Raw genomic sequence first — 43,166 nt, 5'->3', positions numbered from 1 at the left:
GTCGTCCCGGGAGCCGCGGCCGGGTCGGGCGCGGCCGCCGGCGCCGTACCGGAGGGGGTTCCCTGCGCGTTTCCGGGTGCGCCGCCCTGCGCGTTCCCGGGTGCGCCGCCCTGCGCGTTCCCGGAAGCGGGCGTCGTACCGCTCGGCGTGGACGCCGCCGGAGTGCCCGGGGACGGCGCCCCCTGGGCGGAGGACGCCGGGGTGCTCGCCGTACCCGGCGTTCCCGAGGGGTTCGGCGCGGCCGGCGTGCTCGGGGACGAGGCGGCCGGGGCGGGACCGGACGGGGCGGGACCGGACGGGGCGGTGCTCGGGGTGGAGGCGGTCGACGGGGTGCCGCCCGTGGCGACGGGGGCCACCGGGGGGACGCCCGCGACCTGTGGGCCCTGCGCCCCGCCCGCCGTCTGGCCGCTCCCGGCCGGGGCGCCGGGCTGGCTCGGGCCGTTGCCGGCGCTCGGACCGTTCCCGGCGGCCGGGCCGCTCCCGGGGTCCGGGGCCGCTGCGGGATCGGGTGCGGGGGCGTTCGCGAGGTTGGTGCCGGGGTTCCCGGGGCCGGGCTGGTTCCCCGGCGTCGCCGCCGGGTCGCCCGGCGGGGCCGGCGGGTCGCCGCCTGCCAGGCGGGCGTCGGCGGCGGCCGCCGCCGCGTAGGCGCTGTCGAGGGTCGCCCGGGGATGGGCGATCGCGAGGGCGACGTCGGGGTTGAACGGGCTGATCGTGTTCGTCCGGCCGGCACCGCCCAGCGCGGCCCCGAGGAGCGACTCCCCGTCCGGCAGCGCCGCAAGCGGGTTCTGCTGGTAGACGAGCGTGTTGGCGATGATGCTTCCGCCCGGCGAGGCGAACATGTTGTTCAGGCCCGTCTGCACCGCGCGGCCGGGGAACCGCCTGACGGCGTTCATGATCCCCGGGTCAGTGCCGCCGAAGTCGTTCAGCCGCCGCAGCACCGGCATGCGGTTGGAGAACCTGTTCAGCAGGGGGGCGGCCTTGAGGCCGATGACCGCGCCGCCGGCCGCGCCGACGCCCGAGGCCATGGTCCGCTGCCAGTCCCAGCTGGTGCGGGTGCCCATCTCCATCTGCTTGTTCTGGGTGTAGGCGTCGATGAAGACCTCTTCGCCGATCTCCTCGACGAGTTCCCGGCCCAGGTGACCGGCGAGGAACGTCCGGACGCCCTGACCGACCGCCCCGCGGGCGGCCAGACCGGTGACCACTCCGCCGGGGGTGCGTCCGGCGACCACGGCCAGTCGCTGGAGGATGCGGCCGATGTTGGACCTGGCCGCCGCGGCGATGGGCCCGATCGCCGAGGTGGTGGCGCCGGCGCTGAAGAAGGCGGCGAGCAGGGCGATGAAGGTCGCGATCAGGGCGATCCAGAACGCGACGTTGATCGAGATCTTGGAGTACTGCACCTCGCGCGCGAAGTTGTCGGTCTGCTGGAAGTAGGCCGCCGCCTGCTGCGTCATCACGGGCACGCCCGAGTTCTCGGAGTACGCCTGGACGAAGCGCCCGGCGAACTCCTTGCTCGCCGGCGCCGTCCACGACTGCAGGATCATGCCGCCGGCCGTGACGCCCGGCTCGACGCAGGAGCCCAGGCCCTCGCACAGCTCACGGTAGGCGGTGGCGAGCTGCCACAGCAGCCTCTCGCTCCCCTCCGGCCAGTTCTGGCCCGAGGAGAGGTAGGAGATCAGGGTGTCGGCCCAGGCCGGAAGGCTCTCGCCCCATGCGGGCGTGACGTCGGGTGCGGCGCCGCCCACGACGTCGGGCGGGGTGGCCCCCCCGGCGGCGCTGGGGTTGATCCCGATTCCACCGGAACCGCCCCCGGTGCGGCCCCCGGCGGAATCCGTGTTGACGGTCACGCCATCTCCCCCGTTGTGATGCTCATCAGGTCATCGGCCGGGCGCCCCGCGCGCCCGGATCCTCCTCGCGCCGGCGGTGCGGCGGGGAGGCTCGGTGCCGGTCACACCTCTTTCATGAGCCTGTTCATGGCGACGCGCTCGCGGTCGTCCGTCGCCCTGGTGGTGCCGACGTTGTCCCGCACCTTCGGCCCGGCCTCGGTGACCGTCTTCACGATGCCGTCGCCGTACTCGAACATCTTCTCCGGACCGCCGTTGTTCGTGTAGGCCGCGTAGAATGCGGTGCCGGCGGTGTCCCGGCCCCAGGGCGCGAGGGCGTTGAGCCCCCGGATCCGCTCCACCTTCTCCGCCCACAGGGTGTGGACCGCCTCCGACATGGTGTCCCACCGGACCAGGCCGAGCGACACGTCCTGGTAGTGGACCCCGACTCCCTGCTCGTAACCGCCCTGCTCACTCACCGGGTCACCTCTTCCCGAGCATCTGGGCCGCCATCTGCTCCAGCACGCTTTCGAGATCGCCTTCCAGATGCGCCTTCATCTGGTCGCCGGGGACCAGCGGTTCGAACAGCTCCACGACCCTGGCGCGGGCCTTCTCCGTGGCCCGGTGGACGGTGTCCGTGATGACGTCGGCGAGCTCCCGGGAGTCCTGCCGCCGGTAGATGCGGGGGTCGAGATCGAGCCTGACCAGGTCGCCGCGCGCGCCGACGGTCGCCGACACCAGCCCGTCCCGCGACTTCTCGGTCACCTGGACGGCCCTCGCCTGCCGGTGGATCTCCGGTCCCTGCTCCTGCAGACGGGTGAAGGTGGCGCGCAGTTCCTCGGCGTAGGCCTGCATGCTCCTCGCCTCGTCCGAGACCGCGAAAGGTTCCACATCGACCTCCCCCTCGAAGCGCGGGACCGGTGGCGGTGGCCGCCGCGACCGCTTCGCCTCCTGTGCTCCCGCCGACGTCTGGACGATTCGCACGTTAAATCTTCGTGAATTATCGATCATCCTGACATCCGCCCCTGTGGTACGGCAAGCACCAAATGCCACTGAAAGCGCTCATACAACGCCATAAACGACGTCATCTCGCGGAAGACCGAGGCGTCGTGGACTCCCGCGGCCCGCTCCGAGGGCGACCGGGGACGGGACGAGGGGCGGGACCGGGACGGGCGGAGGCCGGGCGGACCGGACGGGGACCGGAGCAGCGGGCGGAACGGCGGGACGGGCAGACCGGACGCGGGCCGGAACAGCTGGTCGGAACAGCTGGTCGGAACAGCGAGACGGAACAGCGGGACGGAGCGTGAAGACGCGAGCCGGGGACGCCGTCAGGGTTCCAGGAAGACGACGTTCTCCCGGAGATCGGTCACCTCGTGCCCGGGTACCCAGCGCCGGTGGACACCGCGCTCGATCCGCTCCAGCTCCAGTTCGCGGGCGACCGGCAGCAGTCCCCCGACGTATTCGAGGAGCAGCGTGTCACCATGCCTGTCGCGCACCTGGAACGGCGCGCCGCGCCACTCGCAGACGGTCGTGACGAAGGAGATCGACTCGCACTCCCCGGCCGGCACCGGCCGCACGAAACAGCCCGGCTCGACCTCCTCGAACCCCTCGGCGGGTTCCGTGACGCGCAGCCGTACCCATACGGCGTCCGGGCGCGGGTCGGGGCTGGCGGCGTACTCCGTCCCCCGCCAGCGTGCCCGGTAGGAATGCCACATCACGCCGCCCCTTCCGTGCCGTCCACCGGCGCCCCGCCCGCCGGCGCGACGCCGACCAGCATCCAGCGTCCGAGGTCACCGTCGTAGACCGCGCGCCGGTACTCCACCCCGTCCACGGTCAGCTCCCAGATCTCGGCGCCGTGGGGCAACCCGAGACCGTCCACCCTGTACTCGCGGATGACCTGCTCGGCGTTCGGCACGAGCCCCATGCCCACGAACGGCGGTTCCTCGACGACCCACCCGGCCACCGCGGCCCGCGACGCCTCGTCGACGCCGCCGTAGGGGGTGCGGTACAGGTCGAGCCCGACCGCGCGCCACCGCAGGATGTTCACCGACCCCTGGTCGGTGACCACCCCCTCCTCCCGCGCCTGCCCGAGCGCGTCCGCCAGGACGGCCGGGGTCGCGATGTGCGCGACGTCCCGGGCCCGGTGGCAGTATCCGGAGACCCGGGACTCGCCCCCGGCGACATGGGCGTACAGGTCGGCGGGACGGAGCAGCTTCTGCACCATCGGCGGCCCGGAGCCGGGCTCGGCGAGGCGCTCCTGGACGAGGGACGGCACGGCGAGCCTGGCCACCGTACCGGCCTCCAGGAAGAAGGGCGCCGAAAGACCCGGGTTCACCGCCAGCCCCCATCGGGGGTCGGGCCAGCCCGCGGCCAGTTCGGTCAGTGTGACGACGCGGACGTGTTCGGCGGTCTCCCCAAGGACGGCGCGCATGGCGTCGGCCGAGGTGTAGGCGGCCAGCCAGGTGCGCCCGTCGGCTTCGAAGGTCGGCCAGGCGGCCGGTTCCCTTCCCTCCGCGGCGGCCTGGCTGATCGGCAGGCCGAGTTCGGTCTGCCGTATCAGTCCCAGGCAGACCGCGAGGTCTCCCGCGGCGAACGCCGCCTGGAGTCGCTTCTCGAACGGGCTCTCGGGCCGCCACTCCTGCACGACGACCACCCTAGGACGTCCGCCGCCGCCGGGCGCGGGGCCCGCCCGGCGGATCACCGCCGGAGGACCCGGACCGCGGGGCCGGCCGCGCCGAAGGACCGCCACGCCCGTACGTCCTGCTCACTGACGATGTACAGGATCTTGGATACCGCTGTATTAATAGGGCCTTAACCGCAAAGTATCCGATCGGGAATATAAACGGACGAAACTTTCGTCGCCCGGCATCTTCGTCCCGTTCCCGGTTAGGAGCCGTTACTTGACGGAGCCATCTCCCGGCGGTCCGGCCGCCCCCATGAAGGTCGACCACGACCAGCTGGAGAACGTGGTGGCCCCCGGATTCCGGGTGGCCGGCGAGGACCTCGGCGAGGCGGTCGCCCGTGCCGTGGGCGCCCTGGCGGCCCTCGGGCCCCTGCCCGAGGGCGAGGAGACGGACCAGCGGTTCCTCCGGTGGTTCACCCCGAGGCGCGACCAGATGATCGAGCTCACCCGCGATCTCGCCGGCGCCTATGGCGACATCGGGGAGGGGCTGCTCATGGCGGGACGGAACGTCTGGAACGTCGACTGGGGACTCGCCGAGGACCTGGCGAAGGTTCCCGACTACACGGCCGGCGGCCCGCCGCTGGGACCTCCGCCGGGCACGGCCGCGCCCGGCCCGGTCCCCGGGCCCACGCCCGCGCCCCCGGCGGCTCCGATGGCTCCGTCCTCCGGCGGGGCTCCCGCGTCCGTCCCCGACCCGGCGCCCGGCCCCGCGCCCGAACGGGACGGCCGATGACGCCGCCGCTGTCGCTGTCGCCGGTGTCCGCGCTGTCCCCCACCCGCGGCATGATGCTCCTCCTCGGGACGGGCACCGCCACCCTGGCCGCGCTGAAGATCTACGCCGGGGTGACCGCCCCGGAGATCCCGCCGGAACGGCTGCGGGAGATCGCGCGGATCTTCAACCGGCTCGCCGACGACATCGACGGCGGGGACCCGAGCCGGAACGGCTCGGGCGGGAACGGCTCGGGCGGGGGTGTCTCCGGCCGGGCCGACGCCCTGGCCGAGGCGGTGTGGAACAACCCCCGCAACGGCGGCGAGGCCGTCGAGGCGTTCCAGACCCTCTACCAGGGGGTCGTCCGGGGCTACGCGCCGCAGCTCGCGAGGGACTGCCGCGTCGTGGCCGCCGGCTGCGAGGCGTACGCCCAGCTCGTCGAGACCACCCGGAAGAACCTCGCCGACATCGAGGACCTGCTCCTGCAGATCCTGTGGCTGGTGATGTTCCAGCCGATGACCACGGCCCTGTACGGCTTCGCCGCGGCCCGGATCGCCGCGCTGATCAAGGTGGCCCAGGGCATGAAGTCCGCCTTCGCCCTGAGCGCCGGGAGGATCATGGCGATGGCGTTCCCGAAGTACGCCATGACGACGCTCCTCTACATGGTCCTGGACGGCGCGGCCTACGGTTCCGTCTCGCTGGGCATCACCCGGGGCGTCCAGGCGTCGCACGGCCTGCCGACGGGCTCCGCCGGGGAGAACACCACCGAGCTCGGCAGGATCGCCGCGGCGAACGGCGCCTACGCCCTCGTCTACGACGGGGTCAAGGCGACGGCCCTGCGCGGGGCGGCGCCCACCCGTGTCACCGAGCTGATCGCCCGCCTGTCCGGCTCCGGCCTCGGCTACACCCCCGCCTACAACCTGATGAGCGACGACGGCGAGGAGGTCCTGCCCACGCCCGAGCAGTGGGCGGCCAAGCTGACCGGGCACGGCCTGCGGGCGGCCATCTTCCCTCCCGGCTGGAAGTTCAGGTAGGCGCCGCCGGAGACCCGGCGGGACCTGCCTGCCCCGGCTCGGATTCGACCACGAGAGGACGACCCGTGCGACACCCCGACGACGCGGCCCTGCGCCGGATGGAAGAGGGACTGGGCGAGATCATCGGCGAGGGCGAGGCTGCCGGCGGGCTGGTCCGCGCCGTCACCGGGCCGTCCGGCCGGCTGCTGGACATCGCCTTCGACCCGCGTGCCATGCGCCTGGACAGCCACGAGCTGGCCCGGGAGGTCGGCGCCGCCGTACGGCGGGCCCAGGAGGACGGCGAGCGCAGGGCGCGGGAACTGGTCGACGGCACGCTCGGCCCGGCGGAGCCCGGTGACGCCTCCGGGGAACCCCTCGACCACGCGCGGTTCTGGGACGGGCTCGGGAGGATGCGTCAGGACTTCGAACGGTCGATGGCCGAACAGGAGGCCGAGCTCGCCCGCCGGCTGGGAAACCTGGACCGGCTCTGACCCGGAGGGCTACCCGAGGCGGACCACGGCGTCCACCCCGCCCTCGCCGTCCTCGGTGAGCTCGGCCCCCGCGCCCGCCAGCAGCCGCCGGGCGGCCCCGTTGTCCACGGTGGTGGTGGCGACCAGCCGCCGCGCCCCGGTCTTCGCCGCCTCGGCGAGCAGGAGGCCGACGACCGCGGCGCCGACACCCCGCCCCCGCTGGGAGCGGCCGATCCAGACGCCGGTCTCGACGTCGCCGCCGCCCTGGTGGAGGAGCAGCCGGGCCGCGCCGGCCACCCGGCCGCCGACCGCGATGGCGTAGGTGGCCTCGACCGGGACGGGAGCCAGGGACCGCGACCGGTGGAAGTCCAGGAACGCCTGGCGCCGAGCGGGCGTCCAGCCCTCCGGGCCCTCGACGGGGGGCATCACCTCGTACGGGTCGGCGTCGGCGACCGCGGCGTCCAGCAGCGCCTCCAGCCGTTCCTCGTCCAGCGGCCACAGTTCCACGCGCTCATCGGATTCCATGGCGGGAGTCTTCCCAGGGCCGTCCGAAGCGGTCAACCGAATTCGGCCCCGGCACGCCTGTCCCGTGTCCCACGCCGACCGGCTCGTGCGCGTACCGCACCGTCCCCGGCGTATCCCGCATCGTCCCGGCGCGGACCACGCGGGCCCCGGAGAACCCGGGCAGGCCCCGGGGCGCGGAGCCCCGGGGCATCGCCGCGGAGGCGGACGGGAATCGAACCCGCCGCGCCGAGATGCTCGACGCCACCGGTTTTGAAGACCGGGAGGGCCACCAGACACCTTGACGCCTCCGCGGGCGATGCTACCGGCCTCCGGCTCCACCGACGGCACCCCGGCCTTCGGCTCAGCCGGGAAGGGTCTCGCCGCCGATCGGGGCCAGGACCTCCCCGGTGTAGTACGACGAGAGCCGGTCGGCGGCGAAGAAGACGTACTACGGGGCGATCTCGTCCGGGTGCGCGGCACGCTCCATGGGCACCTGCTGTCCGAACTTCTCGACCTTCTCCTCCGGCATGGTCGCGGGGATTAGCGGCGTCCAGACCGGTCCGGGCGCCACCGCGTTCACCCTGATCCGCCGCTCGACCAGGCTCCGGGTGTGCTCGGCGTCCTCGTGCTCGGAGAGGTAGGCGATCGCGGCGTCGGTCCGCGTCAGAGGTCCGCCCGCGCGCTCCGCAGGGCGTCCTCCGCGCTGTCGCACAGCTCGAAGAACGCGCTCAGGCCGGTGATGCGCAGCATGCGGAGCACGCCCGGAGGGGGCGCGGCCACGATGAGGCGGACCCCGCGGTCCCCGCTGTCGGTGCAGATCGACACCAGCGTCCCCAGCCCCGTGGAGTCGCAGAAGGTCGTCGCGCCGAGGTCCAGGACCAGGCACCCGCCCGCGAGGCCGTCCCACATCGTGGAGACCAGGGTCCGCACGTCCGGGGCGGTGCTCCAGTCCAGGGCGTCGCCCACCCGGACGACGCCGATCCTGCCGTGCGGTTCGAGGTCGGAACTCAAGGTCGTTCCCTCAGGTGGCTGCACCATCGGCTCAAGCTCCCCACGACGAAGTCGCCTTATCGGGCATCTATCACGCACAAGATAAGACAAATCACCGGCACGGACACATCGGCGGCCGTTCCCGGAGCCGCGCAGGGCCCCCTCCCGAGGTCGTACGGCCGTTCCCGGGGCCGTACGGCGGCCGTACGGGGGCTCCGGAGGCCGTACGGCGCCCTCCCGGCCGCGACGGGAAAGATCGTGAGCGGCCGGGGCCACCACGAATCACTCTCCCCCGCGAGTGACCCGGTCGAATCGGGTCAGGTATCCGATGAGGCGAGAAGCGAGGGGGAGACGAGATCATGGCAACCGTCGCAGAGCAGTTCATCGAGGTACTGCGCCAGGCCGGCGTCGAACGGGTCTACGGGGTGGTGGGCGACAGCCTCAACCCCGTGGTGGACGCGATCCGCAGGACGCCCGGCATCGAGTGGGCGCACGTGCGCAACGAGGAGGCCGGGGCGTTCGCCGCCGCGGCCGAGGCGCAGATCACCGGCCGCCTGGCGGTCTGCGCGGGAAGCTGCGGACCGGGCAACACCCACCTGATCCAGGGACTGTACGACGCCCACCGCAGCGGCGCCCCCGTGCTCGCCCTGGCCTCACACATCCCCAGCGCCGAGATCGGCACCGGGTTCTTCCAGGAGACCCATCCCGAGCGCCTGTTCACCGAGTGCAGCGGCTTCTGCGAGATGATCGGTACGGCCGCGCAGATGCCCCGGGTGCTGCGCGTCGCCGTCCAGAAGGCCGTCGGCGACGGCGGCGTGTCGGTCGTCGTCCTTCCCGGCGACGTCGCGGGCGAGCAGGCCCCGAACGAGACCGGGCACCACCGCTTCGTCACCCGGACGGGCACGCTCGCGCCCCCGCCGGAGCAGGTGGAGGAGCTGGCCGCGGCGCTCAACACCGCGCAGAAGGTCATGCTGTTCTGCGGAGCCGGGGTACGGGACGCCCACGCCGAGGTCATGGAGCTGGCCGGGCGCACGCTCGCGCCGGTCGGCCACGCGCTGCGCGGCAAGGAGTGGATCCAGTACGACAACCCCTACGACGTGGGGATGAGCGGGCTGCTCGGCTACGGCGCCTGCTACGAGGCCATGCACGAGGCGGATCTGGTGGTGCTGGTGGGCACGGACTTCCCCTACCCGGACTTCCTGCCCGGCCGCAAGACGGTCCAGATCGACCATGACCCGGCGCACCTGGGCCGCAGGACCCCGATCGAACTCGGCGTCCACGGCGACGTCGGCGCGACGCTCCGGGCGGTGCTGCCCTCCGTCAGGCAGAAGTCCGACCGGCGCTACCTCGACAGGATGCTGAACCGGCACCTGAAGACGCTGGACCAGGTCGTGGACGCCTACACCCGCAACATCGAGCGCCACGTGCCGATCCACCCCGAGTACGTGGCGGACGTCCTGGACGAGCTGGCCGACGACGACGCGATCTTCACGGTGGACACCGGCATGTGCAACGTCTGGGCCGCCCGCTACCTCACGCCCAACGGCCGTCGCCGCGTCATCGGCTCCTTCTGGCACGGGAGCATGGCCAACGCCCTCCCGCACGCCATCGGCGCGGCGTTCGCCGCCCCCGGACGGCAGGTCGTCTCGCTCTCGGGCGACGGGGGCCTGAGCATGCTGCTCGGCGAACTGCTGACCGTCCGGATGCACGACCTGCCGGTGAAGGTCGTGCTCTTCAACAACTCCTCGCTCGGGATGGTCAAGCTGGAGATGCTGGTGGACGGCTTCCCCGACTTCGGCACCGACTCCGCGCCGGTGGACTACGCGGCCGTCGCCGCCGCGATGGGCATCCCCTCGGCGACGGTGGAGAAGCCCGCCGAGATCCAGAAGGCGCTGGCCACGGCGCTCGCGACGCCGGGACCGTACCTGCTGAACGTCCTCACCGACCCCGACGCGCTGTCCATCCCCCCGCGCGTCACCCAGGAGCAGGTGAAGGGGTTCGCGCTGGCCGCGGGCAAGGTGGTGCTCAACGGCGGGGTCGGCCGCATGATCAATCTGGCCAGGGCCAACCTGCGGAACATCCCGCGCCCCTGACCTCACCCGCCGGCTCCGGACCGCGGGGCGGTGGGGTGGCGGTTCGGCGGGGCCGTGGGGTGGCGGCCGGGCGGTCGGCGGTCGGCGGTCGGTGCGGAACCGCCGGTGCGGAACTGTCGGCGGTCCCGGCCATGATGACCGCCATGGATGAGTGGCGCGAGACCCGCCGGACACTGCGTGAGTTCGCCCTCGGCCTGCCCGAGGCGTACGAGGACCACCCATGGGGCGACACCGTCGTCAAGGTCAACAAGAAGATCTTCGCGTTCCTCGGCGCGGAGGATCCGGGCGAGAGCCGGCGGCCCGCCGTCTGGCTGAAGCTGCCGGAGTCACACGGCCACGCCCTCAGCGTGGCGGGCGCCGAGCCCTCGCGGTACGGCCTCGGCCGGGCGCACTGGGTGACGATCCCGCTGGACGGCGGCGCGCCACCGGAGACCGAGGTGCTGCTCGACTGGGTCGAGGAGAGCTACCGCGCCGTCGCCCCCAAGAGGCTCGTGGCCGCGCTCGACGCCCCCGGCCCGTAGCCGTGCCCGGCCCCCGGCCGGTGACCGCGCCCGACGTTCCCGGCCGGTCGCAGCCGGCCGGGATGTTGCGCGCGGCGGAGGACGACCATGGAAATCCGGTCGATACGCCACCCGGCGGACCGGATCCCCACTCTGTCGGCGTGCCTCCGCACAACGGCATAAGGCGACTGTAAGTATCTTTCCTGTAACGCTGAGCGATCTGCGCGAGCAGGAACCACTGTTCCGGCCGGCGGGTCAGTCGCGGCCGCAGTGCCGCGTTCCAGAAGGAACGGTATCTCCATGGTCACGCCCAACTCCGAAGACGCCACGGGACGGCCCGCCCGGCCGAAGGGACAGCGCCCGGTGAAGGGTATGGCGGCGCTGGGGGTGGCCGGGTCGCTCGTCGCGGCGGTCGCCGCGATCGCCCAGCCCTCCTCCGGCGCGTCCCCGGTCTCCGCCGCCTATCCGCGGCCCGCCGTTTCGCCCGGCCCCTGGGCGTCCGGGCAGGCCCCGCACCGGGGGGCCAGGGCGGACGACTCCGGCACGGCGCGCGGGCTCAGGAACGACCGGCGGCCGGAGCGCGGCCCCGCCCGCGGAGACGACACCCGCGGGAACGGTGCCCGTGAGAACGGTGCCCGTGAGAACGGTGCCCGGGGGAACGGCGCCCGGGGGAACGACACCCGAGGAGAGAGCGCCCGAGGAGGCGACGCCCGCCGACACGAGACCCGCGGGAACGACCGTGGAAACGGCGACCGCAGCGACCTCCGTGGAAACGGTGCACTCGGAAACGGCACCCGTGGAAACGGTGCTCACGGAAACGGTGCTCACGGAGACGACGCCCGCGGGGGCGACGCCCGCGGGGGTGACGCCCGCGGGGGCGGCAGGCGTGGGAACGGCGGATCCGCCGCCCTCGGCCCGATGAACAAGCCGGTCAGTCCCACCAAGCGGTTCGTCGCACCCGGCAGGCGCGGCGGCTTCATCAAGCTGGGCTTCGCCCGCCCCGCCGCGCTCCGGCAGCCGACGCCCACGCCGACCGCGACGGCCACGGCCACGCCCGCCCCCTCGGTCTCCGAGACCGCGGAGGCCACTCCCAGCGCGAGCGCCACCGCCACCTCCTTCGCCCTGTCGAGGTCCGTGGTGAGCCCGAACCCCCGGCGGACCCCGAGGCCCCGCCTGCGCCGGGGCTGGGACGACATCTGCCGGCCCCGCTTCCTCTTCAGGATCGACAACTTCCACCCGAGGAACTTCTTCCTGGCCCGGACCCACTTCATCGACGGACCGGGCGGCTCGGTGACCGCGACGGTGACCCGGCAGCACCGGGTGTACTACGAGGTCGAGTTCGAGCGGGAGAAGATCGAGCACAAGCGCAGGGAACTGGAGTTCACCAGGGGCCCGCGGATCGACCGGGACGAGATCCTCCGCCTGCTGCGCAACAACCTCAACCCGCTGATCGCCGAGGAGTACATCGTCGAGGCCGGGCACGAGTACACCCACGAGATCTCCGACGACATGTACGGCCACCTGTGGTATCGCGTCTTCGGCTACCGGGTCGGGTTCTCGGCCTGGTACCGCACCAGCACCTGCGGCTTCCACAAGGTCGTCGCGGGCATCGCCAACGTGCCCGCCAGGGTGGAGGGCTGGAAGTACTGGGAGACCACGCGACCGATCTTCCACGGGCACGTGCTGTGGGACTGCCACACGAAGGGCTGCCGGCGCGGGATCGACCCCTGATCAGGTGACGGCCGGCCGCCGTCGGTAACGCTCGTCGCGCCACGGCTCCCGGCCGAGCACCTCGGCCAGGGCCGTGGCCGCGTCGTGGACGTCGGCGAAGCCGATGCGGAGCGGGGCGAAGCCGAAGCGCAGCAGGTCGGGGGCGCGGAAATCGCCGTGGACGCCGCGGTCGATCAGCGCCCGCATCACGGGACAGCCCTCCGGGCGCCCGAAGCCGACCTGGCTGCCGCGCCGCTCCGGGTCGCGGGGCGAGGCGAGCTCCAGGCCGTACGGCGCGCACAGCTCCTCGACCGGGTCGATGAAGAGCGACGTCAGCGCCACGCTCTCGGCGCGGGCCCGCGCCCCGGCCGCTCCGCCGTGCGTTCCGGCCGCGGAGCCGTGCCGCGCATCGGCCGCCCTCGTCCGGGCGTCCCCGGTGTCCCCGGCGGCGCGGCGGTCATCTCCGCCGTGGGTCGGGCGCTCCAGCGGGCATACGGTTCTCTGGCCGCTGCGTCAGGACGCCTCTGTCCCAGGACGCTTCTGTCCCAGGAAACCTCTGTGGCAGGGCGCCTCTGTGGCGGGGCCGCCGCATCGGGGAGGCCGTGCCGGGATGCCGCCGTATCAGGACGACAAGCAGGAGGACCCATGAAGACCCGCACCGAGACGGTCGCCGTCGCCGACGGCTCGTTCGACATGCACCTGTGGCTGCCGGAGGGGGGTTCGGGCCCGGTCGTCCTGTTGATCCAGGAGATCTACGGTGTCGGGCCGTACATCCGGAAGGTCGCCGAGGACCTGGCGGCGCTCGGGTACGTCGTCGGCGCGCCGGACCTGTTCTGGCGGCTGCGGCCCGGCTGGGTGTCCGGTCACGACGAGGCCGGAACGGCGGCGTCGCTCGAACTGGCCTCCGGGTTCGACCTGCCGCAGGGCGTGGCCGACTCGGCGATCGCGCTGGCGCACCTTCGGGCGCTGCCGGAGGCGCGGGGCCGGGCGGGGGTGGTCGGGTTCTGTCTGGGCGGCTCGATCGCCTATCTCCTGGCGGCGACCGCCGAGGTGGACGCGGTGGCGTCGTTCTACGGCTCGGCCGTACCGGACGCCACCGGCATGATGGAGAAGATCACCGCCCCGCTGCTGTTCGTGTTCGGCGGCTCCGACCCCTACATCCCGCGCGACCAGGTCGCCAGGGTGGAGCAGGCCGCCGCCGCTCGGCCGAACGTGGAGATGCACGTCGCGGAGGAGGCCGGACACGCCTTCCACAACCACGAGGCCCCGCAGTTCTACGACCCCGCGGCCGCACCGGTCGCCTGGGAGCGGGCCGTGGAGTTCCTCCGGCGCCACCTGGGATGACCGCGGCACCCGGATCGGGCACCGTGCGCGAGACGACCGCGGCGCCCGGATCGGGCGCGGTGGAGCGGGGAGGGTCCGTACGGCCTCGGGTCCCGTCCGGCGTCTCCTGATCAGGGCGCGGGTCGCGGAAGGGGACCTGGCCGGAGGGTCACCTTTCCCTATCCGGCCCCTCTCCGGGGGACCGCCCGCCCGGGGCCGCACCCGGCATCATTGCTCCCATGCGGCAGGCATGGGAGCAATGGGGAAATATCATCGTCGCGGCGCTTTTGGCGATTCCACCGGCCCTCGTCGCCGCCCGCCTCCTGGCCCTCCGCCGCGCCCGGGCCGGACGCCCCCATCCGGTCCGCACGGCCCTGGCCGACGTCGCCATGGTCGCCGGGACCGCCCCCTGGGCGTGGATGATCCTCACCCCCACGGGCGGCGAGGGAGGCGTCAGCCTCATCCCGTTCCGGGACCTCGCGGCCGTGCTCCACGGACCGCCGCAGACCGCGTTCGTGCAGGTCGGAGGGAACCTTCTGGTCTTCGCCACGCTCGGCGCCCTGCTTCCGGCGCGGTCGGCGCGGTTCTCCTCCCTCGCCGCGGTCGCGGCCGTGGCCGCCGCCTCCTCACTCACCGTCGAACTCCTCCAGTACGGCCTGCGCCTCGGCCGGGTGACCTCCGTCGACGACGTGCTGGTGAACACGGCGGGTGCCGTACTGGCGGCGGCGATCACCCGCCGGTGGTGGGCCTCCCGAATAGCGGGCGGAACCGTTCCTCGGTAACGGCCCGGTGAAACGCGCGGAGATCGCCACACGGGCACGTTCCTCTCAAAAGAAGCACGCGACCAACCTCTGTATCTGTGCGATCGTGGACAAGACGGGGCAAGTTCTCTGGAGACGCCAAACCCGGTTGGTGACAGAGGGTGATCAAACGTGCAGCAATCCCCGGTACCTCCCGAGCCCCCGATCTACCGGCGTATCGCCGACGAGCTTCGCGAAGCGATCTTGTCCGGCGAACTCCGAGACGGGGACCGGCTTCCGGGCGAGAACGCCCTCATGGGGCGGCACGGCATAGCCCGTGCGACCGCCAGACAGGCATTGTCCGTGCTCATCAACGAAGGACTCGCCGTGCCCAGACGCGGCTCGGGGGTGTACGTCCGGCAGTTCCGGCCGATCAGACGGCACGGTTCCCGCCGGCTCTCCCACGAACAATGGGGACGGGGACGGGCCATCTGGGAATCCGACGCCAGAGGCCGTCCCTACACCGTGGACGACATGAACATCGAACGGGAGACCGCGGAGGAGGCCGTGGCCCACGTGCTCGGCGGCGCGGACGTGTGGGTCCGGCGACGACGCTACTCGGTGGACGGCAGGCCGGTGCAGCTGTCGGTCTCCCACTTCCCCGCCGATCTGGTGGACGGCACCGCGATCACGCGGGAGGACACGGGACAGGGCGGCGTGTACGCGCGCCTCCGCGACCTCGGCCACGCCCCGGCGCACTTCAGCGAGGAGGTACGGGCCCGGATGCCCCACCCCCACGAGACCGTCCTGCTCGACCTGCCGGCCGGCACCCCGATCATCGTGATCTTCCGGACCGCCTACACGACGGACGGAAGACCCGTGGAGGTCAACGAGATGATCCTCGACGCCGCCTCCTATGTACTCCAGTACGACTTCGACGCATAGATCAAGCCGTTCTGTCAACCGATAGGTTGACCTGTCCCTCACGATCATTGATTTCTCTAGAGAGGTGCCGCACCGTCGGAGGTGGAGCGTCACACAGTCGGGACCGGGCGCGGGGAAGGTGCGGGGATGTCATTCGACCGGCATCTAGCGGAAATCGCCCGGGAGTTTCCCGACTGGACGATCTGGCGGAGTGACGCGGGGCGGTGGTGGGCCACCCGCCACCACCCGCTGACGTCCGCGCAACGCGAGGCCGGCTGCGCGATGACGATCGACGCCGACGAGCCCGAGGGACTACGCGAACAACTACTCGACCAACAGGAACGTTCCGGCGGAACGGGTCACTGAGAGAGCCGCCCGGTGCCGGGGCCAGCGATTTCCGCGGTCCCGGTACCGGGCCCCCAATCGCGGAAGCCCCCGGGCCCTATCGGGGGCGGGGGCTTCCGCCCTGACGGCTCCGCGCCGACCGATCCGCCCGGACCGATCCGCGGTCCGGGCGCGGCCGGATCGCGTGCGATCGATCCTCACGAACAGGCAGACCGTACCGGGCCCGAGCCCGGCGCCGGGTCAGAGCCGGGCGATCGGCGCGGCCGGGGTACGGTGACCGTCGGCACGGCCGCCGTCCACGCCGTCCACGCCGTCCACGCCGCCCGCGTCGTCCATGCTGTCCGCGCTGTCCGAACCGTCCGCACGATCCGAAGCGTCCACACGGTCCGGACGGTCTGCGCGGTCTGCGCGGCCCGAACCGAACCCGTCACCCGCGCCGGCCCGGCCCCCGACGTCCCGGGCGTCCCCGGTCGCCTCGTTCTCCTCGTCGTCCTCGGCCACGATCACACGGACGGCTTCGACGTCCGCCTCGATGCCCGCGTCCCCGTCGGCACCGGTCTCCGCATCCGGGCCGGCGATGTCCACGACCTCGTCACCGGAGCCGAGCTCGGAGCCGGAGCCGGAGCCGGAGCCGAGCTCGTGGCCGGGACCGGGACCGAGCTCGGGGCCGGGACCGGAGCCGGAGTCACGGTCGGAGCCACGGCCGGAACCGGGCCCGGAGTCACGGCCGGCCCCGGCGTCAGGACCGGAGCCGGGCCCGGCTCCGTGGTGGGGCTCGGCCCCCGGCGCCGCGACGGGCGCCCCGGGGAGCGCCTGCGTCTCCTGGTCCGCCGGGACCGGGATCGGGGCGGGCCGCACGGGCGCGGGCGGCAGGACGGCGTCCTCGTCGATCAGGGACCCGGCCGCGCCCTCCCGGTGGAGCAGGTCGCCCAGGACGGCGCCCATCTCGGTGAGACGGCGCACCACCTCCCGGTGGGTGTCGGTGAGGTAGGTCACCCGGCGGCCGGTCGTCTCGTCCAGGACCGCGGCCCGCTGCTGGGCCGCGGTGAGCGTCGAGTGCGCCTCGGCGTTGGCGGAGGACACGGCCGCCTCGGCCTGGGCCCTGGCGTGCCCCAGGGTGGACTCCGCCTCGGCGCGGGCGCCCTCGACCATCCGCTCGGCCTCGTTCCGCGCCGCGGTGAGCATCCGTTCGGCCTCGGCGTGCGCGCCGCGCAGGGCCTCCTCGGCCTCGGCGCGGGCCGTGCCGATGGTCTCGTCGGCCTCCTGCCCCGCCTGGGTGAGCCTTTTCTCGGCCGTGGCGGTGGCGTCGGCGACCCTGCGCTCGGCCTCCTGCTGCGCCGCCGTCAGGATCGCCTCCGCGCGTTCCCGCGCCGAGCCCACCAGCCGCTCCGCCTCCGTCGCGGCGTCGTCACGCAGCTTGTTCGCCTCGGCGATGGCCGTCTCGCGCTTGGCGGCCGCCTCCTCCTCGCCCAGCTTCAGGATCTGGCTGAGCCGCTGGCCGAGCTCGTCGTAGTCCTGGGGGGCGTCGGAGATCCTGCGCCGGGCGTCGGCCAGCTCGATCCGGCTCCGTTCTACCTGCTCGGCCGCCCGGGCGAGTCGCTCCTCGAGGTCGCGGATCTGCGCCCGGGTGCGGTTCATGTACTCGTGAACCTGGCGACGGCTGTAACCGCGCATCGCGACCTCGAACAGGTTCTCCTGCATCAGATCGGGAAAGCTGTCGTGCTCGTTTGTCATGCTGCTACCCGTGGAGGTTGGTGGCGGAAAGGAGACGTCGGTAGACGACTTTCCTGCTTACCGGCCAAGTCCGCAACCGGAACGCCTCACCTGCTTGCGGAAATATCGGACAACTTCACGGCGCGTAACATCGGACGCGTGACTACCGACCCGTACATCGCCTCCCTCGACGGCGACGCGGCCCCCAGCATCCATCCGGACGCCTACGTCGCCCCGGGCGCGGTGGTCGTCGGCCGCGTACGGCTCGGCCGCGCGGCGAGCGTCTGGTACGGCTCGGTCCTCCGCGGCGACGACGAGCTGATCGAGGTCGGCGAGGAGTGCAACGTCCAGGACCTGTGCTGCCTGCACGCCGACCCCGGCGAGCCCACGGTGCTCGAACCGCGGGTCAGCCTGGGCCACAAGGCCATGGTGCACGGCGCCCACGTGGAGACCGGGGCGCTGGTCGGCATCGGGGCCATCGTGCTCGGCGGGGCCAGGATCGGCGCGGGCTCCCTGGTCGCGGCGGGGGCGCTGGTGGGCCCCGGCAAGAAGATCCCGGCGGGGGTGCTCGTCGCGGGCGTCCCCGGGAGGATCGTCCGCGAGCTCACCGACGACGACCGCGCGTCCTTCGCCCGCACCCCGGACAACTACGCGGCCAAGGCGGCCCGGCACCGCGCCGCCGTCCCGGTCCCGCCCGGCCGGCTCCCCTGACCACCACCCCGCGCCGCCGTCCCGCCGGAGACACCGGCCCGTGGGAGGCGCGGCGCCGTACCGCGTTCCCGGCGTCCGGCGTTCCCACGGCGTCCACGGCGTCCACGGCGCTCACGGCCGGGAACGGCCGCCCCGGGGCCCGGGACGGCTGGGGAGGCCGCGGGTAACATGGCCGCCGTGTCGCGCTGGGACTGTTTCGACGCCATCGAGGGCGACGTGCGCGCCATGGTGGCCGATCCGCGGTGGGCGGCGCTCCCGGACGCCGCGCGGGCCCAGGCCATCGCGTCGCGCGTCCTGACCGCCCCGGACGGCGGGCGCTGGCTGTTCGGCGCGCAGGCCCGGTGGCACCGCCACGACCCGGCCGGAGGCCGCTGGCACCCGGCCGCGCCGCCGATCGACCCGGAGTTCCGCGCCGCGTCGCGGGTCTCCCACGACACGTCGGTGATCCCGCGGCACGTGGTCCCGCACGGCCCGGACGTCACCGCCGGCCGCGGCTCCGTCCAGGGGTTCGTCGGTCCCGACGTTCCTCCCCGGATCACCGGCCGGGTGCGCGAGCTGCTGACCGCCCAGCGCGGCAGGCGCCGCGAGGACTTCCCCCTCACCGGCCCGTTCACCGAGGTCTTCGCCGAGGAGGTGGCCAGCCCGGTGGCCGCCGTCTGGGGCACGCTCATGTGGTGCGCCTACGCCCCCGCCTTCGACGGCAACGAGGTGCTGCTGTCGATGTTCGGCGAGTTCCTGGCCCGGCCGCTGCCCGGCGACGAGTGGGTCCGGTGGCTGTCCCCCTTCTCCCTGGAGGACCTGGCCGCCCTGTACGGCGAGCGGGTCAGGGCCGGCCATCCGGAGGCCGGGCGCCGCCTGGTGGCGCTCATGGCGGACACCGCAGAGGTGATCCGCGCCGACCCCCGTTTCCGGCCTCGGGCGGACGCCCTGCTGGCCATGGTGGCGCCGGTGCTCCGCCGTACGGGCGTGGATCCCTCCGCCGCCCAGACCGGCGACCACGCCGTACGGCGGGCGTGGCTGGAGCGCTGCCCGCCCCACGTGACGCTGCCGGAGACCTCGCCGGGCGAGCACCTCCAGCACGTGCTCTACGACCTGGTCGTGGCGCTCGGGTTCGTCGCCGCCAAGGGGGCCGACCCCCGGGCCGTCGCGGCCTCTCTGCTCGCCGCCGACCTGTCCGAGACCGCTCCCGAGGCGGCCGGGGAGCTGTATCCGTGGCTGGAGCCGGAGCTGCGCCACATGCTGCGGGTGGCGCTGGACGACCCGTCGCACCCGCTGCGGAAGTGCTGGCCCCGCGCCGGGGAGCTGCCCGCGGCCCTGCACCCGCCGGACCGGGCGGGGGCCGCGGCGCTGCTGGGCACCGCCTACGCCGCCGGGCTCGCGTGGTGCCGCCTCACCGGGACCCCGGTTCCCGGACGGGGGTTCGTGACGGCTTCGGCGGTCGTGCACCGGCTGATCCACGAGCGCGACGATCCCGACCCGGACGACCCCGACGGCCAGAACGACCAGGACGGCCCGGCGGGCTCTACGGGACCGGAGGCCCCGAGGAGCCCGGGAGCCCCGAACGTCCCTGGAAACCCGTTCCGTCACTTCTGACAAAGATCCACTCGGTTAAACCACGAATGGAGTTATTCCTCGCTTACTCCGCTTATAGCGTTCTCAGACGACCGGTACCGCCGATTGGCTGAATTGTGATCTCGCAGCCGGGAAATGACCCCTCCGAGGGTGTGGTGGGGACGCCAGGAATGGTCCCGATGGGCCATGGGAACGCGGGGACCCTCCGCCGTAACCTCGAAGTGGGTGTGGGCTGCGGAAGGAAGGACGACGCGGTGGGGCACGACGACCTGGACTCTAGGGTCCACGACCGTGTCGCGTTGGACGAGATCGCGCTCTATGCCGAGGTGCTTACCGCCGTCGCCATCAGCGAACGGCCGCTTACCTTGGCGGAGCTCGACAACGCGCTCGGATTGAGCGCTTCGGCGATCTGCTGAAGCCGTTGGGTTTACCAACCGTCCGGAAGACCGGAAAGCGTCCCGGGCTCCCTCGGAGGGGTCCGGGACGCCCTCGCCCGGATGACCGTCCGGGCCGCCGGGTGACTAGTCACGACCGGACGAGACGGGCGATCGCCGCCGATGCCTCCTTGACCTTCTCCTCCGCCTCGGGCCCTCCGCCGTTGATGGCGTCGGCGACGCAGTGACGGATGTGGTCCTCCAGCAGGCCGAGCGCCACCGCCTGGAGCGCCCGGGTGGCCGCAGAGACCTGCGTCAGGATGTCGATGCAGTAGGAGTCTTCCTCGACCATCCGCTGCAGGCCCCGGATCTGCCCCTCGATCCGCCGCAGGCGGGTCAGGTAGGCCTGCTTGTCTCCGCTGTACCCATGCATGTCCCAACGGTACCCGCGTCAGGCGGGGCGGGCGGCGTCCGCGATCAGTTTCTCCCAGCGCTCGGCCACCGAGGAGGCCCGGTGCGGGGCGGCCGCGGCCAGCGCGCCGGCCGCGAGCTCCCTGCGCCGCCGCTCGTCGTCGATGAGGGCGAGCAGCGCGGACGCGTACGCCCGGACCTCGCTCTCCCCGGCGGATCCGGCGGGCTCACGGTCCCCGTTCTCCCCGGCGGGTCCGGCGCCGTCCTGGTCCCCGTCCGGTCCCGGGGGGACCAGCACACCGCTGCGGCCGTCGGTCACGAACTCCCCCGCCCCGCCGGGGCCGTCGAACCCGACCACCGGCACCCCGCTGGCCAGGGCCTCGATCACGGTCATCCCGAGCCCTTCGGTCCTGGCGGTCGTCGCCACGATCGACGCCTTGGCGAACTCTCCGGCGAGGTCGGGGGTGGTGCCCATGAAGTACACGTGGTTGTGCAGGCCCAGTTCGGCGGCCAGGGCGCGCAGCCGCCGGTCCTCCGGGCCCCCGCCGTACAGGCGCAGCCGCCAGTCGGGGCGTTTGTCGGCGACGGTGGCGAACGCGCGGATCAGCAGGTCGTAGGACTTCGCCGGCACCCAGCGCCCGCCCGCCACGACGAGGCGGTTGTCCATCCGCGAGCGCGGCCAGGGGCCGCCGGGAAGCGCGTCCGGGATCACGGTGACCGTGGCCGTCCCCCCGGCCACGTCCTCCCACTCGGCGCGGCCGGCCTCGGTGGCGACGACGACCGCGTCCAGCCGGGGGTAGAACCGCCTGATCGACGCGACGGCCGGCGGGCGGCCCCACTCGCGGGCGATCCGTACGGCGTCGCGGGGCGCGTGCCTGGCCGCCTGGACGCTCAGGCCCGGCCTGGTGCTGATCAGCACGTCGGTCTTGAGGGAGCGCAGCCGCCGCCACAGGGCGACGTCGGTGCGGACCTGTCCCGACGGGAGCAGGTGCCGCACGCCGGGCCGGTCGTCGACCACCCACGACAGCCTCACCCCGGCCCGCACCGGGAAGAACGGCCGCTCCCGATGACGGCGGACGCTGAGGATCTCCACCTCATGCCGCGAGGAGAGCGCCTCCGCGAGGTTGACGACCGATCGGGCGTCGCCGCGCATGCCGTAGACGGAGGGGACAAGCAGGCAGATCCTCACCCGCCGACCTCGATCCTGAGCTCGTCGTCCAGCGTGTAGCGGGGCCGGATCGGCACCCCGTCGATCCGCGCGGCCGGGTAGTGCAGGCGGCGGCGCTTGCCGTCCACGTCGTCCAGCCAGGATCCCAGGCGGAGCGGCTCGGCCAGGTCGTCCACCTCCAGCGAGGGCTCCCAGGTGCCGGGGTGCTCGGGCGCGGCGGCGAGCACGTCGCACAGGGACAGCGCGGCGTGGAAGCGCACCCCCTGGACCGTCGCGCCGACCGTCAGCGCGGCGTCGGGCCGGTTGCGGCGCAGCGCGAGCCGCGCCTCGTGCCGTGACTCGTCGTCGTCGAGCCCGGTGAAGGCCAGTACCCCGGTGACCTCGAAGCGCCCCTCCCGGAACCACACCGCCCGCACCTCGGCCGCGGGCGCGGCCCGCTCCACCCGCAGCGCCAGGAACCCGGTGCGGGTGCGGTAGGAACGGTAGGCGAGGGTACGGCGGCCCAGCGCGTAGGTCTCCAGGCGGTCGAGGGAGAAACCCGGGTCGACGCTGTGGATCCGGTCGCGCGTCTCGCCGCGTTCGAGGTAGGTGTCCCAGCGGCCGGGATCCAGCGTCAGCGGGGCGAGGGAGACCGCCAGCGTCGCGTCCCGCGTCTCCTCACCGAAGGGCCCCAGCGCCACCCGGCGCTCGGTCCCGGTGGCCCGGTGACGCAGGACCAGGTCGGCGTGGCCGGTGAGCGGAGCGTCGGCGGCCACGCGTAACGAGAGGACGTCGGCCAGCGTGACCTCGGCGTCGGTGACGATGACGCGCATCACTAGCCCCCTCCCGTCGAATGAGCTGTGCGACGTTGAGGTTACCGTGATTTACCCGTTATGTGGAGAAAGAGTTTAGGACCTGATGTCCTTTTCTCACCACCTTGACCGGTTGTCAGTGCGACCGGCAAACACGGACCGTGGTCACGCCGCTCTCAGACGGTGAGGGCCGGAACCCCGCCGGAGCGGGGTCCCGGGCCTCCATGGAGCATGATCCGGAGAGGCCCGGGATCGTGACCCGGAGTCCCCCGGAGACTCTTCGGAGCGTGACCCGGAACCTCTCCGGAGCCGGAGAACCGCGGCGCCGCGCCTCAGACCGCCGTCCCCGCCGGCTCGGCCGGCGGCTCGGCGGGCTGCCCCTTGATGGACCTGATCAGGAGCTGGGAGACGTCCACGACCTCCAGGCTCTCCTTGGCCTCGCCCGCGTTCTTCTTCTCGTTGATCGAGTCGCCCAGCATGACCAGGCAGAACGGGCAGGCCGTGGAGATGGTGTCGGGGTCGGTGGTCAGCGCCTCGTCCACGCGCTCGGTGTTGATGCGCTTGCCGAGCCGCTCCTCCATCCACATCCGCGCGCCACCGGCGCCGCAGCAGAAGCCACGGTCCTTGTGCCGGTGCATCTCCTGGGTCCGCACTCCGGGCACCTTGGCCATGATGTCGCGCGGCTGGGAGTAGACCTTGTTGTGCCGGCCCAGGAAGCAGGGGTCGTGGTAGGTGATCTTCTCGTCGATCGGCGTGACCGGCACCAGCAGGCCCTCGTCCACCAGCCTGGCCAGCAGCTGGGTGTGGTGGACGACCTCGAAGGTCCCGCCGAGCTGCGGGTACTCGTTGGCCAGGGTGTTGAAGCAGTGCGGGCAGGTCGCGACGATCTTCTTGACCCCGGCCTCGTTCAGCGTCTCGATGTTCTGCTTGGCCAGCATGTCGAAGAGGTACTCCATGCCCAGGCGGCGGGCCGGGTCACCGGAGCACGCCTCCATCGGGCCGAGCACGGCGAACTTCACGCCCGCGACGTGCAGCAGCTCCGCGACCGCCTTGGTGGTCTTCTTGGCCCGGTCCTCCAGGGCGCCGGCGCAGCCGACCCAGAAGAGGTACTCGGTGTCCTCGGGCATCTTCTCGTCGACGAGCTGGATCTCGATGGGGTCTTCCTCGCGGGAGGCGAGCTCCTCGATCCAGTCGGCCCGCTTCATCTCGGACATCCCCCAGGGGTTGCCCTTGTTCTCCAGGTTGCGGACCATGACGCCGGCCTCGGTGGGGAAGTTGGACTCCACCATCGCCTGGTAACGGCGCATGTCGAGGATGTGGTCGATGTGCTCGATGTCCACCGGGCACTGCTCGACGCAGGCGCCGCAGTTGGTGCAGGACCACAGCACGTCCGGGTGGATGACGCCGTCCTCGCCGACCAGCGGCTTGTCCAGCAGGGCGAGCACGTCCTCGTGCAGGTCGGCGCGCTGCTCCTCGGTCGCCATGAGGTAGGGAGCGATCTTGAAGGCGTGGTCGCGCTGGTCGAGGATCAGCATCTTCGGCGACAGCGGCTTGTCGGTGTTCCAGGCCGGGCACTGCGACTGGCAGCGGCCGCACTCGGTGCAGGTGTAGAAGTCGAGGAAGCCCTTCCAGCCGACGTCCTTGATGCTGCCGCGGCCCAGCCGGTCACCGTCGAGGTCCTCGTCCTCGAAGTCGACGACCTGGCCGTCGATCCGCAGCGGCTGGGCGGGGCCGTTGCCGTCGGGGCGGCGGGAGAACATCACGTTCAGCGGCGCGGTGAAGATGTGCAGGTGCTTGGAGTTCACCACGATGACGAGGAACACCAGCATGACGCCGATGTGCAGCAGCAGCCCGACGCCCTCCAGCACCTCGTTGGCCGTTTCGCCCAGCGGCCGCAGCAGCGCGGCGGCCGCCTCGGAGGCGAACGCCCCGGAGGCGTAGGGCAGGTTGCCGGTGTTGAAGGCGGCGCCACGGAAGAGGAACATCGTCCAGATCACGTTGAAGATCATGAAGAGGACGAGCCAGGCGCCGCCGAGGTGCGAGCCGGAGAAACGCGACTTGCGGCCGAGCTTCTTGGGCGAGTTCCTGATCCGGATGACCGTGAAGGCCACCAGCCCGAGCAGGGCGGCGACCGCGATGAAGTCCTGCAGGAAGCCCAGGACGGGCCAGGTCCCGATGAGGGGGATGTGGAAGTCCGGCCTGCCGGTGACGCCGCCCTGGATCAGTGCGCCGTACGCCTCCAGGTAGACGGTGGCCAGGATGAAGAACGCCCACATGACGAAGAAGTGGGCGGTGCCCGACGGGGTCCACTTCAGCAGCTTCTTCTGCCCGAAGACCTCGACGAGCTGGGCCTTGATCTCCGCGCCCACGTTGTTCCTGGCGTACTCGATCCGTTCGGGCGCGGGTGGCCCGACGGTGGCGAGGTTGTACAGGAACAACACGCGACGCGCGGCGAGCGTGACCGCGACGGCTGTCATGACCAGCCCGATGACCGCTACCCAGAGCACGGGGTCCTCCCACAGACGGCGTTGGCTGCCAGCGTACGACCGCCGGTCATCCACGGTGACGACGGGTTACCACAGATCCTACCCATCGGTAACATGTTGTCGGTCCCGGACCCGCGGCGACCGTGGCCACCATACGGTCAATCCGCGTCCAGAACAATGCTCTACGCAAGTGTCGGGCGAGCCGGCCGGTCCTCGTCCAGATACCGCTGGATCGTCGGCGCGAACAGCGCGACCAGCTCCTCGACTCCGGCCGAGGCGAGCGGATCGAGCCGCAGCACATGCCGCATCACGATCAGGCCGAACATCTGGGAGAAGGCCGCCTCCATCCGGATCCGCGGAACGCCGAGACCCCGGGCGGCCCGGTCCAGCAGTTCCTCGGTGAAGAACTCCCGCACCGTGGCGGCCACCTGGTCGTTGGTCATCGCGGTGCGGATCATGGCCAGCAGCGGCTGGCGCGCCTCCGGGTCCGCGGTCAGCCCCAGGACGAACCGGACGATCCGCTCGCCGACCTCCCCGCGCGGCCCGCCGACGAGGACGGGGACGACCTCCTCGGGGTTCATCGGCAGGTCCATGACGGCGACGAAGACCCCCGCCTTGCTCGTGAAGTAGTGGTGGACCAGCGCCGGGTCCACCCCCGCCTGCCGGGCGATGCCCCGGACGGTCGTCCGGTCGAACCCCTTCTCCGCGAAGATCTGGCGCGCGGCCGCCAGGATCTGCCCCCGGGTGTCGGCCGACCCCGGCCTGCGCCCCGGACGCCGCCTGACCGCCGCCGCGTCCGCCACGCCGCCCTCACCGCCGGCGCGTCCCGCGCCCTCCACGCCCATGTCCTCGCGCCCTCTGCCCGGCCCCGCGCCCCTCAGGCCTTCGAGGGCGTGGCGAGGTGACGGCGGGCGAAGGCCAGCGCCTCGGTGAGGTCGTCGATCCGCTCGGTACGGCTGGCCGCCTTGCGCGTGTTGATCTCCAGCACCACCAGGCCGCCGAAGCCGCCGGCCGACAGGCGCTCCAGGATCGGCGCGCACGGCTGGGTCCCCCGGCCGGGGACCAGGTGCTCGTCCTTGTTCGCCACCCCGAGGCCGTCGGCGAGGTGCAGGTGCGCGATCCGGTCGCCGAGCTTGCCGAACATCTCCATGGCGTCGACGCCGGACACCGCCGTGTGCGACAGGTCCAGGGTCACCTGGGGGAAGTCGTAGTCGACCGGGTTCCAGCCCGGCGAGTAGGGGACCACCTCGTTGCCCCGGGCCCGCAGCGGGAACATGTTCTCCACCGCGAAGACGACGTCGGTCTCATCGCGCATCCGGGCCAGGCCGGTCTCGAAGTCGCGCGCGTAGTCGCGCTGCCAGCGGAACGGCGGATGCACCACGACCGTCCGCGCCCCGACCCGCTCGGCGGCCCGCTGCGCCCGCTGGAGCTTGGCCCAGGGGTCCTTGCCCCACACACGCTGGGTCACCAGCAGGCAGGGGGCGTGGATGGCCAGGATCGGCAGCTGGTAGTGGTCGGACAGACGCTCCAGGACGTCGACGTCCTGGCTCACGGGGTCGGCGCCCACCATGATCTCGACACCGTCGTATCCGAGACGCGCGGCCAGCTCGAAGGCGTCCGGGGTGCGTTCTGGGTAGACCGACGCGGTGGACAAAGCGATCTTCGCACTGGGTTCCCGGACAACGCTCATCTGTCTTTCCCTCCGGCTCGGAGCTCGCGGAGCTCGCGCGAACGGGCGTCGCGGCGTCCGCCGGTCCGCACGTCCACCGGGGTCTCCGGGCCGCCTGCCCGGGACGCGCGCGGGCTTGCCTCCCCGCGCCCGGTGTCCCGTCCGCTTCGCTCGCTCACCTTGCCAGCCTAAGCGCGCCGGGCGACCTGTGGAGTCGGCCTCGCGGATGCGACGGAGAACACACCGCTACCGTGAACGCATGCCCAGGCCGTTGAGGGGCGTCGTCCCCAGCCCGAACATCTGGAACACCCCGCACGTCTACGAGCTGGAGAACCGCGCCGTGGACCCGGAGGGGCGCGCCGAGGCGGCGATGGCCGCCATCCGGCCGTGGGACGGCGCGACGGTCCTCGACATCGGCTGCGGAACCGGCTACCACCTGCCCTCCCTGGCGGCCACGGCCTCCCGCGTGATCGGCGTCGAGCCGCACGAGGGACTCGCCCAGCTCGCCCGCCGCCGCTGCCGGGCCCTGCCCGGCGTCGAGGTCCACGTGGCCGCCGCCCAGGACCTGCCGCTCCCGGACGCGTCGGTGGACGTCGCCTTCGCCCGCTGGGCGTACTTCTTCGGCCCCGGCTGCGAGCCCGGCCTCGCCGAGCTCTCCCGCGTCGTACGGCGGGGCGGCGCGGCCTTCGTCATCGACCTGGACGCCGGCCGCGGCGCGTTCGGCCGCTGGTTCGGCCGTTCGGTCCCCGCCGGCTACTCCGCCGAGGCCGTCGAACGCTTCTGGACCCGCCAGGGATGGCAGAGCAGGCCGCTGGACCTGCGCATGTCCTTCGAGCGCCGCGCCGACCTGGAGGCGGTGCTGCGCATCGAGTTCACCCCCGAGGTCGCCGCTCAGGCCATCGCCGAGACCCCCGGTCTGGAGATCGACTACCCCAACGTGCTGCGCTGGCGGCGTTTCTGACTCCGGGCCGGTGAGAACGAGGGGTGAGACCTCGGTGGGACCGGCCCCGTGCCGGAACGGGAACCACGACGGAACGAAACCGTGGCCGAACGGGAACCGTGACCGAACGGGAACCGTGACCGAACGGGAACCGTGACCGAACGGAGGCGGGGAACCGGGATGGGATCGCCCGCCGTACGGCTTGACCTTGACGCTGACGTCAACGCCTACCGTGACGGGGTGAGGAGGTCCGGATGCGGATCGGAGAGCTCGCCAGACGTGCCGGGGTCAGCACCCGGGCACTGCGCTACTACGAGCAGCAGGGGCTGATCACCGCGCGACGCGCGGCCAACGGCTACCGCGAGTACAGCGAGGCGGACCTGCGACTGGTCACTGAGATCAGGTCGCTGCTCACCGTCGGCTTCACGCTGGAGGACGCCCGGCCGTTCGTGGCGTGCCTGCGGGCCGGGCACGAGTCCGGGGCCTCGTGCCCGGAGTCGGTGGAGGTCTACCGGCGCAAGCTGACCGAGATCGACGACGAGATCCGCACGCTGCTCACGCGCCGGGCCGAGGTGGCCGCCCAGCTCGGCGCGGCGTGCCCGGGATGCATGTTCGGGCCGCCTCCCGACCGGAACGAGGGAGAATCATGATCAATCTGACCGCCGACAACTTCGCCGAGCAGGTGCTGGAGAGCGACAAGCCCGTCCTGGTGGACTTCTGGGCCGAGTGGTGCCCGCCGTGCCGGATGATCGCGCCGGTCCTGGAGCAGATCGAGGCCGAGTACGGCGACCGCCTCACGATCGCCAAGCTGAACTCCGACGAACACCCGGAGATCGCGGCCCGCTACGGCGTCACGGGCCTGCCCACGCTCAACCTCTACAGGGGCGGCGAGGTGGTCCGGCAGATCGTGGGCGCCAAGCCCAAGCGCCTCCTCCTCGCCGACCTGGAGGGCCACATCTGACCCGTTCATCGCGTTCCGCGGGGCCGTCACGACCGGGACGGCCCCGCGTGCCGAGCGACTCAGCGGCACAGGTGACTCGGCGGGACAGGTGACTCGGCGGGCCGGATGACTCAGCGCCGCGTCCAGATCCAGGCCTCGCTGTCCTCGTCGTAGTCCGGGTTGCCGCCGACCGCGACCATCAGGTCGCCGTCCGGGGACCGCGCGAGGTCGTTCACGACGGGGCCCGACTGGGTGCCGGGCGTCCTTCCGTACGTCCAGACCGCGCCGTCGAAGTGGAGGATCGTCCTTTCCCCGTCGTCCTCGTTCCCGTCCCCGATGCCCCGGCTCTCGCCTCCGGCCCAGATCCCGCCGCGCCCGTCGGACTCCAGGGCGGTGAGGCGCGTGTCCTCCGGGAGCGGTCCGGCAGTGCTCCACCGGCTCCCGTCCCAGCGCAGCAGGAGCTGATGCCTCTCGCTGTCGGACACCTCGGCCGTGCCCAGCGCCCACGCCTCGTCCGGTGACACCGCGAGCACGCGGTCCAGCCCCGTGCCCCGCGCGCCCGGCACGGGCGGCGCTGGCACGGGATCCCACCGCTCCCCCGCCCAGTGCATGATCATGGACTGGCCGCCCGTCCGGCCCACGGCCCACGCGTCGCGGGGCGACGGCGCGCCGAGGTCGTTCACCTCCGCGCCGGGTGGCAGCGGGAGCTCCGACCAGGCCGAGCCGTCCCACCGGCCGAGAAACGGGCGGGCGGGGTCGCCCCGGGTCGTGCCGGCCACCCACACGTCGCGCGGTCCCGCGACGGCCGCGGTCCGCAACCAGAGCCCGCCGGCCCCGGCCGTGCCGTTCGTGCCCGCCGTACCGTTCGTGCCTGCTGTACCGTCTGTGCCGTTCGTACCCGGGCCGTTCGTACCGGGGCCGGCCGTACCGTCGGTGCCGTCTGTGCCTGCCGTACCGTTCGCACCGGGGCGGGCCGTACCGTCGGTGCGGGCCAGGCCGCCCCGGGGGGCCCACCCGGCGCCCGTCCAGCGCCAGGCGCGCGTGTCGTCGGCGAACACCCACAGGTCGTCGCGGGACGACGCCGCCAGCAACCGGAAGCGGACCTCCTCCGACGCCCTGACGGGCGGGGCCACCTCGCGCCAGGCACGGCCGTCCCAGCGGGTGATCAGGGTGTCGCCCTCGTCCACCCCGCCGACCGCCCAGGCGTCGTCGGCGGCGAACACCACCGTGCTCGTCATCGACCCGCCCCACTCGCTCACCGGGGTCTGGGCCCACGGGGGCGCGGAAGGGTCGGGCGACGGCGACGCGGCCTCGGTCCACGGGGCCGCCGTCACGCCGGGCGAGCCCCGGCCCGAGCCGGTCGCGCCGGGCGTCTCCCCGGCCGAGGGCCGCCGGTCGGCCGAACCGCACGCCGCCAGCAGCACGACCAACGTCACGATCGTCACCAACCGTCCGGACATGGCCAGATCGTACGCGCCGCCACCCGGCCGCGGCAGCCCCGGCCGTCCTCCCGCTCCCCGATCGGCACCTACCCTCACGTTTCCTGCGGCTAAGCCGTTTCCGGCCCGTCGCCTGCCCACTCGCCTCCCGCGACGGAGCCGTTCGTCATCGCGGCCGGCCGTACGGGACCGGTCCGGACGCGGGGCGGCCACGTGGAGCACCCTCCCGAAGGGCGGTCCCAAGCGGAGCCTGTCCGGACGCGGGGCGGCCGGCTCAGCCCTGGGTCGTCGGGCGGATGACGATCTCACCGATCTCCACGTCACGCGGCTGCTCGACGGCGAAGGCCACGGCGCGGGCGACGGCTTCCGGCGCGATGGCGTACCGGTCCATGTTGCGGCGGATCTCCTCGCGGACCTCGGGGTCGTCGATGGAGCCGGCGAGTTCCGTGCGCACGTAGCCCGGGGAGACCGCCGTCGTCCGCAGCACGCCGTCGGTCGACTCCTGCCGCAGCCCTTCCAGGAGGGTGCGCACGGCGTTCTTGGTCGCGGCGTAGACCGCCATCGTGGGCGTGATCTTCAACCCGGCCGTCGACACCGTGGTCACGAGGTGGCCCTGCCCCTGCTCGCGGAACACCGGCAGCGCGGCGGCGATGCCGTGCAGCACGCCGCGCAGGTTGACGTCGATCATCGCCGACCAGCCGGCCACGTCCAGGTCGGCCACGGGGCCGATCCTGCTGATTCCGGCGTTGCCCACCAGCACGTCGAGCCGTCCGAACTCCGCCACGGCCAGGCCGACGAGCCGTTCGAGGTCCTCGCGGGCGGTGACGTCGACGGCGAGGGTGACGGCGCGCCCGCCACGGGAGCGGATCTCCCGGGCGATCGTGTCGAGCCGGTCCGTCCGCCGTGCGCCGAGCACGACGGCGGCGCCCCGCTCAGCGAGCAGGCGCGCGGTGGCCTCGCCGATCCCGCTGCTCGCCCCGGTGATGGCCACGACCTTGCCCCTGATGGCTGACATGGGATTTCCTCCGCAATAAAATGGACATGTGTCCGCTTGGATGCTCCCACCGTAACGGACACGTGTCCGCTTAGCCAATCCGTCCCGCGGAGGACCGATGAACGCACCCCGTCGCCGAGCCGACGCCACCGAGAACCGCGCGCGGATCCTCCAGGCCGCACGAGAGGTCGTCGCGAACGCGGACGAGGTGCGGCTCAACGAGATCGCCAAGCGGGCGGGCGTCGGCCAGGGAACCCTCTACCGCCACTTCCCGACCCGGGAGGCCCTGCTCGCCGAGGTCTACCGCAAGGACGTGGACGACCTCGTGGCCGCCGCGCCGGAACTGCTCGCCGAGCACCCGCCGCTGCCCGCCCTGGCCGGCTGGCTGGATCGGGTGGCCGAGTACGCGAAGGTCAAGCGCGAGGTGTTCGCGGCCGTCGAGGTGGGGGTGTGGCAGGACCTGTCCGCGCACAGCCTCGGCCCGATCGGCGAGGCGCTGACCACGCTCCTCGACGCGGGCAAGGCGGAGGGCGTCGTCCGCCCCGACGTGGACGCCCGTGACGTCATCCTGCTCATCGGCTGCCTGACCCGCCTGGAGCCCGCGGAGTGGGACACCCGCGCCCACCGTCTCCTGGGCGTCGTCCTCGACGGCCTGCGCCGTCACGCCTGAGCGGGCCACCGGCCGGGCGCCTCCCGCACCCGGCGGAACCGCTCCCGCACCCGGCTCCCGTACCCGGCGGTGACACCGCTCCCGCCCGCCGCGCGCCGCGGCGGGTGAAAGTTGTCGGTCGATGCCGGTAGCGTGCGGCCATGGCTAAGAAGGTCGGCTATCGCTGTGGTGAGTGCGGTTGGCAGACCGCCAAGTGGGTGGGTCGCTGCGGTGAGTGCCAGGCCTGGGGCACCGTCGAGGAGGAGAACGCGCGCGCCGGCGTGCACGTGGCCTCCGCCGGTGCGGTGTCGTCCCCGGCCGTCCCGATCGGGCAGGTCAAGGCCGAGGTGGCGCACGCCCGCGGCACCGGCGTCTCCGAGCTCGACCGGGTGCTCGGCGGCGGCGTGGTGCCCGGCGCGGTGATCCTGCTGGCCGGGGAGCCCGGCATCGGCAAGTCCACGCTCCTGCTCGACGCCGCGGCGAAGATGGCCAGGCAGCAGACCGTGCTGTACATCACGGGAGAGGAGTCCGCCGCCCAGGTTCGGGTCCGGGCCGACCGGATCGGCGCGATCCAGGAGCACCTCTACCTCGCAGCCGAGACCGACCTGGGAGCGCTGGTCACGCACGTCGAGAAGGTCCGTCCCGACCTGCTCGTCGTCGACTCGGTGCAGACCATCGGCTCGGCTCAGGCCACCGGCGTCCCCGGCGGCGTCACCCAGGTCAGGGAGGTCGCGGGCAACCTCGTCCGGCTGGCCAAGGAGCGCGGCATGTCCACGGTCCTGGTCGGCCACGTCACCAAGGAGGGCTCGATCGCGGGCCCCCGCACGCTGGAGCACCTGGTCGACGTCGTGCTCCATTTCGAGGGCGACCGCCACTCCCGGCTCCGCATGGTCCGCGCGATCAAGAACCGCTACGGCCCCGTCGACGAGGTCGGCTGCTTCGACCTGCACGAGGACGGCATCGAGGGCATAGCCGACGCCAGCGGCCTGTTCGTCTCCCACCGCACCGACCCCGTGCCCGGCACCTGCGTCACCGTCACCCTGGAGGGCACCCGGCCGCTGCCCGCCGAGGTCCAGGCCCTCGTCGCCCGGACCGAGGCCCAGCAGCCGCGCCGCTCCACCTCCGGGCTCGACGCCTACCGCGTCACGATGGTGCTGGCCGTGCTGGAGCGGCGGCTCAACGCCAAGCTGGGCGGCTGCGACGTCTTCACCGCCACCGTGGGCGGCATCAAGCTCAACGACCCGGCGATCGACCTGTCGGTGATGCTCGCGGTGGCGAGCGCGGCCGGAGACAAGGCGCTGCCACCCGGGCTGGTCGTGGTGGGAGAGGTGGGCCTGGCCGGGGAGCTGCGCCCGGTGCGCGACGTACGGCGCCGCCTGTCGGAGGCCGCCCGGCTGGGCTTCACCCGCGCCCTCGTCCCGGCCGGTTCCCTGGACAGCGGGCGGCGCAAGGGCGCGGACCGCTCCCTGGTCCCGGTCGGCGGCCGGGCCGCGGGCTTCGCGCCCGGCTTCGACGTCATCGAGGCGGAGAACGTCTGGGACGCCCTCACCCACGTCACCTGAGGCTCCCTCGCGGCCCCCACCTGAGGCTTCGGTGCGGGCCGGTGCCTGAGGCCCCCGGTGAGGACCCGCACCCCGGGTTCCGGAGAGGCTTCGTGGGTAAGCTGGGGCTGACGCGCAGACCACGGGGGTCAAGTGGCAACGACGTACAAAGGACTGGACGAGCGCCGCAGAGCCGTCCTGGCCGCCGTCGCACCGGGCACCGCCCTCCGCGACGGCCTGGAGCGCATCCTGCGCGGTCAGACGGGCGGCCTGATCGTGCTGGGCTACGACCGCACGGTCGAGGAGATCTGCAGCGGCGGCTTCGAGCTCGACGTCGAGTTCTCCGCGACGCGGCTGCGTGAGCTGGCCAAGATGGACGGCGCCATCGTGCTCAACTCCGGTGATCTGCGGATCGTCCGCGCGGCCGTGCACCTGATGCCCGACCCGTCCCTCCCGACCGACGAGTCCGGCACCCGGCACCGCACCGCCCAGCGGGTGGCCGTGCAGACGTCCCTGCCGGTGATCACCCTCAGCAAGTCCATGCGGATCATCGCCCTCTACCTCGACGGCGTCCGCTACGTGCTGGAGGAGTCCGCGGCGATCCTCTCCCGGGCCAACCAGGCCCTGGCCACGCTGGAGCGCTACAAGCACCGCCTGGACGAGGTCTCCGGCACGCTCTCGGCCCTGGAGATCGAGGACCTGGTGACGGTCCGCGACGTCGCGGTGGTCGCCCAGCGCCTGGAGATGGTCCGGCGCATCTCCGAGGAGATCGCCGGATACGTCGTCGAGCTCGGTACCGACGGCCGCCTGCTCTCCCTGCAGTTCGACGAGCTGGTGGCCGGCACCGAGACCGACCGCGAGCTGATCGTGCGCGACTACCTCCCCACGGGGGGCCGCCGGCGCGGGTTCGCCGAGGCCCTGCACGACCTCGACGAGCTCTCCTCCAGCGACCTGCTCGACCTCTCCGTCGTCGCGCGGGTCCTCGGCCACCCGGGCAGCGACGCCCTGGACGCCTCGGTGAGCCCCCGGGGCTACCGCCTGCTGGCCAAGGTCCCCCGGCTGCCGGGCACGGTCGTCGACCGCCTGGTCGACCAGTTCGGCAGCCTGCAGAAGCTTCTGGCCGCCAGCATCGGCGACCTCCAGGAGGTGGGCGGCGTCGGTGAGGCCCGGGCCCGCCACATCCGTGAGGGCCTCTCCCGCCTCGCCGAGTCCTCCATCCTGGAGCGCTACGTCTGACGCCGTCCTGGAGCCGTCCTGGGGCCCTATGGCTGACGCTTCTCCGTCACCTCAGGACGCTTCTCCGTCGCCCCAGGACACTTCTCCGTCACCTCAGGTGGAAGACCGTCCTGTCGCCCCTGAGGCCCGGGGTGCCGACCGCGGCGACGTACGTGCCCGGCCGGGCCGCGGCGCCCGCGGCCGCGCACTCCGTGTCCGACCGCCGACGGTCCCAGACGACCTCCCGGACGTACGGCACGCCCCGCTCCAGCCGGTGGAAGTCGTCGGTCCCGCCGCTGACGCAGTCGGCTGAGGACCACACCCGGTCGGCGCCGGAGGTGATCCGCACCTCCATCGCCCGTGGCCCGACGTCGGCCCGGCACGACGCCTCGCCGGTGTTGACGAGGGTGAGCAGGAACCTCGGCCGATCGCCCGGCCCGTAGATCTCCCCCATCCCGCGCACGCTCAGCACGAGATCGGCCGGGGAGCAGGAGCCGCCGGGCCTCCCGTCCGCCGCGGCCGAGGACGACGGCGACGCGTACGGAGACGGTGACGGTGACGGTAACGGTGGGGACGGTGTTCCCGGGGAGGAGGTGACCGTCACGGTCGGCAGTGCGGCCGACACCGCGTCCGGACCGGCCGGCCGGTCGGCCGCGCCTTCCTTCCGTGGGCGCTCCGGCTTGCTCGACGAGCAGGCCCAGGCCACGACGGCGACCACCACGAGCACGCCGATGAGCGCGACCACCCGGCGCCGCCAGTAGACGTCCGCCCCTATTCCGCTACGGAAAGTGTCCGGGTCCATGCGTACAGTATGGGGACCCCCGATGGAGTGGCAGGGGCGACCCGCCGCTGTCACGCGTTTCACGTCGCCGGGAAGCAGGCAGGGGGCCGCGGGGTGAGCAGGGGGTCGTCCCGCACTATCGTCGAGGCGTGCCCGAGTCGAACCCTCTCCTGGACCCCGTGCTCGGCTGGTACGCCGACCACGCCCGCGACCTCCCCTGGCGGGCCCCCGGGGCCTCCCCCTGGTCGATCCTGGTCAGCGAGATCATGCTGCAGCAGACGCCCGTGGTCCGGGTGCTGCCCGTCTGGACCGAGTGGATGGAGCGCTGGCCCACGCCCGCCGCGCTCGCCAAGGAGCCCGCGGGCGAGGCCGTACGCCACTGGGGGCGCCTCGGCTACCCGCGCCGCGCCCTCAACCTGCACGCCTGCGCGCGGGCGATCACCGATCGGCACGGCGGGGAGGTGCCGTCGGACCACGCCACCCTGCTGGCGCTGCCGGGCGTCGGCGAGTACACCGCGGCCGCGGTGGCCAGCTTCGCCTTCGGGGGCCGCCACGCGGTCCTGGACACCAACGTCAGGCGGGTCCTGGCGCGGGCCGTGCGTGGTGAGGAGTATCCGCCGAAGGCGACCACGCCGCCCGAGCGCAGGCTCGCCGAGTCGCTGCTGCCCGGCCCGGACGAGGCGCCCGTCTGGGCGGTCGCCGTCATGGAGCTGGGCGCGCTGGTCTGCACGGCCCGAGCCCCGCGCTGCGCCGACTGCCCGGTCAGCGCGCTGTGCGCCTGGCGTCTGGCGGGCAAGCCGCCCTACGACGGGCCCGCCCGCCGGGGGCAGTCCTACGCGGGCACCGACCGCCAGTGCCGGGGACGCCTGCTGGCGGTCCTGCGCCAGGCTCACGGCCCGGTCCCCAAGACCGCCCTGGACGCGGTCTGGGAGAGCGACACGCAGCGGGAGCGCGCCCTGGACGGCCTCGTCGCCGACGGCCTGGCCGAGGTCCTGGACGACGGCACCTACCGCCTGCCCGGCTGAACCGCCGATCGGCCGGAGCCGGTCGGCGACGCCGGCCGAGCTGACCGGGCAGGCGGAGACGGTGGGGCCGGTGGAGCCGACCTGTGTGGAACGGCCGGCGCGGGAGGCGCCGGGACCGGGAGACCCGCCGGGTCCGGCGGGATCCGGACGGGTTCGGACGGGTTCGGACGGGCGGCCGGCGGGATCCGGACGGGACGGCTTCCCGGACGGCCCTCAGGCGGCCAGGCGCAGACCGAGCGCGGTGAGGTTGGTGCGAGCCCAGTCGAGCTCGTCGGCGAGCGCGGTGACCAGCGCGCCGGGACCCTTGGCGCGGACCGGAACGGCCAGGTCGTGGGTCTCGACCTCGATGTGGGCGGTGCCGTTCACCGCGCCGGAGAGCATCGCGGTGAGGGTGTCCTCCAGGACCGTGCGGGTGCTCGGAAGCTCCCGGCAGGCGTCGCTGACGTGGTTGTGGACGTGACCGAGCTTCACCACCGGAGCGCCGGCGGCGGCCAGGCCGCGCAGCGCCATGCCAGGCTCCTCGGAGCCACCGGCGAGGTGGCAGGCGTCCAGGCAGACGCCGAGGTGCTCGGAGTCGATGTCACAGACCCGGTCGAGGGCCTGCTTGGTGGTCTCCAGCACGCACCCGGGCCACGGCTCGAAGCCGACCCTGATCGTCTTGCCGGTGACGCTGTACAGGCCGCGCAGCTCACGCGAGAGGCGCTCCAGGCGGCGGGTGGCGATCGCGTGCAGGTCGGACGGCCAGTCGCGGCGCCAGCCGATGGGGATGGTGGAGATGCTGCCGAAGCGGACGTCCTCCGGGAGCAGGAAGGCCAGGATCTTGGCCAGCGCCATCGTGTAGCGGTAGCGCTCGGGCTTGGCCCAGTCGGGGCCGGGGGCCTCCTGGTTGCGCCCGCCGGTGCCATTGAGGCCGACGACCTCCAGGCCGCGCTCCTCCAGCGAGCGACGCAGCCGTACCAGTTCGATCCGGTCGGCGATGAGATGGTCGGCCACCGTCGGCGACAGCCAGAGGCCTACGCCCATCCGGTCGACGCCCAGGCGCTTGCGCACCGGGACCGCGTACCGGGTCAGGTGGGCGATGAGGTTCTCCAGGTCCTCAGCGGGATGCACGCCCGCGTTGTAGGACAGGTGAACGAGTGTCCCGTCCTCGTGCCGCAAACGCATCCGATGCCTCCAAGGCGTGCTCTGTACGGCGATCCCGGACGCCCGCGTGGAAACCCGGACCACGGGCCGGCGGGTCCTTTGCCGCCGAGGGTTCGACCGGATCCGCCGAGCTTCCCGCCTGGGCACCGGTCCCCGCGTCATCCCCGGAGCCGATTCGTCGGTACGCCGGCGGGGTGACGTCGGGACCGGTCTCGCCGTGACCACCGAACCGGGTCACGCCGGTGAGCCGGCCGAATCACTCTACAGAGTGTAGTACTACCTACGGTGGTGGCACACCTTCTTCGGAAACAAAAGAGCGGACCCCGCCGTGAGACTGCTCACGGGGGGTCCGCTCAGAGTCGTGCCATCGCGTCGCGCTGCCGCGTCGTGTCATCACGCCGCGCTGTCACACCGCGTTGTCGCACCACCGCCGGATCGGCGCCGGGCCGGCGCCGATCCGGACCGGATCAGTGCTGGATCGGCTCCGCGATCGCGGCCGCCGAGTCGGGGACCCGGTCGGCCGGCGCGGCCTCGCCGACGAAGACGAACTTGGCGGCGTCGCCCTCACCCTCGATCGAGATCTTGACGATCTGACCGGGACGGAGCTCGCCGTACAGGATCTTCTCCGACAGCGTGTCCTCCAGCTCGCGCTGGATCGTCCGGCGCAGCGGCCGGGCGCCCATCACCGGGTCGTAACCGCGTTCGGCCAGCAGCTGCTTGGCCTCCGGCGAGACCTCCAGGCCCATGTCGCGGTCCTTCAGACGCTCGGCGACCTGCGCCAGCATCAGGTCCACGATGCTGATGATCTCCTTCGGCGTGAGCTGGTGGAAGACCACGATGTCGTCGACGCGGTTGAGGAACTCGGGCCGGAAGTTCTGCTTGAGCTCCTCCTGCACCTTCGCCTTCATCCGGTCGTAGTTCGACTCGGCGTCGTTGGACTTCGCGAAGCCCACCCCGATGCCCTTGGAGATGTCCCGGGTGCCGAGGTTGGTCGTCATGATGATGACGGTGTTCTTGAAGTCCACCACGCGGCCCTGGGCGTCGGTCAGGCGACCGTCCTCCAGGATCTGCAGCAGCGAGTTGAAGATGTCCGGGTGGGCCTTCTCGATCTCGTCGAAGAGGACCACGGAGAACGGCTTGCGCCGCACCTTCTCGGTGAGCTGGCCGCCCTCCTCGTATCCGACGTAGCCGGGAGGCGAGCCGAACAGCCGGGAGACGGTGTGCTTCTCCATGAACTCGGACATGTCCAGCATGATCAACGCGTCCTCGTCCCCGAACAGGAACTCGGCCAGCGTCTTGGACAGCTCGGTCTTACCGACGCCGGACGGGCCGGCGAAGATGAACGAGCCACCCGGGCGGCGCGGGTCCTTCAGACCGGCGCGGGTACGGCGGATCGAGCGGGACAGACCCCTGATGGCGTCGTCCTGGCCGATGATCCGCTTGTGCAGCTCGTCCTCCATGCGGAGCAGCCGCTGGGACTCCTCCTCGGTGAGCTTGAAGACCGGGATGCCGGTGGCGGTCGCCAGGACCTCGGCGATGAGCTCCTCGGTGACCTCGGCGACGACGTCCATGTCGCCGGCCTTCCACTCCTTCTCCCGGCGCTCGCGCTTGAGCTGGAGCTGCTTCTCCTGGTCGCGCAGCGCGGCGGCCTTCTCGAAGTCCTGCGCGTCGATCGCGGACTCCTTGTCGCGCCGCACGTTGGCGATCTTCTCGTCGTACTCGCGCAGGTCCGGCGGCGCGGTCATACGGCGGATGCGCATGCGCGAGCCGGCCTCGTCGATCAGGTCGATCGCCTTGTCGGGCAGGAACCGGTCGCTGATGTAGCGGTCGGCGAGCTGCGCGGCGGCGACGAGTGCGCCGTCGGTGATCGAGACCCGGTGGTGGGCCTCGTAACGGTCACGCAGGCCCTTGAGGATCTCGATCGTGTGGCTGAGGCTGGGCTCGGCCACCTGGATCGGCTGGAAGCGGCGCTCCAGCGCGGCGTCCTTCTCCAGGTGCTTGCGGTACTCGTCGAGGGTGGTGGCGCCGATGGTCTGCAGCTCGCCGCGGGCCAGCATCGGCTTGAGGATGCTGGCGGCGTCGATCGCGCCCTCCGCGGCGCCCGCGCCCACGAGCGTGTGCAGCTCGTCGATGAACAGGATGATGTCGCCGCGGGTGCGGATCTCCTTGAGCACCTTCTTGAGGCGCTCCTCGAAGTCACCGCGGTAGCGGGAGCCCGCCACCAGCGCGCCGAGGTCCAGGGTGTAGAGCTGCTTGTCCTTGAGCGTCTCGGGAACCTCGCCCTTGACGATCTTCTGGGACAGGCCCTCGACGACGGCGGTCTTGCCGACGCCGGGCTCACCCACCAGGACCGGGTTGTTCTTGGTCCTCCGGGAGAGGACCTGCATGACCCGCTCGATCTCCTTGTCGCGGCCGATGACCGGGTCGAGCTTGCCCTCACGGGCGGCCTGCGTCAGGTTGCGGCCGAACTGGTCCAGGACGAGGGAGGTCGACGGCGCCGACTCCTGCGGGCCGCCCGCGGCGGCCGGCTCCTTGCCCTGGTAACCGTGGAGCAACTGGATGACCTGCTGCCGGACGCGGTTGAGGTCCGCCCCCAGCTTCACCAGCACCTGGGCGGCGACGCCTTCGCCCTCACGGATGAGGCCGAGCAGGATGTGCTCTGTGCCGATGTAGTTGTGACCCAGCTGCAAGGCCTCACGGAGCGACAGCTCAAGGACCTTCTTGGCGCGCGGGGTGAAGGGAATGTGCCCCGAAGGCGCGGACTGTCCCTGGCCGATGATCTCCTCGACCTGCTGACGCACACCTTCAAGGCTGATGCCGAGGCTCTCCAGAGCCTTGGCGGCAACGCCTTCACCTTCATGGATCAAGCCAAGAAGGATGTGCTCCGTACCGATGTAGTTGTGGTTGAGCATCCGGGCCTCTTCTTGGGCCAGGACGACAACCCGCCGTGCGCGGTCGGTGAACCTCTCGAACATCTCGTCGCTCCTCACAGAGCGGTCAGGCAGGTCCGGGATATCCGGGCCCTGTCATCCCGCATGGTAGCCCTGCCCAGACGACCGCTCTATGAACGAGACGTTCCCCGGGAGCAGGGCGTTCACCCTCCATCCAACTACTTAACGGGGGTGAGATGTTCCCGCTACGCCGCAAGCGAACGCCGTTTATAGACGATCAAACGCGTCATGCGGTCATGGCCGCCACCGGACCCCACCGTGGCCGCCATAACCGCATGATTCAACGATCCCGCGAGCAGTCGCGCGACTCCCGCTAGTGAGCCGCTTCGTACTGCTCGACGATCTTGGAGGCGATACGGCCGCGCTCGCTGACATTAAGGCCGTGCGACTTCGCCCAGGCCCGGATGTCGGCACTCTTCTCCCGCGTGAGGGCCCTGCTGCCGCCCGCGCGGCGGCGGCGCGGAGCCGCACCGGAACGGCGGGCGCCCTGCACGAAAGGCGACAGGGAGTCGCGGAGCTTCTTCGCGTTTACTTCACTGAGATCAATCTCGTAGCTCGTGCCGTCAATCGCGAAGGCGACCGTCTCATTGGCCTCGCCCCCATCGAGGTCGTCGATGAGAATCTCCTGGATCTGCTTGGCCATCTACGCAATCCTTTCGCGGAGTATTGTTTCATTCGCTAGCCAAACATATACCCGCCATCGGGGGGCGGCAATTCCGGGACCCCGGCGATTCTCCCGGGAACCCGACCGGAACCGGACGGCGGGCGATCATCCGTCCTGGGGGCCGGGGACGTCCTCCCGTTTTGCCGGGCGCCGACCGGCGGCTTCACTGCGAAGAAGCTTGACCACTCCGTAGATGAAGGCCCCGCCGACGACCACCGGGGGTATCAACGCGGACAATACGTCGTTCATTCGTCCTCGCTCCGCACCGTGGGTGACTTTTGGGGACCGTGGAATTCCGGGGGCGGCGTGCCCGCCCGCGGGCCGGGAAGCCGCTCGGGCCATGGGCCTCCGCCCAGGCACGACCTTAGCGTCACCGGCGGGCGGCACGGGCCCCCGGGACCGCCCGTCTCCACCTTAATGCTTCTCTCCAGCCGTCTTACCGGTTGCCGTCCGTAAAGCCCCTGGGAAAAAACCGACAGGGCGATCATCTGATGATCACTCTGCCGAAAAACCAATGTCAACTGCGGCCACTTGACAGCCGCCCCCTCCCGGCAGCCTCGGAAACCCCCTGCTCACAAGGGTTTTTCGGCCGCAACAGAAAAGATCTTGCTGAAGCTCCGGATCATCCTCGCCGGGTCGGCGGCGGTAATGTCAAGAGGACGGGAACGCTCGGGTGGAGCCCCGTCGGACCTCGCCCTCTTCGGCGGGCGGCGGGTTCCGCGGCACGTCTTCGGCCCGCGGAACAAGACGGATCTTCATCGCTTTCTTCCCAAGCCTACGACCCTCAGGCGCAAGGAACATAGTCGTAGCCCTTATAACCACCAAACCACCGGGCAGGCGGTGTACCGGCTAACCCGGGCCGGATCCGCGAGAACGCCTTCCCGGGCATGCGGGGAAGGCGAACCCGCATTCCCCGCCGCTCCGGGAGAAGACGCGGGAAGTCGCCGGAGGCCACGGTGCGGCCCGCCCGCCGGACGCCATTCGCCGGATGTCACGGAAGTTGCCCGGGTAACTGTCACCCCATTGACGTCCTATAGGCACCCGGAGTGACGGCACAGCCGATCCGCGGGGTTTGTCGTGACCCGGAAGCACCCCTGGAAGGCTCCATAACGCCCTCTCCGGGGATCCCGCCCGAGAAGTGGCCGGAAGAAGGCCATAACGCCCCCGCGGGGGCGTACGGGTTCATGGCCCGCCGCAGTCGTCTCCGGCCGCCGTTACCGTCCCTTCCGGGGGTACCGCTACCCCTCTCGTTTCCCTCCACACACGAAAAAACGGGGCCGGCGGTTCAACCCGCCGGCCCCGTTTTTTCGGGGAGTCCCGGAACTACTTGGTCTTCACGACCGTCGTCGCGGCCGCCTTGTCGTGCAGGCACTGGCGCAGCGGCTTGTCCCACAGCTGCCAGAGCACGTTCACCAGGGTGAAGATCCCGATGATGGCGCCGACGACGGGAATGCCGCGCAGCATGGACGGGCCGTAAAGGACGCCCGCCCGGCTCATGGCCTTGTTCGAGGGAAGCCCACGGGAGTGGGGCGCCCCGCCGACCGGGACGACCCTGATGCCCATGACCATCTTGCCGACGGTCTGCCCCGTCGCCTTCAGCATCAGGAACTCGTAGACGAAGTAGATCAGGCCGCCGACGAGACCGATGAGGAAGGTCGCGAGGAACACCCCGCTGCCGAGGCTGTACTCCCCGGTCTCCATGTTGAAGGACGGCTGGGTGACCAGGATCCCGGTCAGCACGAGCGTGACGATGAACGTGGGGATCGCCAGGATCACACCGTCGACGATGCGGGCGACCAGGCGCTGCCACCACTCGGCGAGCGGGGCCGACACGCCCGGGGCGTGACCGCCCTCGCCCCACTGCGGGGCGTAGCCCTGCTGGCCGTAGCCCTGCGGCTGGGCGCCGTAGCCGGGCTGCTGGCCGTACTGGGCGCCGTAGCCGGGCTGGCCGTACGCCTGCTGCTGGTCGTAGGAGGGCTGCTGGCCGTAGCCGGGCTGTGCGCCCTGCTGGCCGTAGGCGCCCTGGTCGTACGACGGCTGCTGACCGTAGGCGGCACCCTGGTCGTAGGACGGCTGCTGACCGTAGCCGGGCTGTGCGCCCTGCTGGCCGCCGTACCCCGGCTGGGCGGCCTGCTGGCCGTAGCCCTGCTGCTGGTCGTAGGAGG

At 72.3% G+C, this 43,166-nt stretch carries 40 protein-coding genes, 1 tRNA gene and 2 pseudogenes; 19 read left to right on the top strand and 24 right to left on the bottom strand.

All coding sequences use genetic code 11. From position 1 onward, the window contains the following. The 5 genes and pseudogenes from AB0D67_RS13640 to AB0D67_RS13620 form a co-directional block, all read right to left on the bottom strand. Positions 1-1,844: pseudogene (locus tag AB0D67_RS13640) on the bottom strand (hypothetical protein); the annotation flags it as partial. A 101-nt stretch (positions 1,845-1,945) separates the two neighbouring features. Further along, positions 1,946-2,299 carry a hypothetical protein gene (locus tag AB0D67_RS13635; RefSeq protein WP_362933658.1) on the bottom strand — a complete coding sequence of 118 codons (354 nt, stop codon included), beginning with the start codon at positions 2,297-2,299 and terminating at the stop codon, positions 1,946-1,948. Positions 2,300-2,303: 4 nt separating this feature from the next. Further along, a complete protein-coding gene (locus AB0D67_RS13630) occupies positions 2,304-2,711 on the bottom strand; it encodes a YbaB/EbfC family nucleoid-associated protein (protein WP_362933655.1) in 408 nt (135 codons plus the stop codon). 437 nt (positions 2,712-3,148) lie between these two features. Then, positions 3,149-3,535, bottom strand: a complete 387-nt coding sequence (locus AB0D67_RS13625; protein WP_362933652.1) for a hypothetical protein — start codon at positions 3,533-3,535, stop codon at positions 3,149-3,151. After that, positions 3,535-4,464 carry an SseB family protein gene (locus tag AB0D67_RS13620; protein WP_362933649.1) on the bottom strand — a complete coding sequence of 310 codons (930 nt, stop codon included), beginning with the start codon at positions 4,462-4,464 and terminating at the stop codon, positions 3,535-3,537. Before AB0D67_RS13620 ends, AB0D67_RS13625 begins: the two co-directional genes overlap by 1 nt. Before the next feature lie 256 nt (positions 4,465-4,720). On the opposite strand from AB0D67_RS13620, the gene AB0D67_RS13615 reads away from it, so the two are divergent. The 3 genes from AB0D67_RS13615 to AB0D67_RS13605 all read left to right on the top strand — a co-directional run bounded on the left by AB0D67_RS13615 (position 4,721) and on the right by AB0D67_RS13605 (position 6,716). Beyond that, positions 4,721-5,236 (top strand): hypothetical protein, encoded by a 516-nt coding sequence (locus AB0D67_RS13615; RefSeq protein ID WP_362933646.1) that lies wholly within the window; start codon positions 4,721-4,723, stop codon positions 5,234-5,236. Further along, positions 5,233-6,246 carry a hypothetical protein gene (locus AB0D67_RS13610; protein ID WP_362933643.1) on the top strand — a complete coding sequence of 338 codons (1,014 nt, stop codon included), beginning with the start codon at positions 5,233-5,235 and terminating at the stop codon, positions 6,244-6,246. Before AB0D67_RS13615 ends, AB0D67_RS13610 begins: the two co-directional genes overlap by 4 nt. A 65-nt stretch (positions 6,247-6,311) precedes the next feature. Further along, positions 6,312-6,716, top strand: a complete 405-nt coding sequence (locus AB0D67_RS13605; RefSeq protein ID WP_362933640.1) for a YbaB/EbfC family nucleoid-associated protein — start codon at positions 6,312-6,314, stop codon at positions 6,714-6,716. A 9-nt stretch (positions 6,717-6,725) separates the two neighbouring features. Here the strand turns inward: AB0D67_RS13605 and AB0D67_RS13600 are convergent, their stop codons facing one another. The 4 genes and pseudogenes from AB0D67_RS13600 to AB0D67_RS13585 form a co-directional block, all read right to left on the bottom strand. Further along, the gene (locus tag AB0D67_RS13600; protein ID WP_362933637.1) at positions 6,726-7,220 is read right to left on the bottom strand and encodes a GNAT family N-acetyltransferase; all 495 of its coding nucleotides are present in this window, start codon (positions 7,218-7,220) and stop codon (positions 6,726-6,728) included. 194 nt (positions 7,221-7,414) lie between these two features. After that, positions 7,415-7,508: transfer RNA gene (locus AB0D67_RS13595), tRNA-Sec, on the bottom strand. Between the two features lie 52 nt (positions 7,509-7,560). After that, positions 7,561-7,806: pseudogene (locus AB0D67_RS13590) on the bottom strand (SDR family oxidoreductase); the annotation flags it as partial. Between the two features lie 56 nt (positions 7,807-7,862). Beyond that, entirely contained in the window at positions 7,863-8,210 is a 348-nt protein-coding gene (locus tag AB0D67_RS13585) for an STAS domain-containing protein (protein WP_362933634.1), read from the bottom strand. A 338-nt stretch (positions 8,211-8,548) separates the two neighbouring features. Between AB0D67_RS13585 and AB0D67_RS13580 the strand changes: the two genes are divergently transcribed. The 3 genes from AB0D67_RS13580 to AB0D67_RS13570 all read left to right on the top strand — a co-directional run bounded on the left by AB0D67_RS13580 (position 8,549) and on the right by AB0D67_RS13570 (position 12,513). After that, on the top strand, positions 8,549-10,282 hold the full coding sequence (locus tag AB0D67_RS13580) for a pyruvate dehydrogenase (RefSeq protein WP_362933631.1): 1,734 nt from the start codon (positions 8,549-8,551) through the stop codon (positions 10,280-10,282). Positions 10,283-10,425: 143 nt separating this feature from the next. Next, the gene (locus AB0D67_RS13575; RefSeq protein ID WP_362933628.1) at positions 10,426-10,803 is read left to right on the top strand and encodes an MmcQ/YjbR family DNA-binding protein; all 378 of its coding nucleotides are present in this window, start codon (positions 10,426-10,428) and stop codon (positions 10,801-10,803) included. 897 nt (positions 10,804-11,700) lie between these two features. Beyond that, the gene (locus AB0D67_RS13570; RefSeq protein ID WP_362933625.1) at positions 11,701-12,513 is read left to right on the top strand and encodes a hypothetical protein; all 813 of its coding nucleotides are present in this window, start codon (positions 11,701-11,703) and stop codon (positions 12,511-12,513) included. Here AB0D67_RS13570 and AB0D67_RS13565 read toward each other — a convergent pair whose 3' ends face one another. Then, the gene (locus tag AB0D67_RS13565) at positions 12,514-12,834 is read right to left on the bottom strand and encodes a hypothetical protein (protein ID WP_362933622.1); all 321 of its coding nucleotides are present in this window, start codon (positions 12,832-12,834) and stop codon (positions 12,514-12,516) included. A gap of 303 nt (positions 12,835-13,137) precedes the next feature. On the opposite strand from AB0D67_RS13565, the gene AB0D67_RS13560 reads away from it, so the two are divergent. From AB0D67_RS13560 to AB0D67_RS13545, 4 genes are all read left to right on the top strand, one after another. After that, the gene (locus tag AB0D67_RS13560; protein ID WP_362933619.1) at positions 13,138-13,836 is read left to right on the top strand and encodes a dienelactone hydrolase family protein; all 699 of its coding nucleotides are present in this window, start codon (positions 13,138-13,140) and stop codon (positions 13,834-13,836) included. A gap of 218 nt (positions 13,837-14,054) precedes the next feature. Beyond that, the gene (locus AB0D67_RS13555) at positions 14,055-14,597 is read left to right on the top strand and encodes a VanZ family protein (protein ID WP_362933616.1); all 543 of its coding nucleotides are present in this window, start codon (positions 14,055-14,057) and stop codon (positions 14,595-14,597) included. A 150-nt stretch (positions 14,598-14,747) separates the two neighbouring features. Next, positions 14,748-15,500, top strand: a complete 753-nt coding sequence (locus AB0D67_RS13550) for a GntR family transcriptional regulator (RefSeq protein ID WP_362933613.1) — start codon at positions 14,748-14,750, stop codon at positions 15,498-15,500. Between the two features lie 126 nt (positions 15,501-15,626). Beyond that, positions 15,627-15,845, top strand: a complete 219-nt coding sequence (locus AB0D67_RS13545; protein WP_362933610.1) for a hypothetical protein — start codon at positions 15,627-15,629, stop codon at positions 15,843-15,845. Positions 15,846-16,064: 219 nt separating this feature from the next. On the opposite strand, the gene AB0D67_RS13540 is transcribed toward AB0D67_RS13545, so the two are convergent. Further along, the gene (locus AB0D67_RS13540; protein WP_362933607.1) at positions 16,065-17,558 is read right to left on the bottom strand and encodes a hypothetical protein; all 1,494 of its coding nucleotides are present in this window, start codon (positions 17,556-17,558) and stop codon (positions 16,065-16,067) included. Between the two features lie 138 nt (positions 17,559-17,696). On the opposite strand from AB0D67_RS13540, the gene AB0D67_RS13535 reads away from it, so the two are divergent. Both AB0D67_RS13535 and AB0D67_RS13530 read left to right on the top strand, forming a co-directional pair. After that, positions 17,697-18,248 carry a gamma carbonic anhydrase family protein gene (locus tag AB0D67_RS13535; protein WP_362933604.1) on the top strand — a complete coding sequence of 184 codons (552 nt, stop codon included), beginning with the start codon at positions 17,697-17,699 and terminating at the stop codon, positions 18,246-18,248. Between the two features lie 168 nt (positions 18,249-18,416). Next, positions 18,417-19,841 (top strand): hypothetical protein, encoded by a 1,425-nt coding sequence (locus tag AB0D67_RS13530; protein WP_362933601.1) that lies wholly within the window; start codon positions 18,417-18,419, stop codon positions 19,839-19,841. Between the two features lie 504 nt (positions 19,842-20,345). Here AB0D67_RS13530 and AB0D67_RS13525 read toward each other — a convergent pair. The 6 genes from AB0D67_RS13525 to AB0D67_RS13500 all read right to left on the bottom strand — a co-directional run bounded on the left by AB0D67_RS13525 (position 20,346) and on the right by AB0D67_RS13500 (position 26,740). Next, positions 20,346-20,627 carry a metal-sensitive transcriptional regulator gene (locus AB0D67_RS13525; RefSeq protein WP_362933598.1) on the bottom strand — a complete coding sequence of 94 codons (282 nt, stop codon included), beginning with the start codon at positions 20,625-20,627 and terminating at the stop codon, positions 20,346-20,348. Positions 20,628-20,645: 18 nt separating this feature from the next. Then, positions 20,646-21,794: a glycosyltransferase gene (locus AB0D67_RS13520; protein ID WP_362933595.1), complete on the bottom strand. Its 1,149-nt coding sequence runs from the start codon at positions 21,792-21,794 to the stop codon at positions 20,646-20,648. Continuing rightward, positions 21,791-22,585 (bottom strand): hypothetical protein, encoded by a 795-nt coding sequence (locus AB0D67_RS13515; RefSeq protein WP_362933592.1) that lies wholly within the window; start codon positions 22,583-22,585, stop codon positions 21,791-21,793. The genes AB0D67_RS13520 and AB0D67_RS13515 overlap by 4 nt, the downstream gene beginning before the upstream one ends. A 311-nt stretch (positions 22,586-22,896) precedes the next feature. Then, positions 22,897-25,071, bottom strand: coding sequence for a (Fe-S)-binding protein (locus tag AB0D67_RS13510; protein ID WP_362933589.1), 2,175 nt, complete (start codon positions 25,069-25,071; stop codon positions 22,897-22,899). 161 nt (positions 25,072-25,232) lie between these two features. After that, positions 25,233-25,889 carry a TetR family transcriptional regulator gene (locus AB0D67_RS13505; RefSeq protein WP_362933586.1) on the bottom strand — a complete coding sequence of 219 codons (657 nt, stop codon included), beginning with the start codon at positions 25,887-25,889 and terminating at the stop codon, positions 25,233-25,235. A gap of 38 nt (positions 25,890-25,927) precedes the next feature. Further along, positions 25,928-26,740, bottom strand: coding sequence for a sugar phosphate isomerase/epimerase (locus AB0D67_RS13500; RefSeq protein WP_362933583.1), 813 nt, complete (start codon positions 26,738-26,740; stop codon positions 25,928-25,930). 238 nt (positions 26,741-26,978) lie between these two features. Between AB0D67_RS13500 and AB0D67_RS13495 the strand changes: the two genes are divergently transcribed. The 3 genes from AB0D67_RS13495 (at position 26,979) to trxA (ending at position 28,620) form a co-directional block, all read left to right on the top strand. Then, positions 26,979-27,680, top strand: a complete 702-nt coding sequence (locus AB0D67_RS13495; RefSeq protein ID WP_362933580.1) for a class I SAM-dependent methyltransferase — start codon at positions 26,979-26,981, stop codon at positions 27,678-27,680. Positions 27,681-27,913: 233 nt separating this feature from the next. Further along, positions 27,914-28,309, top strand: a complete 396-nt coding sequence (locus tag AB0D67_RS13490; RefSeq protein WP_362933577.1) for a MerR family transcriptional regulator — start codon at positions 27,914-27,916, stop codon at positions 28,307-28,309. Further along, positions 28,306-28,620 carry a thioredoxin gene (gene trxA, locus AB0D67_RS13485; RefSeq protein WP_362933574.1) on the top strand — a complete coding sequence of 105 codons (315 nt, stop codon included), beginning with the start codon at positions 28,306-28,308 and terminating at the stop codon, positions 28,618-28,620. The genes AB0D67_RS13490 and trxA overlap by 4 nt, the downstream gene beginning before the upstream one ends. A gap of 110 nt (positions 28,621-28,730) precedes the next feature. On the opposite strand, the gene AB0D67_RS13480 is transcribed toward trxA, so the two are convergent. Beyond that, positions 28,731-30,059, bottom strand: coding sequence for a hypothetical protein (locus AB0D67_RS13480; protein WP_362933571.1), 1,329 nt, complete (start codon positions 30,057-30,059; stop codon positions 28,731-28,733). A gap of 253 nt (positions 30,060-30,312) precedes the next feature. Beyond that, positions 30,313-31,053, bottom strand: coding sequence for an SDR family oxidoreductase (locus AB0D67_RS13475; RefSeq protein ID WP_362933568.1), 741 nt, complete (start codon positions 31,051-31,053; stop codon positions 30,313-30,315). A 97-nt stretch (positions 31,054-31,150) separates the two neighbouring features. Between AB0D67_RS13475 and AB0D67_RS13470 the strand changes: the two genes are divergently transcribed. The 3 genes from AB0D67_RS13470 to disA all read left to right on the top strand — a co-directional run bounded on the left by AB0D67_RS13470 (position 31,151) and on the right by disA (position 34,458). After that, a complete protein-coding gene (locus tag AB0D67_RS13470) occupies positions 31,151-31,702 on the top strand; it encodes a TetR/AcrR family transcriptional regulator (RefSeq protein WP_362933565.1) in 552 nt (183 codons plus the stop codon). 140 nt (positions 31,703-31,842) lie between these two features. Continuing rightward, the gene (gene radA, locus AB0D67_RS13465) at positions 31,843-33,243 is read left to right on the top strand and encodes a DNA repair protein RadA (protein WP_362933562.1); all 1,401 of its coding nucleotides are present in this window, start codon (positions 31,843-31,845) and stop codon (positions 33,241-33,243) included. Positions 33,244-33,375: 132 nt separating this feature from the next. After that, a complete protein-coding gene (gene disA / locus AB0D67_RS13460) occupies positions 33,376-34,458 on the top strand; it encodes a DNA integrity scanning diadenylate cyclase DisA (protein WP_362933559.1) in 1,083 nt (360 codons plus the stop codon). An 88-nt stretch (positions 34,459-34,546) separates the two neighbouring features. Here the strand turns inward: disA and AB0D67_RS13455 are convergent, their stop codons facing one another. Then, the gene (locus AB0D67_RS13455; RefSeq protein ID WP_362933556.1) at positions 34,547-35,239 is read right to left on the bottom strand and encodes a hypothetical protein; all 693 of its coding nucleotides are present in this window, start codon (positions 35,237-35,239) and stop codon (positions 34,547-34,549) included. 128 nt (positions 35,240-35,367) lie between these two features. Here AB0D67_RS13455 and AB0D67_RS13450 point away from each other — a divergent pair, with 128 nt between their 5' ends. Continuing rightward, positions 35,368-36,243 (top strand): A/G-specific adenine glycosylase, encoded by an 876-nt coding sequence (locus tag AB0D67_RS13450; protein ID WP_362933553.1) that lies wholly within the window; start codon positions 35,368-35,370, stop codon positions 36,241-36,243. Between the two features lie 213 nt (positions 36,244-36,456). Here AB0D67_RS13450 and AB0D67_RS13445 read toward each other — a convergent pair whose 3' ends face one another. The 4 genes from AB0D67_RS13445 to AB0D67_RS13430 all read right to left on the bottom strand — a co-directional run. After that, positions 36,457-37,407, bottom strand: a complete 951-nt coding sequence (locus AB0D67_RS13445; protein ID WP_362933550.1) for a TIM barrel protein — start codon at positions 37,405-37,407, stop codon at positions 36,457-36,459. A gap of 446 nt (positions 37,408-37,853) precedes the next feature. Further along, entirely contained in the window at positions 37,854-40,361 is a 2,508-nt protein-coding gene (locus AB0D67_RS13440) for an ATP-dependent Clp protease ATP-binding subunit (RefSeq protein ID WP_362933547.1), read from the bottom strand. 289 nt (positions 40,362-40,650) lie between these two features. Continuing rightward, positions 40,651-40,980, bottom strand: coding sequence for an Lsr2 family protein (locus AB0D67_RS13435; protein ID WP_362933544.1), 330 nt, complete (start codon positions 40,978-40,980; stop codon positions 40,651-40,653). 1,344 nt (positions 40,981-42,324) lie between these two features. Next, a partial coding sequence (locus AB0D67_RS13430) for an RDD family protein (RefSeq protein WP_362933541.1) occupies positions 42,325-43,166 on the bottom strand: 842 nt, incomplete at its 5' end.

Source organism: Streptosporangium sp. NPDC048047 (genome assembly GCF_040653115.1).
Classification (GTDB): Bacteria; Actinomycetota; Actinomycetes; order Streptosporangiales; family Streptosporangiaceae; genus Streptosporangium.
The sequence above is the reverse complement of the archived record's forward strand: the minus strand, read 5'-3'. Positions and strand labels throughout refer to the sequence as shown.

Bases quoted from the DNA above. Each gene is read 5' to 3' on its own strand.
- AB0D67_RS13435 (WP_362933544.1), bottom strand. From the start codon at position 40,980: ATGGCCAAGCAGATCCAGGAGATTCTCATCGACGACCTCGATGGGGGC.
- AB0D67_RS13555 (WP_362933616.1), top strand. From the start codon at position 14,055: ATGCGGCAGGCATGGGAGCAATGGGGAAATATCATCGTCGCGGCGCTT.
- AB0D67_RS13610 (WP_362933643.1), top strand. From the start codon at position 5,233: ATGACGCCGCCGCTGTCGCTGTCGCCGGTGTCCGCGCTGTCCCCCACC.
- AB0D67_RS13600 (WP_362933637.1), bottom strand. From the start codon at position 7,220: ATGGAATCCGATGAGCGCGTGGAACTGTGGCCGCTGGACGAGGAACGG.
- AB0D67_RS13500 (WP_362933583.1), bottom strand. From the start codon at position 26,740: ATGAGCGTTGTCCGGGAACCCAGTGCGAAGATCGCTTTGTCCACCGCG.
- AB0D67_RS13495 (WP_362933580.1), top strand. From the start codon at position 26,979: ATGCCCAGGCCGTTGAGGGGCGTCGTCCCCAGCCCGAACATCTGGAAC.
- AB0D67_RS13440 (WP_362933547.1), bottom strand. From the start codon at position 40,361: ATGTTCGAGAGGTTCACCGACCGCGCACGGCGGGTTGTCGTCCTGGCC.
- AB0D67_RS13455 (WP_362933556.1), bottom strand. From the start codon at position 35,239: ATGGACCCGGACACTTTCCGTAGCGGAATAGGGGCGGACGTCTACTGG.
- AB0D67_RS13625 (WP_362933652.1), bottom strand. From the start codon at position 3,535: ATGTGGCATTCCTACCGGGCACGCTGGCGGGGGACGGAGTACGCCGCC.
- AB0D67_RS13490 (WP_362933577.1), top strand. From the start codon at position 27,914: ATGCGGATCGGAGAGCTCGCCAGACGTGCCGGGGTCAGCACCCGGGCA.
- AB0D67_RS13445 (WP_362933550.1), bottom strand. From the start codon at position 37,407: ATGCGTTTGCGGCACGAGGACGGGACACTCGTTCACCTGTCCTACAAC.
- AB0D67_RS13515 (WP_362933592.1), bottom strand. From the start codon at position 22,585: ATGCGCGTCATCGTCACCGACGCCGAGGTCACGCTGGCCGACGTCCTC.
- AB0D67_RS13580 (WP_362933631.1), top strand. From the start codon at position 8,549: ATGGCAACCGTCGCAGAGCAGTTCATCGAGGTACTGCGCCAGGCCGGC.
- radA (WP_362933562.1), top strand. From the start codon at position 31,843: ATGGCTAAGAAGGTCGGCTATCGCTGTGGTGAGTGCGGTTGGCAGACC.
- AB0D67_RS13570 (WP_362933625.1), top strand. From the start codon at position 11,701: ATGAACAAGCCGGTCAGTCCCACCAAGCGGTTCGTCGCACCCGGCAGG.
- AB0D67_RS13575 (WP_362933628.1), top strand. From the start codon at position 10,426: ATGGATGAGTGGCGCGAGACCCGCCGGACACTGCGTGAGTTCGCCCTC.
- AB0D67_RS13480 (WP_362933571.1), bottom strand. From the start codon at position 30,059: ATGTCCGGACGGTTGGTGACGATCGTGACGTTGGTCGTGCTGCTGGCG.
- AB0D67_RS13560 (WP_362933619.1), top strand. From the start codon at position 13,138: ATGAAGACCCGCACCGAGACGGTCGCCGTCGCCGACGGCTCGTTCGAC.
- AB0D67_RS13530 (WP_362933601.1), top strand. From the start codon at position 18,417: ATGGCCGCCGTGTCGCGCTGGGACTGTTTCGACGCCATCGAGGGCGAC.
- AB0D67_RS13470 (WP_362933565.1), top strand. From the start codon at position 31,151: ATGAACGCACCCCGTCGCCGAGCCGACGCCACCGAGAACCGCGCGCGG.
- AB0D67_RS13475 (WP_362933568.1), bottom strand. From the start codon at position 31,053: ATGTCAGCCATCAGGGGCAAGGTCGTGGCCATCACCGGGGCGAGCAGC.
- AB0D67_RS13525 (WP_362933598.1), bottom strand. From the start codon at position 20,627: ATGCATGGGTACAGCGGAGACAAGCAGGCCTACCTGACCCGCCTGCGG.
- AB0D67_RS13545 (WP_362933610.1), top strand. From the start codon at position 15,627: ATGTCATTCGACCGGCATCTAGCGGAAATCGCCCGGGAGTTTCCCGAC.
- trxA (WP_362933574.1), top strand. From the start codon at position 28,306: ATGATCAATCTGACCGCCGACAACTTCGCCGAGCAGGTGCTGGAGAGC.
- AB0D67_RS13540 (WP_362933607.1), bottom strand. From the start codon at position 17,558: ATGACAAACGAGCACGACAGCTTTCCCGATCTGATGCAGGAGAACCTG.